Annotated in this window: 52 protein-coding genes and 2 other annotated features (2 of these 54 only partly in view); of the genes, 41 read left to right on the plus strand and 11 right to left on the minus strand. The window is 46.2% G+C overall.

Going from position 1 to position 57,671, the window contains the following annotated elements:
- From LCL96_RS13990 to LCL96_RS14055, 14 genes are all read left to right on the plus strand, one after another.
- On the plus strand, positions 1-188 hold the 3' end of the coding sequence (locus LCL96_RS13990; protein WP_224942064.1) for a YihY/virulence factor BrkB family protein. The gene continues 655 nt to the left of window position 1, outside the view; the window shows 188 of its 843 coding nt (coding positions 656-843); its start codon lies off the left edge, out of view; its stop codon occupies positions 186-188.
- Positions 189-304: 116 nt separating this feature from the next.
- A complete protein-coding gene (locus LCL96_RS13995; RefSeq protein ID WP_224942065.1) occupies positions 305-2,044 on the plus strand; it encodes a sensor histidine kinase in 1,740 nt (579 codons plus the stop codon).
- Positions 2,041-2,763 (plus strand): LytR/AlgR family response regulator transcription factor, encoded by a 723-nt coding sequence (locus LCL96_RS14000; protein WP_224942066.1) that lies wholly within the window; start codon positions 2,041-2,043, stop codon positions 2,761-2,763. The genes LCL96_RS13995 and LCL96_RS14000 overlap by 4 nt, the downstream gene beginning before the upstream one ends.
- Before the next feature lie 210 nt (positions 2,764-2,973).
- Positions 2,974-4,422, plus strand: coding sequence for a carbon starvation protein A (locus LCL96_RS14005; protein ID WP_224942067.1), 1,449 nt, complete (start codon positions 2,974-2,976; stop codon positions 4,420-4,422).
- 323 nt (positions 4,423-4,745) lie between these two features.
- Entirely contained in the window at positions 4,746-4,943 is a 198-nt protein-coding gene (locus LCL96_RS14010; protein WP_224942068.1) for a hypothetical protein, read from the plus strand.
- Between the two features lie 390 nt (positions 4,944-5,333).
- The gene (locus LCL96_RS14015) at positions 5,334-5,498 is read left to right on the plus strand and encodes a hypothetical protein (RefSeq protein WP_224942069.1); all 165 of its coding nucleotides are present in this window, start codon (positions 5,334-5,336) and stop codon (positions 5,496-5,498) included.
- Positions 5,499-5,550: 52 nt separating this feature from the next.
- Positions 5,551-5,802 (plus strand) — a binding site (T-box leader).
- A gap of 62 nt (positions 5,803-5,864) precedes the next feature.
- Entirely contained in the window at positions 5,865-7,088 is a 1,224-nt protein-coding gene (locus LCL96_RS14020; protein WP_224942070.1) for an MFS transporter, read from the plus strand.
- Positions 7,089-7,117: 29 nt separating this feature from the next.
- Positions 7,118-8,143 (plus strand): hypothetical protein, encoded by a 1,026-nt coding sequence (locus LCL96_RS14025; protein WP_224942071.1) that lies wholly within the window; start codon positions 7,118-7,120, stop codon positions 8,141-8,143.
- A 15-nt stretch (positions 8,144-8,158) separates the two neighbouring features.
- Positions 8,159-8,671: a hypothetical protein gene (locus tag LCL96_RS14030; protein ID WP_224942072.1), complete on the plus strand. Its 513-nt coding sequence runs from the start codon at positions 8,159-8,161 to the stop codon at positions 8,669-8,671.
- 47 nt (positions 8,672-8,718) lie between these two features.
- Positions 8,719-8,924: a binding site (T-box leader), on the plus strand.
- Positions 8,925-9,216: 292 nt separating this feature from the next.
- Complete coding sequence (gene proS / locus LCL96_RS14035) at positions 9,217-10,614, plus strand: proline--tRNA ligase (RefSeq protein ID WP_318246442.1); 1,398 nt, start codon at positions 9,217-9,219, stop codon at positions 10,612-10,614.
- A complete protein-coding gene (locus tag LCL96_RS14040) occupies positions 10,611-11,207 on the plus strand; it encodes a hypothetical protein (protein WP_224942074.1) in 597 nt (198 codons plus the stop codon). Before proS ends, LCL96_RS14040 begins: the two co-directional genes overlap by 4 nt.
- A gap of 95 nt (positions 11,208-11,302) precedes the next feature.
- Positions 11,303-11,476: a hypothetical protein gene (locus LCL96_RS14045; protein ID WP_224942075.1), complete on the plus strand. Its 174-nt coding sequence runs from the start codon at positions 11,303-11,305 to the stop codon at positions 11,474-11,476.
- A gap of 106 nt (positions 11,477-11,582) precedes the next feature.
- Entirely contained in the window at positions 11,583-11,732 is a 150-nt protein-coding gene (locus LCL96_RS14050) for a hypothetical protein (protein ID WP_224942076.1), read from the plus strand.
- Between the two features lie 25 nt (positions 11,733-11,757).
- Positions 11,758-12,315, plus strand: coding sequence for a GNAT family N-acetyltransferase (locus tag LCL96_RS14055; RefSeq protein ID WP_224942077.1), 558 nt, complete (start codon positions 11,758-11,760; stop codon positions 12,313-12,315).
- A 37-nt stretch (positions 12,316-12,352) separates the two neighbouring features.
- On the opposite strand, the gene LCL96_RS14060 is transcribed toward LCL96_RS14055, so the two are convergent.
- Positions 12,353-14,038 carry a hypothetical protein gene (locus LCL96_RS14060; RefSeq protein ID WP_224942078.1) on the minus strand — a complete coding sequence of 562 codons (1,686 nt, stop codon included), beginning with the start codon at positions 14,036-14,038 and terminating at the stop codon, positions 12,353-12,355.
- 411 nt (positions 14,039-14,449) lie between these two features.
- Here LCL96_RS14060 and LCL96_RS14065 point away from each other — a divergent pair, with 411 nt between their 5' ends.
- Together LCL96_RS14065 and LCL96_RS14070 are read left to right on the plus strand one after the other, a co-directional pair.
- Positions 14,450-15,469, plus strand: a complete 1,020-nt coding sequence (locus LCL96_RS14065; RefSeq protein WP_224942079.1) for a LacI family DNA-binding transcriptional regulator — start codon at positions 14,450-14,452, stop codon at positions 15,467-15,469.
- Between the two features lie 144 nt (positions 15,470-15,613).
- On the plus strand, positions 15,614-18,574 hold the full coding sequence (locus tag LCL96_RS14070) for a carbohydrate binding domain-containing protein (RefSeq protein WP_224942080.1): 2,961 nt from the start codon (positions 15,614-15,616) through the stop codon (positions 18,572-18,574).
- Between the two features lie 291 nt (positions 18,575-18,865).
- On the opposite strand, the gene LCL96_RS14075 is transcribed toward LCL96_RS14070, so the two are convergent.
- The 6 genes from LCL96_RS14075 to LCL96_RS14100 all read right to left on the minus strand — a co-directional run bounded on the left by LCL96_RS14075 (position 18,866) and on the right by LCL96_RS14100 (position 28,642).
- The gene (locus tag LCL96_RS14075; protein WP_224943455.1) at positions 18,866-20,437 is read right to left on the minus strand and encodes an FMN-binding glutamate synthase family protein; all 1,572 of its coding nucleotides are present in this window, start codon (positions 20,435-20,437) and stop codon (positions 18,866-18,868) included.
- 59 nt (positions 20,438-20,496) lie between these two features.
- Entirely contained in the window at positions 20,497-22,218 is a 1,722-nt protein-coding gene (locus LCL96_RS14080; protein ID WP_224942081.1) for a pyruvate oxidase, read from the minus strand.
- Positions 22,219-22,455: 237 nt separating this feature from the next.
- A complete protein-coding gene (locus tag LCL96_RS14085; protein WP_224942082.1) occupies positions 22,456-23,244 on the minus strand; it encodes an endonuclease/exonuclease/phosphatase family protein in 789 nt (262 codons plus the stop codon).
- Between the two features lie 3 nt (positions 23,245-23,247).
- Positions 23,248-24,882 carry a PTS transporter subunit IIBC gene (locus tag LCL96_RS14090; protein WP_224942083.1) on the minus strand — a complete coding sequence of 545 codons (1,635 nt, stop codon included), beginning with the start codon at positions 24,880-24,882 and terminating at the stop codon, positions 23,248-23,250.
- 445 nt (positions 24,883-25,327) lie between these two features.
- Positions 25,328-27,244: a heavy metal translocating P-type ATPase gene (locus LCL96_RS14095; protein ID WP_318246431.1), complete on the minus strand. Its 1,917-nt coding sequence runs from the start codon at positions 27,242-27,244 to the stop codon at positions 25,328-25,330.
- Between the two features lie 213 nt (positions 27,245-27,457).
- Positions 27,458-28,642, minus strand: a complete 1,185-nt coding sequence (locus LCL96_RS14100; RefSeq protein ID WP_224942084.1) for an MFS transporter — start codon at positions 28,640-28,642, stop codon at positions 27,458-27,460.
- A 129-nt stretch (positions 28,643-28,771) separates the two neighbouring features.
- Here LCL96_RS14100 and LCL96_RS14105 point away from each other — a divergent pair, with 129 nt between their 5' ends.
- Positions 28,772-29,155 (plus strand): OsmC family protein, encoded by a 384-nt coding sequence (locus LCL96_RS14105; protein ID WP_224942085.1) that lies wholly within the window; start codon positions 28,772-28,774, stop codon positions 29,153-29,155.
- A gap of 191 nt (positions 29,156-29,346) precedes the next feature.
- Here LCL96_RS14105 and LCL96_RS14110 read toward each other — a convergent pair whose 3' ends face one another.
- Positions 29,347-29,760, minus strand: coding sequence for a pyridoxamine 5'-phosphate oxidase family protein (locus LCL96_RS14110; RefSeq protein WP_224942086.1), 414 nt, complete (start codon positions 29,758-29,760; stop codon positions 29,347-29,349).
- 87 nt (positions 29,761-29,847) lie between these two features.
- Between LCL96_RS14110 and cax the strand changes: the two genes are divergently transcribed.
- From cax to LCL96_RS23715, 7 genes are all read left to right on the plus strand, one after another.
- On the plus strand, positions 29,848-30,912 hold the full coding sequence (gene cax / locus LCL96_RS14115) for a calcium/proton exchanger (RefSeq protein WP_224942087.1): 1,065 nt from the start codon (positions 29,848-29,850) through the stop codon (positions 30,910-30,912).
- A gap of 126 nt (positions 30,913-31,038) precedes the next feature.
- Entirely contained in the window at positions 31,039-33,564 is a 2,526-nt protein-coding gene (locus tag LCL96_RS14120; protein ID WP_224942088.1) for a hypothetical protein, read from the plus strand.
- Between the two features lie 233 nt (positions 33,565-33,797).
- The gene (locus tag LCL96_RS14125; protein ID WP_224942089.1) at positions 33,798-34,646 is read left to right on the plus strand and encodes a YfkD famly protein; all 849 of its coding nucleotides are present in this window, start codon (positions 33,798-33,800) and stop codon (positions 34,644-34,646) included.
- Between the two features lie 109 nt (positions 34,647-34,755).
- On the plus strand, positions 34,756-34,929 hold the full coding sequence (locus tag LCL96_RS14130) for a hypothetical protein (protein WP_224942090.1): 174 nt from the start codon (positions 34,756-34,758) through the stop codon (positions 34,927-34,929).
- A gap of 349 nt (positions 34,930-35,278) precedes the next feature.
- A complete protein-coding gene (locus LCL96_RS14135) occupies positions 35,279-35,590 on the plus strand; it encodes a helix-turn-helix domain-containing protein (RefSeq protein WP_224942091.1) in 312 nt (103 codons plus the stop codon).
- 122 nt (positions 35,591-35,712) lie between these two features.
- Positions 35,713-36,351: a DDE-type integrase/transposase/recombinase gene (locus LCL96_RS14140; protein WP_224942092.1), complete on the plus strand. Its 639-nt coding sequence runs from the start codon at positions 35,713-35,715 to the stop codon at positions 36,349-36,351.
- Positions 36,326-36,544, plus strand: coding sequence for an IS3 family transposase (locus LCL96_RS23715; RefSeq protein ID WP_224942093.1), 219 nt, complete (start codon positions 36,326-36,328; stop codon positions 36,542-36,544). Before LCL96_RS14140 ends, LCL96_RS23715 begins: the two co-directional genes overlap by 26 nt.
- Before the next feature lie 236 nt (positions 36,545-36,780).
- On the opposite strand, the gene yfkAB is transcribed toward LCL96_RS23715, so the two are convergent.
- Positions 36,781-37,908 carry a radical SAM/CxCxxxxC motif protein YfkAB gene (yfkAB, locus tag LCL96_RS14150; RefSeq protein WP_224942094.1) on the minus strand — a complete coding sequence of 376 codons (1,128 nt, stop codon included), beginning with the start codon at positions 37,906-37,908 and terminating at the stop codon, positions 36,781-36,783.
- A 115-nt stretch (positions 37,909-38,023) separates the two neighbouring features.
- On the opposite strand from yfkAB, the gene LCL96_RS14155 reads away from it, so the two are divergent.
- The 4 genes from LCL96_RS14155 to LCL96_RS14170 all read left to right on the plus strand — a co-directional run bounded on the left by LCL96_RS14155 (position 38,024) and on the right by LCL96_RS14170 (position 41,306).
- Complete coding sequence (locus LCL96_RS14155; protein WP_169212263.1) at positions 38,024-38,206, plus strand: SE1561 family protein; 183 nt, start codon at positions 38,024-38,026, stop codon at positions 38,204-38,206.
- 320 nt (positions 38,207-38,526) lie between these two features.
- Positions 38,527-38,973, plus strand: coding sequence for a GNAT family N-acetyltransferase (locus LCL96_RS14160; protein ID WP_224942095.1), 447 nt, complete (start codon positions 38,527-38,529; stop codon positions 38,971-38,973).
- A gap of 71 nt (positions 38,974-39,044) precedes the next feature.
- Positions 39,045-40,601 (plus strand): fumarate hydratase, encoded by a 1,557-nt coding sequence (locus tag LCL96_RS14165; RefSeq protein ID WP_224942096.1) that lies wholly within the window; start codon positions 39,045-39,047, stop codon positions 40,599-40,601.
- 132 nt (positions 40,602-40,733) lie between these two features.
- Positions 40,734-41,306: a DUF4825 domain-containing protein gene (locus LCL96_RS14170; protein ID WP_224942097.1), complete on the plus strand. Its 573-nt coding sequence runs from the start codon at positions 40,734-40,736 to the stop codon at positions 41,304-41,306.
- Positions 41,307-41,351: 45 nt separating this feature from the next.
- Here the strand turns inward: LCL96_RS14170 and LCL96_RS14175 are convergent, their stop codons facing one another.
- Positions 41,352-41,498: a hypothetical protein gene (locus LCL96_RS14175; protein ID WP_224942098.1), complete on the minus strand. Its 147-nt coding sequence runs from the start codon at positions 41,496-41,498 to the stop codon at positions 41,352-41,354.
- 123 nt (positions 41,499-41,621) lie between these two features.
- On the opposite strand from LCL96_RS14175, the gene pdaA reads away from it, so the two are divergent.
- The 6 genes from pdaA to LCL96_RS14205 all read left to right on the plus strand — a co-directional run bounded on the left by pdaA (position 41,622) and on the right by LCL96_RS14205 (position 46,923).
- Positions 41,622-42,395, plus strand: coding sequence for a delta-lactam-biosynthetic de-N-acetylase (gene pdaA / locus LCL96_RS14180; RefSeq protein ID WP_224942099.1), 774 nt, complete (start codon positions 41,622-41,624; stop codon positions 42,393-42,395).
- A 168-nt stretch (positions 42,396-42,563) separates the two neighbouring features.
- Positions 42,564-43,433 carry a DNA-3-methyladenine glycosylase family protein gene (locus LCL96_RS14185; protein ID WP_224942100.1) on the plus strand — a complete coding sequence of 290 codons (870 nt, stop codon included), beginning with the start codon at positions 42,564-42,566 and terminating at the stop codon, positions 43,431-43,433.
- Between the two features lie 15 nt (positions 43,434-43,448).
- Complete coding sequence (gene rlmD, locus LCL96_RS14190; protein WP_224942101.1) at positions 43,449-44,849, plus strand: 23S rRNA (uracil(1939)-C(5))-methyltransferase RlmD; 1,401 nt, start codon at positions 43,449-43,451, stop codon at positions 44,847-44,849.
- A 151-nt stretch (positions 44,850-45,000) separates the two neighbouring features.
- Positions 45,001-46,122, plus strand: coding sequence for an NADH-dependent flavin oxidoreductase (locus LCL96_RS14195; protein ID WP_224942102.1), 1,122 nt, complete (start codon positions 45,001-45,003; stop codon positions 46,120-46,122).
- 171 nt (positions 46,123-46,293) lie between these two features.
- Positions 46,294-46,488, plus strand: coding sequence for a helix-turn-helix transcriptional regulator (locus LCL96_RS14200; protein WP_224942103.1), 195 nt, complete (start codon positions 46,294-46,296; stop codon positions 46,486-46,488).
- Between the two features lie 3 nt (positions 46,489-46,491).
- Positions 46,492-46,923 carry a hypothetical protein gene (locus LCL96_RS14205; RefSeq protein ID WP_224942104.1) on the plus strand — a complete coding sequence of 144 codons (432 nt, stop codon included), beginning with the start codon at positions 46,492-46,494 and terminating at the stop codon, positions 46,921-46,923.
- A gap of 494 nt (positions 46,924-47,417) precedes the next feature.
- Here LCL96_RS14205 and LCL96_RS14210 read toward each other — a convergent pair whose 3' ends face one another.
- Entirely contained in the window at positions 47,418-48,191 is a 774-nt protein-coding gene (locus LCL96_RS14210; protein WP_224942105.1) for a TerC family protein, read from the minus strand.
- A 369-nt stretch (positions 48,192-48,560) separates the two neighbouring features.
- Between LCL96_RS14210 and abc-f the strand changes: the two genes are divergently transcribed.
- The 7 genes from abc-f to LCL96_RS14245 form a co-directional block, all read left to right on the plus strand.
- Entirely contained in the window at positions 48,561-50,192 is a 1,632-nt protein-coding gene (gene abc-f, locus LCL96_RS14215; RefSeq protein WP_224942106.1) for a ribosomal protection-like ABC-F family protein, read from the plus strand.
- 182 nt (positions 50,193-50,374) lie between these two features.
- Positions 50,375-51,460: a sugar ABC transporter substrate-binding protein gene (locus LCL96_RS14220; protein WP_224943459.1), complete on the plus strand. Its 1,086-nt coding sequence runs from the start codon at positions 50,375-50,377 to the stop codon at positions 51,458-51,460.
- A gap of 77 nt (positions 51,461-51,537) precedes the next feature.
- Positions 51,538-53,058, plus strand: a complete 1,521-nt coding sequence (locus LCL96_RS14225) for a sugar ABC transporter ATP-binding protein (RefSeq protein WP_224942107.1) — start codon at positions 51,538-51,540, stop codon at positions 53,056-53,058.
- Positions 53,059-53,072: 14 nt separating this feature from the next.
- Positions 53,073-54,245, plus strand: a complete 1,173-nt coding sequence (locus LCL96_RS14230) for a sugar ABC transporter permease (protein ID WP_224942108.1) — start codon at positions 53,073-53,075, stop codon at positions 54,243-54,245.
- A gap of 154 nt (positions 54,246-54,399) precedes the next feature.
- Positions 54,400-55,380 carry a sugar ABC transporter substrate-binding protein gene (locus tag LCL96_RS14235; protein WP_224942109.1) on the plus strand — a complete coding sequence of 327 codons (981 nt, stop codon included), beginning with the start codon at positions 54,400-54,402 and terminating at the stop codon, positions 55,378-55,380.
- Positions 55,377-56,837 (plus strand): sensor histidine kinase, encoded by a 1,461-nt coding sequence (locus tag LCL96_RS14240; RefSeq protein WP_224942110.1) that lies wholly within the window; start codon positions 55,377-55,379, stop codon positions 56,835-56,837. The genes LCL96_RS14235 and LCL96_RS14240 overlap by 4 nt, the downstream gene beginning before the upstream one ends.
- Positions 56,812-57,671 carry the 5' portion of a response regulator gene (locus LCL96_RS14245; protein ID WP_224942111.1) on the plus strand. Its footprint extends 661 nt past the window's final position, so the window shows 860 of its 1,521 coding nt (coding positions 1-860); its start codon is at positions 56,812-56,814; its stop codon lies beyond the right edge, outside the window. The genes LCL96_RS14240 and LCL96_RS14245 overlap by 26 nt, the downstream gene beginning before the upstream one ends.

Below are 57,671 nucleotides of genomic sequence, written 5' to 3' on the forward strand. Positions count from 1 at the left end.
TCGGCTGGGTGCTTGTATCCCTTGCGTTCTCCTACTATGTAGGAAGCTTCGGAAACTACTCGGCCACATACGGGAGCATCGGGGGAATCATCGTCCTCATGATCTGGTTTTATCTGACCGGGATCATCATCATGATCGGCGGGGAAATCAATGCCCTCGTGACAATCAAGGACAACGATTCATGTTAAAATAGGGGAAAAAGTGCTCCCCTGACATATCAGAAGATAAAAAAGGGGAAGATTCAATTAAACGGAACGTTTAGTGAATCTTCTTTTTTTGTATGAAAACCGAAAGGAGGAGGCATATGCTGATTGCAGCCATGGTCGAGAGGCTTGGCATCATCGTGACGATAGCCTTTGTGATGACGAGGATCAGCTTCTTCCGTCATTTGATTGAAAAGCGGACGCATGTGAAGAAATCCCAGACACTTCTCCTCATCCTGCTGTTTGGTTTCTTCGGGATCGTTGGTACATATACAGGATTGATCGTGAATCCGTTTCAGGAAGAATATACGAAGTGGCAGTGGCATCTGCAGCAGAATGAAGCGATAGCGAACTCACGGGTCATCGGAGTCGTGGTAGCGGGGCTCCTCGGTGGTCCGTGGATCGGTCTAGGTGCCGGATTGGTCGCGGGAGTCCACCGTTATTTCCTCGGTGGCTTTACGGCTTTCTCCTGCGGAATCTCCACGGTTTTAGCCGGATTACTGGCAGGCTGGATCGGGAAACGGGAAAAAAAGAACCGACTCGTCTCCCCGCAAAAAGCATTTCTCGTAGGCTTCCTGGCAGAAGGAATGCAGATGCTCCTCATCCTTCTTCTGTCAAAACCATTTGCTGACGCTTCTTTACTGGTGTCTGATATCGGTTTGCCGATGATTCTAGCAAATGGGATCGGAACCGGGATATTCCTACTCATCATCAAAAGTGTTTTTTATGAAGAAGAACGTATGGGAGCGGCTCAATCACAAAAAGCGCTCCGTTTAGCCGATAGCACGGTGAAATATATGCGCAGAGGGCTGAATGCCTCGTCAGCCCAGGCCACATGCGAAATCCTCATGAGGGATGTGAATGCGTTGGCCGTTTCCATAACCAATACATCCCATATCCTCGCTCATGTGGGACTGGCTTCAGACCATCATCATGAAGGACGGCCAATTCAAACCGAAGCGACGAAAAGGGTCATTGAAACCGGGGAGATGATGAAAGTGGGACGGGAGGATATCCAGTGTGACAGGACCGGTTGTCCACTCGGAGCAGCCATCATGGCCCCTCTTCTAAAAGGAGATGAGATCGTCGGAACCCTTAAATTCTATTTTCACTCGGAAAAAGAAATTTCACCGATCCTGATGGAATTAACGAAGGGGATTGCGACCCTCCTTAGCCATCAATTGGAGCTGGCGGAAATCGATACTCATAAAGAACTCGCGAAAGAATCGGAAGTAAAGGCACTGCAGGCCCAGATCAATCCTCACTTTCTGTTCAATACGATCAATGTGATTGTGTCGTTGACGCGGATCAATCCGGATAAGGCTAGGACTCTGCTGATTTCTCTATCCCAATTTGTCCGGCAGAATTTGACGGGGAGCACTAAGTCCACTTCCACCCTTAAAGAAGAAGTACAGCACGTGAAATCGTATCTCGCCATCGAAGAAGCGCGGTTCTTTGACCGTCTCGAAGTGGTGTATCACATTGAAGAGGAAGCCTTGCAGACAAAAGTCCCATCCATCACCCTGCAGCCCCTTGTGGAAAATGCCATCAAGCATGGCATGAGGAATGTAGAAGAGGGGTTTGTGTTGAAAATTTCGATTGCTGAGAACGGGGAAGAAGTGACCGTACGCGTTGAAGATAACGGAGCAGGGATCGATGAAAGCAGAGTGCAAACCCTTTTGACACAACCTGTGGAATCGGAGTCGGGTACGGGCATCGGTCTCTACAATGTGAGCAAACGCCTGCAAATGATGATGGGGAAAGAAGCCGGACTGTTGATCTCATCTTCAAAAGGAAACGGGACCACCGTTGAATTCTCTATAAGGAGGGAAAGGGAATGAAAGTCGCAATCATCGATGATGAACCCTATAGCCGTGAGGAGATGAAACATCTCCTGGGTAGTTATCCATGGGTGGAAGTGGTCGGAGAAGCAAGTTCAGCAGAAAAAGGGCTGGAAATCATTTTGACAAAAGAACCGGACGTCCTATTTCTTGATATTGAAATGCCCGGTATGAGCGGAGTGGATCTCGCGGAAACACTGCAAAAGATGAAGAAAAAGCCTGAAATCGTCTTTGCCACGGCCTATCCGGATTATGCCTTGAAAGCGTTCCGGGTAGAAGCTATTGATTACTTACTTAAGCCATTTGAAGAGGACCAGCTTGCCCAGACGATGGAAAGACTCAAGCACTTATTGAAAGTGGAAGAAAAAGAGCCCCGAGAAAGTGCATCCATGGGCAAACTGGCAGTCCAGGATGAAGATAAGATCGTGTTCATCCATCCTCAAGACATTCTCTATATATTCCGTGAGGAGAGGGAAACGTTCATCTGTACGGAAAAAAAGAAGTATACGTGCAGGCTCCCAATCAAGGATCTTGAAGCAAAGCTCACTACCTATCCATTTTTCCGGGTCCACAAAAGCTACCTCGTTCAGCTGCCATTTGTGGAAGAATTGATCCCATGGGGGAGTGGCGTGTATCAGCTGAAGGTACACGGCGCGGATGAAGCGATCCCTGTGAGTCGGAACTATGTGAAGGAGCTGCGGGAGCGGTTGGAGTTGTAGAGTTTGCCGTGTGTACCAGGTACAATGAGTCGTTTTTGTACCTGGTACACTTTTTTTGTTGCGATTTGGTGTTTTATACGATGCACGTCAACACCCTCTCACCACACTTCAACCTTAATTACCGACATCTTAAACAGAATGTGACGAATCTGTGAAAACGCTTGCTATAATGAAAGCGTATTCACAAATGAACGAAAGGGGATCATAAGCATGGTCACATTTCTGGTCTCGATTGTTGTCTTAATCATAGGTTACTTCACATATGGAAAATTAATTGAAAAGATTTTTGGTATTAATGAAACACGTTCAACTCCTGCATACGCGAAGGCGGACGGAGTTGATTACGTCCCAATGGACACGAAGCGGAACTCCATGATACAGCTATTGAACATCGCCGGTGTCGGCCCGATTTTCGGTCCAATCATGGGAGCATTATACGGACCGGTTGCTTTCCTTTGGATCGTACTCGGGGCGATTTTTGCCGGAGCGGTTCATGATTATTTAACGGGAATGATTTCGATCCGTAACGGGGGAGCTCATTTACCGGATCTTGCAGGAAGATTCCTTGGTAAAACAATGAAGCATGTCGTGAACGCATTTTCGATTCTTTTACTAGTATTGGTTGGTACAGTGTTCGTTACCGCGCCTGCCGCATTGATTGCGAACCTGACACCAGCATGGATTTCACTGGGTGTCATTATTGCAGCAATCTTTATTTATTACATCGTCGCAACATTACTGCCAATCGATAAAATCATCGGTAAAGTATACCCGCTATTTGGAGCACTTCTTCTCATCAGTGCGGTGGGTATCGGAGCAGGGTTAGTCATCACGGGAGCAGATATTCCTGAGGTTTCCCTAACGAATATGCACCCTGATTCTGTCGCGATCTTTCCTTTATTATTCTTGACGATTTCTTGTGGGGCCCTTTCAGGTTTCCATGCCACACAGTCACCGATCATCTCAAGAACGACTCAAAACGAAAAGAACGGACGCAAAATTTTCTACGGTATGATGATTCTAGAAGCGATCATCGCCATGATCTGGGCAGCGGCAGCCATGAGCCTGTTCGAGCCTGGTGAACTGAATACCATCCTGAAAGAAGGCGGACCGGCAGCAGTCGTAAGTGAAGTGTCTGTTCTGATGCTTGGTTCCATCGGTGGAACACTTGCCATCCTTGGTGTCATCATCCTGCCGATCACATCCGGTGATACGTCATTCAGGAGTGCACGTATGATCATTGCCGACTACATCAAAGTCGGACAAGTGAAAATGTCCAACCGTCTTTGGATTGCGGTTCCATTATTCGTGATTTCAGTTGTCCTGACTCGCATGGACTTCAACCTGTTATGGAGATATTTCTCATGGGCAAACCAATCGACAGCGATGATTGCTCTATGGGTAGGCGCCATGTACCTCGGTCTTCAAAAGAAACCGCACTGGGTCGCAACGATCCCGGCGATCTTCATGACAATGGTGACGTTCACGTACATCCTGAGCGCTCCGATCGGATTCGGGCTTTCAATGGGAATAGCTTACATGGGTGCATCAGTTGTAACCATTGTGGCGATCCTGGCCTTTATCTACACATTGAGAAAGCGCTTAAACGATGGTACGGTCATCCAGGTCGACGAAGAAGTTCCACAGCCAGCAGCGTAATTGGAGAGTTTTCCGGTTATTACCGGGAAACTCTTTTCTTTTTTTACACAAAATAATCATGATTCACAAACTATATCGTAGGAGTGATTCAGCATGACAAAGAAAACGAAAAAAGACGGCGGTACAAAGCAAAACGGTAAGCACACACCGAAACAAAAAACATCCGGTTCTGCAAACGGTCAGAACGGATATCACTAGACAATCATCGCCAATCCTTCACGGGTTGGCTTTTTTTATTTATAGAGCAGATGTCTTTATTCTGGAGGATGGTTTATAATGGAGATAGTTTCAAAAATTTAGTCGTCTCAAAAGGAGATCCCATTATGTCGAATAATGAACAACCAATACAGCCAGAAAAGAAAAAAATCAGCCTGCAGGAAGCCATGAAACAGCAGCTTGCCAAGAAGAAAGAAGCCCAGTCAGGCGGCAAACAAAACACAGGAGGACTTGCATCCAATCAACGCATGCAAAGTCAGCAGACGAAGAAGCCCAGCAATACCCGCCGTAAAATGGGAAGCTAATGGGAGAGGAGCGCTCGGAATTGGGAGTGCTCTTTTTTTGTTTGTGGGGATCAATTTGAAGGGAGAGATTGTCGGATTTTGTAGAATTGCAGATATATCGCGAATATGGCAGATAAAATGATATATCGGCAGATAAAAGTAAAATATGGCAGGTAAATCTTCAATATGGAAGATAAATCCTGGATATGGCAGATAACCATACAAGCAACGGGTACCAGGTCTGAATTTATCTCTCTATAATTAATAATCTCCGCACTGAAGCACATCCACAATCTAATCTTTCAAAAAAATCAAACCTTTTCCCCTACATAATCGTCAAAGTATTAGAAAAAAGAAGAAAAGCATCTTTCGGACGGAGAAAGATGTGCGATCCAACCGAGTCGAAACTACATGATGAAAATAAGGATGAATCGTGACCGGTATGAATTCCGATATTCAGACTGCAATACGAATGCTGATGCCAGGGAGCTCGATGAACTCCGTGAGCTTATCATTGACATTATCAAGAAAAAACCAGGATATGATGAATTGTTGGAACAAAAGTTTATTATGTGATCTTTTCATTTACACCACCGCCCCATTCATGCTACCATTATAAAAATTTCAAAAAAATGCCATGAAGAGAAGAGTAGATATCCAGAATTCTTCAACAGAGAGCCCCGGCAGCTGAAAAAGGGCAGGAAGGACGATATTGAACCAAGACTCTGAGCAGCGCATCGGAACCGATGGGGGGATGGTGTGACGGGAGCTCCCGTTGTAGAGCTAGGGTATACGTCAAAGAACCGTACCCGAAAAGGCCGGTATGGTGACATATTCGGCGAACTGGGGTGGCACCGCGATTTGAAATCTCGCCCCCAAGATGAACGTCTTGGGGGTGGGATTTTTTTGTTTCACAAACACAATCGCGGGGAGGAATAGTGTATGAAAAAATGGAAGAATCCTTTATTGCTTTTGCTCGGGATCGGGATTTCAAATATCGGCGGGTGGATTTATTTAATTGCCCTTAATTTAATGGTATTGGATGAATGGGGATCGGCCATGGCGGTTATTTTGTTATATGTGTTGAAGCCGGCGGGAGCTCTTTTAACGAATGGATGGGCAGGAAGTTTGATTGACCGGGTAAATAAGCGGAACCTGATGGCGACCCTGGACTTTTTCAGGGCTGTGCTGATTGCTGCGTTACCGTTCCTTTCGACAGGGTGGTGGATGTATGTGGTCGTGCTTTTTATCAATATGGGGAGTGCGATCTTTTATCCAGCGGCTATGACGTATATCACGACATTGATCCCGGGGAACGATAGACAGCGGTTCAATGCTCTTCGGGGACTGATCGGGTCCGGTGCGTTTTTGATAGGCCCGGGGATTGCCGGATTGATGTTCATGATGGGGACTCCGACGTTTGCCCTGTATCTGAATGCCATGGCTCTTCTGTTATCGGGAGGGATCACCCTCTTGTTACCGAAGCTTGACGATCGTTCTGCGGTTCATACAACCGGTACCAAATGGGAGATGATCAAGGCAGATTGGAAGGTGGTATTGAACTTTAGCCGCCGAACAGCCTTTGTGATGGTCCTCTACATTTTGTTTACCGGGATGCTGGTGATGACAGCTGCGATCGATTCCCTTGAAGCCGCTTTTTCAAAGGAAGTCCTGCACCTTTCAGACAGCACGTACGGATATCTCGTGAGTATTGCAGGTGGAGGATTCGTCCTGGGGTCACTCCTGAATACGGCGCTTTCTCATAAGTTTCATCATATGCACCTGATGGGAGCAGGTTCTTTGGTCGTTTCTCTTGGGTATATCATCTATGCTTGCTCATCTGACTTCCTAACAATTGCGATTGGATTTGCTCTTTTATCTTTCGCTCTTGCCTTTGCGACTACAGGATTTGAAACCTTTTATCAAGAACATATTCCTGTGGACATCATGGGCCGGGTGGGCAGCCTTTATGGATTGCTTGAAGGAGTTCTCGTCATTCTGTTGACGGTTCTGATCGGAGTCGGAGCAGAAGCTCTTTCAATTCGGGGTGCCGTGGCAGGAGGTTCCCTTTTCATGCTATTGATTACACTGATATTGAATATGTGCTTGCAAAATAATTCTTGGAAAAAACAGTTAAAACAACATTCTGAATGTTATAATAAATAAAAAACACACTCATACAAGGGGGTTCGCGGATGAAGATGACAGTAGATCAGTATTGGGACAGATGGGAAGAACTGATGAACCGGGTAGAAGCGAGCTTTGAGAAGTGGGATGACTTGGAGGATCTGTTGTTCATTGCCCAAAAAGAAGGGGATCTATATAAGGAGTTCTGCTGCCGGTTCGGGATCATGGGGACTGTCAACTACCTTGGGGAGTACGAGGAATTATTTGATCATTTCGAGTGGTGCAGCGACTTCTTTTATGATAATGAAGAGAATCTAAAGGAGTGGGTGGAAGACCTTCTGTGGATGTATAAGTGGGTGGCAGAGCATCTGGTGAAGATGCCTGGTATCGAGATGGAGATCTTGGATGACTTTTTCACTGACTTTAAAGACGCATATGACCGTTATGGATATAGTCTTCGCCCTTATTATCAGCATTTGCATAAACGGGCTTTAAAAACCGGCGAAATGGAAGAAGCCCATGCCCACTATCTCAAATGGACCGCTGCTGAACGTGATTCCCTTGCAGATTGTGAAGCGTGTGAATATCAGACGGAGCTTGAGTATTATTATATTACTGGAGAAATCGAAAAAGCGGCTCCCATAGAAAAGCTTTTATTATCCAAGGAAGTGACCTGCGGTGAAATTCCCCATCTGACGTATAGCAAGCTGCTGCTTCCTTATTATAAGCATGGGAAGGTGGAGGAAGCCCGACGTTATCAGACCGAGGGATATTTCTTTATTTATGATAAACCCCACTTCCTGGTGGAAGCATCCGAACATATCCGCTTCCTTGCATTAACAGAGCCTCTTAAGGGAATAAAGGTACTTGATCGTCACATCGAGTATGCCGATAGCGGGAAGGACCCGTATGGGATGTTTTATTTTTATATGAGTGCGATCGTCCTTCATCGCAAGCTTTTGGAAGCCGGGCATCGTCCGGGTTTTGCGGTGGATGTGATGAGTGAGGTGGCAGAGGAGATCGCGGCGGATTTTGATGCGCGGAATGGGAATGATTTTTATGAACGGGAAATGGAGCGATTTTATGCTTTGTAAAAAAAGCTCATTTTCATGAAGAGATATGCCATTTTCGTTCTCAGTATTCTTACTTTATGGGCATGCAGCAATCAGGATTCAAGGGAATGGTTTGAGACGAAGGAAGAGGCTGTTGAATACGGACTCCAAACGGCTGATCAAGCTGTTCCATTAAAAGTTTTGCTTTCTCAAGAAGAGTTTAATGGGGAAACGATAGTCTTCTATGAGTTAGCTGGTGATCTGGGTGTAGGAAGTATAACCGAGAGTAAAAAGGGATATAGCTGGTATGAACCTGGTCCTTATTATGGATTTGAAGTGGAAGGTGATATACCTTATTCCACATCAGGGTTTGAATATGAAACAGAATCTGGATTAAAGGTTCCGATTCTATATGGAAAAGTCTTTGATAACGGTATAGAAAAAATGGTCCTCTCAGGAAACGGACAACAAAGAGAGCTTACCTTCAGGAAGGATTCAAAATGGTTCTTTGCAATCGAACAGGCTGACTTTGCTGAGCTTGAGGTAACGCCTGTACGACCCGGTGAATAAAATGCAATTGACACCCCCATCAAATCTCTATATAATCATCTAAAATAACTGAAACATTGAAGAGGATCAGTAAAGGGATCTTGTCTTTTCAGAGAGGGAGCTAACGTGGTGAAAAGCTCTCATTGATGAACCTTTGAACCTGCCTCTAAGTTCTGTATCGAATGAAGATATCAGCGGTCCGAAACCGTTATCATGGAATGAGTGTAAAGCTTTGCTTTGAATCAGGGTGGTACCGCCAGAAATGGTCCCTGATGAGAAGCAGGGCTTTTTTTGCTTTTCCGTCTGGTGGTTCGCTGATATATTTGAGATTTCGCTGATCAAATGAAAATTTCGCTGATATATCCGGAAAATCGCCGATAAATTGAAAGTTTCGCTGATATATCAACATTTTCGCCGTTATATTCGTGATTTCGCTCGATAAAATCACGATTTCGCCGTTAAATCCAAATTTTCGCCGATAAAATCAATTTATCGCCGTTAAATACAATCCAACGAAAAATGAGGTGCTCAAATTGGCTAAAGAATTTGTTAAAGATGTAACGGGCATGGAGGAAGACTTCGCCCAGTGGTACACTGATGTCGTCAAAAAGGCGGAGCTCATCGATTACTCCAGCGTCCGGGGTTCGATGATCATCAGACCTTACGGGTATGCGATTTGGGAGAATATCAAGGATGCCCTTGATGCCAGAATCAAAGAAACCGGGCATGAAAATGTGTATATGCCTTTGTTCATCCCAGAAAGTTTATTGCAAAAGGAGAAAGATCATATCGAAGGATTCGCTCCGGAAGTCGCGTGGGTGACCCATGGAGGGGATGAGGAGTTAGCGGAAAGACTTTGTGTGCGCCCTACGTCCGAGGTGTTATTCGGTGAGCATTACAAAAACATCATCCATTCGTATCGCGATTTGCCTAAGCTTTACAATCAATGGGCCAATGTTGTCCGTTGGGAGAAGACGACCCGTCCATTCCTGCGGACATTGGAGTTCCTGTGGCAGGAGGGGCATACGTGCCACGAGACGGATCAGGACGCCCACGACGAAACAGTGAAGATGCTTGAAGTGTACGCAGAGCTTTGTGAAGAAATGCTGGCGATTCCGGTCATCAAAGGCCAGAAAACAGAGAAAGAGAAATTTGCCGGTGCGAAATATACGTATACGATCGAGAGTCTGATGCATGACGGAAAAGCCCTGCAGTCAGGGACATCCCACCATCTGGGTGACGGTTTTGCAAAGTCATTCGGAATTCAATTTACAGACCGAGATGGGAAGCTGCAGCATGTTCAGCAAACATCCTGGGGACTCACCACCCGAATCATTGGGGCGATGATCATGGTTCACGGGGATGACCGGGGTCTTGTGGTGCCTCCAAGGATTGCACCTACGCAGCTTATGATCGTACCGATCGCCCAGCATAAGGAAGGCGTCCTTGATTTTGCCTATGATCTGAAAAGTAAGCTGGCAGCCGTTGCCCGTGTCGGCATAGATGCGAGCGACAAAAAGCCTGGCTGGAAGTTCAATGAATATGAAATGAAAGGCATCCCACTTCGCCTGGAAGTCGGGCCACGTGATATCGAGAACGGACAGGTGGTGCTGGCAAGACGCGATACCGGTGGCAAAATCACGGTTGGTATGGAAGAACTGGAAGGGAAAGTTGCTGAACTTCTGGAAGACATCCAACAGAATCTCCTGGAAAAAGCGAGAGTTCACCGTGAAGAAAAGACGACGGTAGCCAAGGACTTTGAAGAGTTCAAATCGATAGTAAGTGAGAAAGGCGGCTTCATCAAAGCGATGTGGTGCGGGGATCTGGCCTGTGAAGACAAGATCAAGGAAGAAACGAGTGCCACTTCACGCTGTATGCCGTTTGAGCAGGAGCAGGTGTCCGATACGTGCGTATGCTGTGAAAAGGATGCGAATCATCTGGTGTATTGGGCAAAGGCATATTGAGAAAAGGTAATATCTTTCTTGTATTGTCGATGGTCAGTAGTGCCATGATGGTGGCACTGGCGTTTTTTCAGTGGGATCTCGTTCACATTCTGACACCGTTTTTGATGCCGTTTCTTTGGTTGGCGGTGGCAGGTTTTTTCCTTGTCACAGCCATCTTCTCCATCATTGCTCTATTCAAGAAGCAGGGATGGAAGCCGGTGATCATTCAAGCTATGACCGTGATCTTCATCATCTTTTTCCCAATCAACAAAGTGGTACTGAATTTGGATTTTGAAAAACATCGTGAGGACCGGGATGCGGTGGTGAAGAAAGTGATGGAAGGTACGCTCACTTCCAACGTCTCCTACAATGATTCCGTCATTCATCTCCCGGAGGAATATGGTGCGTTGTCTAAAGGCGGGGGAGACATTGTGATTGATAAGAAGAATGATGAAATGCTGATTCTCTTCTTTACCTTTCGTGGATTACTGGATAGCTTCTCAGGATTTGTCTACTCATCTTCAGGGGAGAAACCCCGTTCAGGAGACTTTGGAGGAGATTTCATCGAGATAGAACCACTGGCTGAACACTGGTATTTTGTGCGTTCCGGATAAAAAAGGACTTTCGAACCTTTCCGTACTTTTTCTTGCTAAAGCCTTCTTTTTCCTAGGTTTCTTTAATAAATATAGGTAAAGGAGGCGTCGATTATATGGATGTAGGACTTATCATCATTTTTTTCATGGTATTCGTGGTAATCAGCCTATGGATCGTGCATTCCAAGCTTAACCGGATCACCGAGCATGTGAAGCAGATGGATGAGGAGTATTTATCCGATGAACAGATCGAAAAAGAATTAGAGGAAGAGTGGTATAAAGATAAATGACAATGAAGGCGTTTCTCATAAAGAGGGGCGCCTTCTGTTTTGAAAAAAAGAGCTACCAATCTAATTGGGTGGTTGGTACTATTAAATGTATAAGGTGGTGAGGGGAATGGAGACTTTCGTCATTGTTGTGGTCATTGTACTTTCCCTTTGGTCGATTACCATCACGATTGAAAAGCAAACGGAGAAAATGCTGGAAAGTCATCGCGAGCAAATAGACCTATTAAAAAAAATACAATCAAAACTGGATGAGAAATAGGCGTACATAAGGGATGGTGCAGGAGATGAAGCATAAGGACTTAACCATAGAAACACCGCGACTGGTGATCAGGCCTTTCGTAAACAGCGATTATGAAAACTGGTTAAGGGAACATCTAAACAGGCTCCCGTCACAGCATAAATATGATGTGGGATATCAGGATATGAGCGAGTGCACGGAGTTCTGGTTTCGGGAGATGCTTGAGAAGCATGACGAAATGATCGATGGGGATCAAGTGTATATCCTCGGAATTTTCCGGAAGGAGGATGGGGCAAATATCGGGACCATCGATTTCTCGACGCTCATGAGGTACAACTTCAATTGGGGAAGGGTCGGATATACCCTTCATAATCGTCACTGGAATCGTGGGTACGGTAAGGAAGCAGTGAAAGCTGCCCTTCAGCTTGCGTTTGTGAAATTGAATTTTCACCGGATTGAAGCCCATATCAATTTGGATAATACACCGTCGATCCGCCTGGCAGAAGGTGTTGGGATGCAGTATGAGTGTACGAGGAAAGGGTTCATTTATGAATTTGGGGAATGGACGGATAATCTGGTGTACTATGTGAATGCAGGGGAATAAATAAAAGGCCGGAATCGCTATGATTCCGGCCTTTTCCTTATTGTTGCAAACCTTCAATCGTCATGTCTTTAACAGGCAGGAAGGCTTCACCTGTATCCATATACGTGACGTTCACTTTGTCATTTTCCTTCAGGTAGATGGCAAGTAAACTGTTTTCGGAAGAAACGATATAGTTCTTTCCGTTGTCGAGGAGGAAGGACACGACGGTGTAGTCACCGGATTTTTCTTTGTAGACCCGGACGACCGTACCGTTGGCTTTTTTCTCCTCTGCTTTGGAACTGCCGTCGACACTTCCACCGCCTCTTTGCAGGGCAGTTTTATAGGCTTTCAATGCCTGGTTCGGGGTGCCTGCGTAAGCAGAGATTTCAGGATTGGCTGCCGACACGATGAAGTAGTTCTGCAAGAAACCATTCGCATCGAGTACCGGAGTCAGCCAGCTTGCTTCACCGTAGAAATTATAGAGAACCGGCATCTCGCCGTCCCATTTCTTCTCGATGAATTTCTTCTGGATGATCTGCAGGGCCCCTTGTGAATCCATATACGATTCTTCCAGGTTTCCTGTGTAGAATGTCGCTTCTCCCGTTCGTGAATTGGTCAGGGAGTAACCGAGCATGGAATCGACGCCTTCTTTTGGCGATGTGAAATCGGTGAAGTAGTACATATCACCATTTTCGTCGAAGATCGGGCTCACGTTCGCTTCCGTTCCTTCATCTGAAGGAAGTTTCACGTCCGATTTACCGAAGCGGCTGTTCCAGAAACCTTTTACGTAGTTACCGAAGTAGCTGTTTTGAAGGCTGACCGTTTCTGGGGAAACTGCGCCGTCGATGAATCCCGGTACGTCTTTAATGGCATAGGATTTCGTTTTCCCTGTCTGAGGGTCAACCATGACGATTCCTTCCACTTCGAATCCGTTACGTGCCGAGATGAAATCCCCGTAAGTCTGGATATAAAACGGTTTTCCATCATCGTCGATTTCAAGCTGAACATCCCCGTTGAAAATCTCCTTCGGATAATTCAAACGGATATGCCGCTCGATTTTTTTATTGAAAAATGCAGAAGGTGTATACACCATTTCTTCTTTGATGAACTTAGGGTTCGCGTTTGAATCCGTCGCACTCAGCTTAAAGTATCCAGGAGTTTCATCCCCCTTAAGCCATTTAAAGAAACCGGAGAACTCAACAGGAGCGATGTATACATACTCACCGTCGACCTTCTGGATCTGCAGATTGCCGAGCTCATAATAACTCGTATTCGGGACCTGACCGAACGCTTTCTTCATTTTATTCCGGGCGAATTGTGGAGGGACGCTTGCCGGCGTTTCCTTTTCATCAAAAGCTTGGATCTCTGTTTTGACCTCCATTTTGGCCGATTCGAATTTCTTATCGGCATTGAAGACGAAGGCTGTCATGAAATAAGCGCCTACGCAGAGGGTAGCCAGGAATAGAAGGCTTTTCACCAATCGTTCTTTTCCTGTTGAGAGTGCGGCCCCGAATCCTGACGCAATAATCAGGAGGATCCACATGCTCGTAAAGTTCTGATCGAGATTCGTCAGGTAGTAGAAGACGAATACCACAAGAGATGTGATAATGAGGGTCGCTCCGAACAGGGCCGGAAAGGATGGATACCCTTCTTTTTTATGTTGTTTTTTCATGATGGTCATTGGTACGAGCAGCAGCGCCATGGCCAATCCGACAATCAGTGAAAATAATAAGATGTTTCCCATAATGTTCCCCTTTCAAGGTTGTGATTCTGTTTATAGTGTATATACGGATGAGGGAGTGGGGAGGTTTCACTTGTTTTTTTGGGAGAGTGGTTGGTTTTGACTGAGCGCTCGGTCAAAGGATGAAGAGGAGTAGTTTGTGTCGAGAAATGTAGAATGGCAGATAAAATCGGAATTTGGCAGATATCCCTCTAGAACGGCAGATAAAAAGAGAATCTGGCAGATAACTCACCAGGATGGCAGATAAAATGAAAATTTGGCAGATATCTCTTTCTGGAGGCTTCGTTCATTAGGGAGGTCGGCTGCAAATATGATCAGAAGCGCTGAACGATGGCAACCCGATTACCACTACCATATACCCAACCCAATCTTCATCCGCTATAATAGGAAGAAGCAACCATTCAGGAGGAAGTTATGGACATTTTTGATATTGCGAGGCTTGCAGGGGTGTCGCGAAAGACGGTGCAGCGGGTGTTAAACGACTCCGATCAGGTGCGGCCAGAGACCCGGGAGCGGATCATGAAGATCATGGAAGAACATCAGTATCAGCCGAATGTGTCAGCGAGACGGCTGGTGAAGAAGAAGACCCATACGATCGGACTGTTTATTATTCAGGATCCACGGAAAGACAGGATCTATTCGGATGATCTTTTTTATAGCGCCGTGATCGGGGCAGTGATCAATGCCTCCTCTCTCCGTGGCTACAAGGTGCTCGTGACGATTACCGAATTGGATGATCCGTCTCCGGTGATGAAGCTGTACCGGGAGAAAAGTATCGATGCAGGCATCATTATCAGCTGGAGCAACGTGCAGCCCATTGTGGACAATATCCTGTCGGCCGGCTTTTTGGTCGGGGTCTTCGATCAGAACAATCTCACCGAGCGTACACCTTCCATTCCGATGCCGATACTGCAAAATGAAAAGGGGGCGATGGAGGCGGCGAATCACTTCATCCAGCTTGGACATGAAGATATCGCCATCATCACGGGGGATGAAGACAATCATGCTGCAAGGGAGCGGCTCAGTGGATTTCAGAAAGCATTGAAGTCAGCAGGAATTCCCCTGAAGCCTGAGTACATATTTAAGGGAAGATTTATGGAAGAATCGGGACGGGAAGCGGTCCACCATTGGATGGACAAGGGGATGCTGCCGTCTGCCATCGTCTGTTCCAATGATCATATTGCCTTTGGTGCCCTCAAAGCATTGAAGGAGGCAGGACGGAATGTTCCACAGGACGTTTCCCTCATCGGCTTTGACAATATCCTGCTGACGGAATACACGTCTCCTGCCCTTTCGACCATGAATGTGCCAAGAGTGGAGATGGCGGTTTCTTTGGTAGAACAGTTGATACACAGGGTCGAAGGAGTACCGGATGAAAAGATGAAGCCGTTTCAAGCGACTCTCGTAAGCAGGGAGTCCTGCCGTAAAAAGTAAGCCTGATTCCCCTTGGGAACGGGCTCTTTTTTTGTAGAAAGTGAGATTGTTATTGTAAAAAAATGTTGTCAATCCATCGTGAAGGTTTTATAGTTATATACAAATGTCCCACGTGAGACATAAACAAATACAGGAGGCGTTCACATGTTAAAAAAAGCAGTCACTTCTTTTACCGCTGCATGTCTCATCATGACTCTGCCACCAGGAACCATAGGAAAAGCCGTACAAAAAGACAAGCCCTATCATCTAAAGGATTCAACCCTGAGGGATAAAACGATTGAGGGGGACCTGGTGATCACACCGGATGCCGGAGAGAATATTACTCTTGAAAACGTGACGGTGCTAGGGGAAACCCTGATCAAAGGGGAAGCACCGGATACCCTGCAATTGACAGATTCCGAGTTGCATAGCCTCTCGATTCAAGGACCCGGTCACTTGGCAAAAATCACTGTTTCCGGAGAATCGGTCGTTGAAGAGACTGAGTTGGAAGGCAATGTTATATTAGAAGAAAACGAGATTACATTTGACGGATTTCAGAACGTAACTGTATCGGCATCACATGTCAAAACGAAAAAAGCCGATTTGAAAGGTGAGTTCGATACGGTTTCGACGACAGGGAAAAAGGGGGAAGCGCAAGTAGAACTTGACGGTATTGCAGAGCGGTTAGAATTGAACGCGCTTTCATCTGTCGCTCTTTCGTCTGACGGAGTGGTAAAAGAACTTCTGGTGTCGCAAACAGGTAAAGGATCGACCATCGACGGAGAAGGATCCATTGAAAAAGCAACATTGAACAGTGAAATCGAATTCAATGGGAAAGAAACAAGTGACGCTGCTTCTTTTGTTACACCATGGTCCCTCGTCTGGAATGATGAATTCAATGAGGAAGAGATCGACCGTAATAAGTGGACGTTTGATATCGGCAACGGTTATACCGATGCCAACGGAACCTTCATTCCGGGATGGGGGAACAATGAACGGCAATATTATACGGATCGCCCGGAAAATGCAAGGACGGAAGACGGGAAGCTGTTGATCACAGCCAAGAAGGAAGACTATAAAGGGTATGCCTATACGTCATCCCGTTTGAAGACGAAGGGGCTTTTTTCAAAGACTTACGGGAAATTTGAAATGAAGGCATCCCTGCCAGTCGGAAAGGGATATTGGCCGGCGTTCTGGATGTTGCCTGAAGATGACCGGTACGGCGGATGGGCTGCTTCCGGTGAGATTGATATTTTAGAAGCACAGGGAAGCAATCCGGGTGAAGCCATCGGAACACTTCATTACGGTGAATCGTGGCCGAATAATAAATATACCGGCACTCACTATGCCTTTGAAGGTGGATCGACCATTGCCGACGAGCATGTGTACTCGGTTGAATGGGAGCCGGGGGAAATCCGCTGGTATGTGGACGGGAAACTCCGTCAGACCCAAAACAACTGGTACAGTAAAGGCACAGGAAATGCCGCTAATTTCACGTATCCCGCTCCATTCGACCAGCCGTTCCATATGCTGTTGAATCTGGCGATCGGCGGAAATTTCGATGGCGATCCGACAGAGGAGACGATGTTCCCTCAATCCATGGATGTGGACTATGTGCGTGTGTATGATTTGACAGGAAGACCGTATCAATCGCCGGAACTGCCTGTATTTGAACAGGCACCATTACCGGATGACGCGAAGCAGCCACTGGAAGATGGTAACTTGATTTACAACAATGGTTTTAATCAAGATTGGGAAGACGTTGACGGGATTCCTGGGGTGGAGAATACGGATTACTGGTACTTCCTGACCGTACCTGATTTTGGAGGGAAGGCGAATGTGTCCCTTGACCAGGTTGATGGAAGTCATTTTGCCAAAGTGGATGTGGAAGAGCCGGGAAGCCAGCCTTACTCCGTGCAGCTCATCCAGGACGTTTCCCTCGGAAAGGGTCGATATTATCGTGTATCTTTTGATGCGAAGTCGACCGGTTCACGACCGATCAATGTAAAAGTAGGCGGTGGAGCGGACAGGGGGTACAGCGCTTATTCAAACAGCGAAGCCTTTTCATTAACGGACGAGCTGGAATCCTATGAAATGGTATTCCAGATGACCGAGGAAAATGATCTTGCAGCACGCGTGGAGTTTAATCTCGGATTGTCCAAGCTCCCAGTGTGGCTCGGGAATGTCCGGGTGGAAGAGATCCCTCCTGTACAAGTAGATCCGGATGCTTCCAAGCCAGCCCTTTCAAACGGGAACCTTCTCTATAATGGAACGTTCGATCAGGGATTCCCTGACCGTCTGCTGTTTTGGAATCTGATAGGTTCCGAGAGTGCCGAATCCATGGGAGTGGATCCTGAGGAGCGGGTATTCGCGGTCAAGCCATCAAGTGAAACAGACGAGGTTGGAATGGTACAAAAAGGGGTACAGCTTAAGGCGTTGAATGAGTATGAATTGACGTTTGACGGGGTGGCTGAGAGTGATCGTGACCTTGTGATCGAGCTGAGAAGCAAAGACGGGGAAGAGGTCTATGCAACGGAAACAATTTCTCTGACTACAGATTGGGATAATCATGCCATGAAGTTTACGATGCCGGATGTAACAGATCTTGAATCCCAGCTGTTCATCCATCTCGGAGGAAGCACTGATGAGGTAAAGCTGGATAACTTCAAGTTAAAGAAAATAGCGGGAGCGCCGGGTGCGAATATGATTCAAAATGGCTCTTTCGATACCGATTTGGAATTCTGGGAAAATTACATCCACGTTGATGCTTCTGCTGCTATTATGGAAGAAGATGGGCAGGCGAAGATCTCGATTGAAAATGAAGGAAATGAAACCTGGAGTGTTCAGCTTTATCAGGGTGGATTGAAGCTTGAGCCGGGAGTGGAATACACGCTTTCCTTTGATGCGAGTTCGACGGTTGACCGGACGATGGAAGTGACAGTGGAAAATGCCGGTTATCATCGCTACTTATCAGAAGTCGTTCAGCTTGGTGGGGATAAAGCGCATTATGAGTATACATTTACGATGCCTGCTAGTGATTCAACGAGTCTTAAGTTCCTGCTGGGTAAAAGCGGATCGTCGATCGGAGCTCATGATGTGGAGATTGATAATGTGGTGTTGAAGTAGATATTAAGGGAGTGCAGCGTCTTGGGCGCTGTGCTTTTGGTTTGGGTGTAGGCTGATTGAGCGCTCGGTCAAAGGTCAGGAGGACGGAGGAAATTTTCGAAATAGGTAGAACGGTCGATATCCGGGTGATTTCGGTCGATAAAATCAAATGAAGGGTCGATAAACTGAAAAAACGGTTGATATCCTGAAAATAAGGTCGATAAATCTCCATAACGGTCGATATCCAATCCAACAGCAGTCCCATACCTCAAAAAGAGAAGCAGCCGATACCCAATCGGCTGCTTCTTTCCCTTATGTCAGTACTTTTTCCGGCTTGATTGGATGAAGTCGTCCGTCCTCATCCCGAAATACGATATGTTCACGGCCAAACTTCGTCGGAGTATCGATTCCAGTGGCAGCGGCCAGGTTATACAGGCCTTCGCGCAGGGAGATGATGTAGTTACACACACGAAATGATTTTTCTTCGACGATAAGTGCCTTTTGCAGTTTCTTATCCGTGGTGGCAACGCCGACAGGGCAGTTGTTCGTGTGACACACCTGAGCCTGGATGCAGCCAACAGAGAACATCAGCCCGCGGGCAATGTTGACAAAGTCGGCTCCCAGGGCAAGGGCGAAGGCGATTTTATCGGGTGTTAATAGTTTTCCAGATGCGAAGATTTTCACCTTGTTCCGTACCCCGTATTTCACCAGGGTATCGTGGAGGAAAGGAAGTGCCGATTTGATTGGGATCCCAGCAGATGCAGCGAGTTCCTGATAGGATGCGCCTGTTCCGCCTTCTCCTCCGTCCACGGTGATGAAGTCGGGATATTTTCCGGAGGTGGCCATATAGGAGGCAAGGTCTTCAATATCATTTGTGTTTCCTACGACCAATTTGATTCCGACGGGTTTGCCCCCTACTTCCCTCAGTTGTTCGATGAAGTCCATCATCTGTTCGTTGCTGTTGAATTCCTTGAATCGGTTTGGGCTGTCGATGGATTTCCAAGGCTCCACGTTACGGATGTTGGCGATCTCCTCTGTTACTTTTTTTCCGTCAACGTGGCCACCACGGGTCTTGGCGCCTTGAGCCAGTTTTAATTCAAAGGCCTTCACTTCTTTCAGCTCACTTTTCTTTTTGAATTCCTCCCAGGAAAATTCTCCGTCCTTCGTTCTGACTCCAAATAAACCCGGGCCGATCTGGCAGATGATATCGACGCCGCCTTTGAGGTGATGCTTTGATAATCCGCCTTCCCCGGTGTTCATCCACGATCCGGAAGCGAGCTTTAAGCCGGTTGATAAGGCCGTGATGGCCGCTTCACCGAGGGAGCCGTAGCTCATGGCGGATTGACCGACGAGTCCTTTCACTTTAAACGGATGCCTGCACGTATGCTCGCCGATGACCGGTGCGTCTTCGTCTTTCAGGAGAAACGGATCCACTTCGGTTTCTTCCCTGTGTTCCCTGCGGCTGAGCAGGTTATCTTTATCGATTTTGTAGATTTTGGTTTTGACTTTTTGAGAGTGATCGATGCGGAGTTCGTCCCGCTGGACAGGGAAAAGGGTGTTCCGTATGTAGTAGCCTTCCTTTTCGAAGTCCCGCTCAGAGCCGAATCCGAGCATCCTTGATTTATATTTCCCAGCCATGACGGTATGGGTATACTCCAGTCTTGAGAAGGGTTTTCCTTCGTTGTCGTGATGGAAGAGATACTGTCTGAGTTCTGGTCCGATTTTCTCGAGGATGTATCTCATTTTTCCGAGGACAGGGAAATTCCGCAACACCGCATGCTCTTTTTGTTTTTCATCGGTCAGCCATACATAAAGGATCAGTCCGATGGGAATCACGAGTGCGAGCACGATGACGATAAGGAGAATCCACTGAATGACAGAAATGCTGTTCACTTTCATACCTCCTATAGGGAGAAAGAGCCTTTTACAGGCTCAATCCCTTTTTAAAATAGTCGTTTCAACGCTTTTCGCAGTGGTGGCATTTCGACTTCATGCTTCTTGAAAAATTTCTTCATGACGTGCTTGGAGTAGCCTGACGCCTGTTCGAAATTGATTTTGCCGGGAAGGGGAGGCTGGTCTTCGATGACACAGTCGATGATGACCGGTTTATTGGACTTTGCAGCCATTTCGAAGGCAGGCTGCAGGTCTTCATGCTTAACGACTCGGTAACCTTCACCGCCGCACGCTTTGGCAAATTGGGCGAAATCAATGTCCTGGAGGTCTGTTTCATATTCCAGGTGGCCGATGGATTCCTGTTCATACTTGATCATGCCGATCTTCCGGTTGTTCATGATGACGACGATGATCGGGAGCTTGTATTTCACAGCGGTGACGAAATCATGCATCACCATCGTAAAACCTCCGTCTCCGCAAACGGCAATCGCCTGGCGTTCGGGCTCTGCGATGCCACTTGCGATGGCTCCTGGAAGTCCACAGCCCATTGTTGCCATCCAGCTCGAGATGATCATTTTCTGATTGGTCATTTTGAAATGACGGGCGGTCCAGACCGTCACGTTGCCCACGTCCACGGATAGGGTTGCATCATCATCGGCAATCTTCTGAAGGGCAGCGATGACTTGTGGTGGCTTCATGGGTGTCGTCACTTCGACTTCATCTTTTTCAATATGCTTCCACCAGTTTTTCATATTGTTCTGGCATTCTTCCAAGAAAGAGCGGTCTTCTTTGACAGGTAACTGCTCGTTCCATTGCTTCAGGACCAGGTTGGAATCACCGACGATCCCGACGGAAACCGGATATCTCTTTCCGATTTGAGTTGCGTCAGCATCGATCTGGACGGCCGGGGTATCGTCAGGAAGGTAATCACGATAAGGGAAAGACGTACCGATCATAATGAGGAGGTCGGATTCCTCCATGGCTTCGTAGGCGGGCTTCGTTCCAATCTGGCCGAGCTGGCCGAGATTATGGGGATGCCTGTCCGGGAAAATGCCTTTTGCAGGGAGTGTAAAGATGACAGGAGCCCCTATTTTTTCGGCAAATGCCTCTAGTTCACGGGCCGCATGCCTTGATCCCGTTCCTGCAAGGATGACCGGACGCTTCGCTTTATGTACGTATTCCATTCCGGTCTTCATGTCTTTGTCCAGGGGAGCGGGGATGGTTACAGCCGGGATGCTTGATGTAGCCTTCACGCTGTCCTTGATTTTCTGTCCGGGGATGTCGTCCGGGATGATCAGCACGGACACACCTTTTTTCGCGTAAGCGGTCCGGATCGCCTGATTCATCAAATCGGGAAGTGACTCAGGTGATGTCACCCGCTCGCAGTAAACGGAGACGTCCGCAAATACGCGATCGAGATGGACTTCCTGGAACGAATCCATGCCGAGTTCTTCCGTTGCCATCTGTCCTGCCAAAACCAATACGGGCGCACCGTCTGCCTTTGCATCATACAAACCATTCAATAAGTGTATGGCTCCGGGTCCGCCGATGGATAAGCATACCCCGATGTTTCCGGTGAGCTTGGCATAAGATGAGGCGGCGAGTGCTCCGACTTCTTCATGTCTGACCTGGATGAACTCAATATTTTCTTTTTCACTCCGGAGCACGTCGACAAAATGATTGATGGAATCACCGGGAAGACCGAATACATGCTTGATGTTCCATTGCTCCATGATGTCTGCTGCTGCCTGTCCTGAGAGTTTATGTGCCATAGTGGAACCTCCTTTGATTGAATAGTGATTTTTTACCACCGTTGGAGATTTGTTAAACGTTGAGCGAAGGAGTGGTGCAACTTTTGTAGATGGATGTAGAACGATCGATATCCCGAGGGTTCCGGTTGATAAATGAAATGAACGGTCGATAAAATGAAAATAAGGTTGATAAATCCTGATAAAGGTTGATAACCTTTCTGAACACACAAAAAAAGCAACCGATCTAAGATCAGTTGCTTATCCCAATACCACTTCCACACCGAAATGGTCCGAAACGACAGGTTTATTCACTTCATTAAAGATAACCCTGGATGATTTTACCGGAATTTTTTCACTGGAGAGAATAAGATCGATACGAAGGTCGAGTTTGTTCTCATCCCAGCCTGCGATTTTTCCTTGAACGGTGATGCCTCTGTCTCTTTCTGCTGCGGTATCGAATGTGTCATGCAGCCCTTTGGAAAGAAGATAATCGTATCCTTCCCCACGGATCAGGGCGTTGTTGTTAAAATCGCCCATTAAGAAGAACGGGGATTCAGCCGTGACCTGCTCCATCAAGTTATCGACTTGAAACTGAAATGGCTCTTCATTGTCCGTCCACCAGCCGAGGTGGCAGGAGTAGAAGGTGAGGGGCTTTCCTTCATATGAAATCGTGGCCCCTACGATTTTACGGGTTTTCCAATAGGATTGGTCGTGACTTTTTGAGATGAAGAAGTGGTGGTCTTCCACAATCGGGTGCTTTGTTAATATGGCGACGCCTTCTTCATAAATGTCGTATCCGATATGAGCGAAGTCCCAGACGAGGGAGTAATCTGTCACACCCTGTTTCTCTAGTTCTCCAAGGAGGACTAGGGCAAAATTGTCTTTTTTGATCAGCCCCTGGACGGTTTCACTTTCGATCAGCTGACTGACTTCCTGAAGGGCGATGACATCATAGGATTTCTCCGCGATGTCATCGGCTAAGATCGAGATTTTTTCGTGTTGGTTGTCTTCCTGCCATGAGTGACAATTCAACGTGAGTAATTTCATAAATTAAGCTCCCAATAAATCTTGAATATCCGACTTGATGACGTCTGCCTTTGGACCATAGATCGCCTGAACGCCTTTGTCCTTAAGGATGAGTCCAAGTGCTCCATTACTCTTCCATTCTTGTTCTGTTCCGACGAGTGAGGTGTCTTTTACCGTCACGCGAAGGCGTGTCATGCAGGCATCTACGTCTACGATGTTTTCTTTTCCGCCAAGCATGGCAACGACTTTCGGAGCGATGGAATCGGCACTTACCGTACCGCCACCGGTTGACGCTTCATCCTCGATGTAGTTCCCGTTACGACCTGGTGTCGGGAAGTTGAACTTCTTGATCAGGAAGTTGGCAACCGCGAAGTTCAGGCCAAAGAATACGATACAGGCAATGACGAAGTTGACAAGGTCGACCCACAGACCTGCTTTGATGATCATCGGAACACGAGTCAGAAGCTCTATGGATCCGAATGAGTGAACGCGGATGTGTATGATATCCACAATCGCGAAGGCAAGTCCTGTCATGATGGCATACACCACATATAGAAGTGGGGCAGCGAACATGAACATGAATTCGATCGGCTCGGTTACACCTGTCAGGAATACGGCTAGACCGGCTGAGAAGAACATGGATTTATATTTTTTCTTCTTATCTTTATCCACATTTCTGTACATTGCGTACGCAATCCCGATCAGGGCAGCTGTGGATAAAATCATTTGACCGACTTTGAAACGGGCAGGTGTAACATCATTCAACAGCTGTTTATAACTTGCTGTGTCTCCTGCAGCCAGGAAGTTGTTTAAATCGGCGATCCAGGCAAGCCATAATGGGTCTTGACCGGCTACCGTCGATCCTGCGCTGGAACCTGTCAGAATCGTGTATGTTCCGCCAAGTTCTGTGTAGTTGATTGGAACCGTTAACATATGATGCAAACCGAATGGCAATAACAGTCGCTCTAATGCACCGAATACAAATGGTGCGACGATCGGTGCCGTGTTGCGGGACGTAGCGATCCATTGACCGAAGTCATTCAGTAATCCTTGGACAAATGGCCAAACAATCGACATGATGACGGCGATGATGATCGAGCCAACAATTACGACGAATGGTACGAAGCGTTTTCCATTAAAGAAGGAAAGGGCATCAGGTAATTTACTGTAGTTATAATATTTGTTAAAAAGATTGGCTCCGAGGAAACCGGAGATGATCCCGACGAATACACCCATGTTAAGGGCAGGTGCTCCCAGGACCGATGTGAAATACTCTGAAACGACGAGTGTTTGTCCGAAAAGGGAAGAGACCGTTGCTTCAGGATCCCCGAGCATATCTCCGCTTACTCCAAAAATAGCACCCGTGATCCGGTTGATCAAGATGAATGCGATCAGGGCGGCGAAGGCACCGCCTGCACGTTCTTTCGCCCATGAGCCACCGATGGCGACGGCGAATAGGATGTGAAGATTGGTGATGACTCCCCAACCAATGTCTTCCATTACTCTTGCAATCGTTTGCACTAATGTGATGTCTCCACCCATCATGGCAATCAACTTACCGAGGGAAATCATGATTCCTGCAGCTGGCATGACCGCCACGACCACAAGCAATGCTTTCCCGAACTTCTGCCAAAAATCAAATGACAATACATTCTTCATAAACCTGTTTCCTCCTTTAATATCAATCTATTGGACTATATTTCTTACATGCATGACATGTGTGCGTTTACATTTCAGTTTAAAATGAAATGTGTGTCGCTGTGTCTTCATTTAATGTGGCTATGTACATGAAGAGGATGCAATAAAAATGCAACCGTTTGCACTAACTAAACACATTTTATGATATCCCTTTCAAGAAAGCAACAAGAAATTATTATTTTAGTAAAATATTAGTACGAAGAGGGACGGACCTTGGTAGGAGAGGGTAGAGACTTGGGGGAGTGGAAAAGGAGTCTAGTTGTTTAGCAGTAGGTAGATAGGAATCTGTGCAGACAAGTTATTCACATGTGGATAAAACGGTAGGGAATTGAGGTGTGGATAGGTATCCGCTTCTTATTTGGGGATAAAAAAAGCACCCAATCTTCAAGATTGGATGCCCTACATATTATTTCAACAATCTCAGGCCGTTTAGAATAACCAGAATCGTACTACCCTCATGTCCGATGACTCCAAATGGGAGGTCGAGGATCTGAAGGAAGTTAGAGGCGATCAACAGCATGATGACCGTGATGGAAAACACGACGTTCTGCTGGACGATGCGCTTCATTTTTTTCGAAAGCTTGATGGCTTCGGCAATCCGGGTCAGGTCGTTTTTCATTAACACCACATCGGCTGTTTCCAAGGCGACATCCGTTCCTTCGCCCATGGCAATCCCAACGTTGGCCGTTGCTAGGGCAGGGGCGTCGTTGATGCCGTCTCCGACCATTCCGACCGTACCAAATTGGTGTTTCAGTTTCTTCAGTTCGTCTACTTTCGTTTCAGGGAGGCACTCCGCAATAAAGCTTGAGACCTTGGCTTCTTCTGCAATGGCACGGGCTGTCTTTTCATTGTCACCGGTCAGCATGATCGTCTCGACGCCTTCTTTTTCCAGGAGCTTCAAGGCTTCTATGGTTTCATTGCGGACCACGTCTTTTAACGCGATGAGAGCAACGATTTCATTCTCTTTTGCAACAAATACGGTCGTTTTTCCTTCTGCGGCAATTCGTCCGTATGCACCGTTCATAAACTGTTCTGCCAACAGTTTATCCACAAAATCTGCTTTCCCGATTTTCCATTCCGATCCGTCCATAAGGGCTTTGACTCCCCATCCGGATACATCTTCAAGAGAATCAGGCTGAGTCAGTTCCACGTTCAGCTCACGGGTGGCGTGACCGACGATGGCTTGCGCAAGTGGGTGATTCGATTGGTTTTCAATCGATGCCACGATGCTCAACACTTCTTCTTCACTCATATTGTTGGCGACCAGGATATCCGTCACAACGGGCTTACCTTTCGTTAATGTTCCTGTCTTATCAAAGGCAATCGCTTTGATGTTACTCAAGTTTTCGAGGTGGGCGCCACCCTTGAAAAGGATTCCGTGACGGGCACCGTTTGAGATGGCCGAAAGACTCGCCGGCATGATGGCTGCGACCAGGGCACATGGTGAAGCGACAACAAGGAGGACCATGGCCCGATAGAATGTTTCCGTCCAGCTCCATCCGAGAAGGAAGTGAGGGAGGAACATCATTAGGAATACAACGGCGAGCACGATTTTGACATAGGTTCCTTCAAAGCGTTCAATGAACTGCTGGGAAGGGGATTTTTCGCTTTGAGCCGATTGGACAAGGTCGATGATTTTTTGAAAAAGGGTTTCGCTGCTCGGTTTGGTCATTTCTACTGTGATGGCGCCGTTGATGTTGACCGTTCCCGCGAAGACTTCATCCCGTTGTCCTTTTGAAACAGGTACGGCTTCACCGGAAATTGCTGCTTCATCGATGGAAGTCGTTCCTCTTACGACGACTCCGTCGGTTGGTACCCGTTCACCTGGTTTGATGAGGATATGATCCCCGATTTCAAGGCTTGAAACATTGACTTTCTTTTCCCCTGAGCTTGTAACGAGCCATGCTTCTTCCGGCTGCAGCTGCATGAGTGCGGAGATTTCCTTCTGGCTTTTGTTCATCGTATACGTTTCAAGGGCACCGCTGACGGCGAAGATGAAGATGAGGATCGCCCCTTCCGTCCAGTACCCGATGATGGCGGATCCAACAGCGGCAAAGATCATCAGCATTTCCACATTCAGTTCTTTATTTTCGATGGTTTCCTCGATGCCTTCTTTTGCTTTGGCAAAACCGCCGATGGCAAAGGCAAGGAGGTAGAAGATGATGCTCATGCTCGAGTCATCATTTGATGTCAACCATCCGAGTAGTATAAACACACCGCTGATGAGGGCGGCGATCAATTCCGCATGAGGTTTTATTTTTTCAAGGAAGTGGATTTTATCATTCGTTGTCCCCATGGATAGTGCTTTGGATTGTGAGCTCATAGTGTGTTCCTCCTTTAATTAATTGAAAATGGGCGTTTCTCATTGAGAATAATAATCAACGTCATTACCCCTATAAAACGACGAAAGCTGCCACCAGTGAAAGGTGACAGCAAAACGGCACGTGCTCTTAGTTGATAATATATGAAATTTGTAATTTGTAATTATTATAATCTAATCCTACCACATGTATATGTGGATGGGAAGCTTTTTGTGCTAGTTATTCTGGGTTATTTCTCTACGCCTGCTTTGCAGCGAAAAGGCGAGTAAGCTCATAAAAATCACAAGCATCATGCTGGCGATCAAGTAGAAGAAGCTTGAGCCCTTGAGCCAGTCGATGGTGACTCCGCCGATGAACGGGCCGATCATGCTGCCGAAGCTGAAGAAGATTCCGCACATGATGTTTCCGGCAGGCAGTAATTCTTTCGGAAGAAGGTCGGTCATATAACTGATGCCGAGGGAAAACGTCGACCCGACGGCCATGCCGGCCAATGTGAAACAGATAAAAAGTCCGATGGTGGACCCGGCTACAATTCCGGCAGCCGAGAAGCAGAGAAATCCAATCATCATGACGATGAGGAGGATATTTTGTCTGCCATATTTATCGCTCAGAATGCCAAGGGGCACCTGTGAGATGATACTTCCCACGGCGAATGCAGGGAGAAGGATCGCTACGGCTTCAATGGAAAGACCGTTTCGTAGGGCAAAAACAGGGAAGTTTCCGTTTAAGGAAGCTTCCAGGAATCCATATCCGAGGGGAGGCAACAGGGCCACCCATGCATATTTGAGAACCTTCCCGAATCGTTGAAATGATCCCAGGAACGAAGCACTGCCGATGTTTTGCTCCTCAGGGTACTCATTTTGTAACTTAAAGACAAACATCCATACCGTGATACTTAATAATGAAGAAATGATGAACGGCAATGCCTGATGGATCGTGATGAGCTGAGTCATCATCGGTCCGACGGCGAATCCGATTCCAAAGGAAACTCCGTAAATGGATATGTTTCGTCCGCGATGCTCTTTCGGTGAAAACGACGTGATCCACGTCTGGGTAGAGAAATGGAGCATGTGATCACCGATTCCGATCAGAAGGCGGAGGATGAACCAGAACCAGAAGGATTTCCATACCGGGAACAATAAGAGTGATGCAGCGACGACAATGCCGCCTATGATGATCATCGGTTTGTATCCGATTTTCTGCAGGGGTCGTTCCATTAAAGGAGAAGCCAGCAGAATTCCGATGTAAAGGGCTGTTGCGTTTAATCCGTTCAGGGAGGAGGACAAGCCGTCCTGCTCGAATATGATGGCGATGAGGGGAAGGAGCATTCCTTGTGAAAAACCGGAAATGGCAACGATCCCAACAAGGACCTTGAAACGGAAGGATAATGTTTGATTCATTTGTCAGAACTCCCAATCGTAGTAAATATCTTCTTTGATGGTACCCTCAATTGCAATGTTTGGCAATACGGGATGAATAGAGTAAAATCAAAACATCTACTAACATATAAAGGAAGGAATGAAGAAAAAATGGAATATAAAATGCAAGAAGGCGGATTTTACACAGATTTAGGGTTTGGAAAACTGGAGGTATCGGGTAACGAAGAATATGGATTCCGTCCGTTCCAGCTGCTCGTATCATCCGTGGCCGTCTGCAGTGGAGGTGTACTTCGTAAAGTTCTGGAAAAGATGCGCATCCAATTCGACGACATCCACATCAAAGCCGACGTCACCCGCAACGAAGACGAAGCCAACCGCGTAGAAGCCATCTCCCTCCACTTCACGATCAAAGGGACGGACCTTGACGAAGCGAAAATCGAAAAAGCCATGAAGCTCACACGCAAAAACTGCTCCATGGTGCAATCTGTTCAAGACAGCATCAAGATTGAAGAAACGTTTGAATTGGTGGGGTAATGGAGTGTGAGGGACGGACCTATTCTTGAGAGTTGTAACAAGAGTGTTTCGGATTTGTAGAGGTCCGTCCCTCATAGATGGTGCACATCAAGTGAAATGTGTGGTGGATAAGGGACGGACCTCTAAATGGTGAGAAAAGAATAGTGGTTTCTACCGATTCAAAGGTCCGTCCCTCTCCAGAACGATCTCCTCTACAGCTCTTGGGGTTCGCTGCCAGGTTTTTCGTAGTAGAGGATGGTTTTGGGGATGAGTTTGAGAAGCAGATATTCCGGGTCGTCCGGGCTTGCGATCCAGTGCTTAAGCTTTTCGTTCCAGAATTTCGCTTTCAGTTCCGAAGAGTCTTCTACCGACGCTTCTGCCTCAATTTCTACATAATGTTCATGATCAGAGTCACGGTCATACCCGAGAAGGATATGCACATTAGGATTCTGTGCGATGTCTTCCGCCTTATGGGCATGTTCGTTGGTTGCCGTGTAGAGAGTAAGATCGTCATGATCGAACATCATAAAACGTGAGTACGGTTTGTTGTCACGGATGGTGGCAAGGGTGCCGATCTTATGATGGGAAAACAGTTCTACTATTTTATCTTTCAATGAATGTGCCATGAATGTCCCTCCAAATTGGGTTCTATCTATAATGTGTCTAATCAGGACGGTTTTAACCAAATTTCTGATAAAGGATGGATCGTTAACGTGAATAAAGTATTTACACTGCTTGTATTCGCAGGTGTCCCGGTTTCTGTGATCGGTTCCCTGCTTCATTGGCCAAGTGTCATCATGTTCGTCGTCTATTGTGTCACGATCATCGCACTGGCAGCCTTCATGGGAAGGGCGACGGAAAGCTTGGCCGTTGTATCGGGTCCCCGCATCGGCGGACTCTTAAATGCCACATTCGGTAATGCCGTTGAATTGATTATTTCCATCTTTGCGCTGAAAGCCGGTTTGATCGGGGTTGTATTGGCTTCCCTGACAGGGTCCGTCCTCGGGAATCTGCTTTTGGTCGCCGGACTTTCCTTCTTCGTCGGAGGGGTCAAGTTCAAGCGCCAGAAATTCAACGTGTTCGACGCCCGTCATAATTCTGGTCTTCTTATGTTTGCGATCATCGTCGCATTCGTCATTCCCGAAGTGTTCTCCATGGATATGAATGAAGGGAGAACGATGAGTCTTTCCATCGGGATCTCAATCATTTTGATTCTCCTTTATTTATTCGCCCTATTCTTCAAACTCGTCACTCATCGCGGTGTGTATCAGAATCAGAGTGAAGGTGGAGATGGTGCCCACGGTCATGACGAGGAACCTGAATGGAGCAAGGTGAAAGCGTTACTTATCCTCGCTGCATCGACCCTCGCCGTTGCGTATGTATCTGAACGACTCGTCCATACCTTTGAAGAAGTAGGGGAAGCGTTCGGTTGGAGCGAACTCTTCATTGGGGTCATCATCGTCGCCATCGTCGGAAATGCGGCTGAGCATGCTTCAGCGGTCATTATGGCGTATAAAAATAAGATGGATGTCGCAGTGGAAATTGCTGTCGGCTCCACCTTACAGGTCGCGATGTTTGTGGCACCTGTGCTGGTCCTGGCTTCGTTATGTTTCGAAAAAAGCATGTCACTCGTGTTTACGTTACCTGAACTCGTGGCCATGGTATCCGCCGTCTTACTCACGGTGATCATTTCAAATGATGGGGAAACCAACTGGTTTGAAGGTTTGACCTTGCTTGCCGCTTACTTCATCATGGGAATCGGTTTTTATTTACTGTAATCCAAAAAAGCCCCGGCAGTTTCCCTGCCGGGGCTTTTTCTATTGCAAGGAAATTATTTTGTGAGAACCGCCTACCCATTTCTGAATAAGATACCAAGAGAGTTTCTGTGCAAAGGAATGAGTAGCGTGAAAAAAAAGAAAAAACCGACGAACGGTAAAGTCATCGATTGCAAAATTGATTTACCTCCTAGAGGATGTCAAGGGATTTTTCCCTTTAAAGGGTGTAAAAATCCAACCATACAATTAGACGATATCGGTATCATCAGCTGTAAAGGCATCATCAGTGGAAGAGTGTTGTGTGATTTTCAGCCCCTTCAAGGTGTGACGGTCACTTTGACATCTTCGCCTATGGGTCTTTTGGTCTTTGATGATCTGACACCGGTCACCGACAGCACGGGTCGTTTTTCAACGAAGGTGACCGTTGCACCCGGGACTCCGATTACACCAAATGTCGAAGTTACAGCTACGGCTGTCGTCATTGGAAAGACCATCAGTGATTCCATTTATGTAAGAGTGGACTGTATCAAATGTAAAAATCCTGACCTCTCGTTAGATCCCATTCCTTGTCCTGTTGGCTGTAAAGGAACAAAGATCAGGGGTAGGTTATTGTGCGATGGGCTTGCAATCGGAAATGCAGCCATCACCTTCATCATTGACTCCGATTCCAACCGAGTCGTCATCACTCCTAATCCTGCCATAACACAGAGTGATGGAAGATACACGGCAACTCTGGTTCCGTTTCCTGATGTGAATGAAACCATTCGCATTACAGCTGTGACAAAAATCGGAGGAAAAAAGGTGTGCTCGGAAACGAGGGAAGTGGTGGTGCGCTGTGTGAAATGTAAGAATCCAGCCATCAAGCTAAAGAAGCTGAAAAAAATTGACTGCCACGCCACCGTATCAGGCAAAGTCACCTGTGATGGTGTTCCCCTGGCACATATACCGGTCACACTGACGGGTTCACCCATCCTGACGTTCCAAACACCGCATCCAATAACGGATGAGGACGGAAGATTTTCCTCTGTTGTCACTGTGAAAAAAGGAACTCCGTTTCAAACGGCTTCCTATACAGCAACAGCGGAAATTGAAGGCAAAACAATCAGTGACAGTGATACCGTAATAGCAGGGTGTAAAAAGTGTCGAAAGCCGAAGTTAACGCTTGAAGTTCCGTGTGAGACCGTAACCTGTGAAGGAGCAAAACTGTTCGGAAGGCTGACATGCGATGGCAAACCCATTCAGCGTGCCAGGATATCGTTTACCGTCATCTCCTCGACACCTGATGGAGTGGAGGTGGATCCAAATCCGGCATTCACCGATGAAGATGGAAGGTATGTCACCATGATCAGACCGCAACTCGGGGTCCAGGAAACCATCTTAATCAAAGCGAAGGCAACGGTTGAAGGGGAACAGGTTGTAGCGTCTGGAGAGGTCGCGATTGATTGTCGTTGTAAACATCCGAAGATTGATATCCAGAAAATAAAAAAACTTAATTGTAAAGGGATCATTGCAGGTTATCTCTCCTGTGAAGGAGTTCCACTGGCGAATCAGGAAGTCACTCTTTCAAGTCCAGTGATCACGTTCAAGCCTGATATCGTGGTTACAGATGAGAATGGCGAATTCTCGACCCTCGCCTTTGTACCTCCAAATACACCATTTAAGGAGGTACCATTTACAGCAACAGCCATGGTAGATGGAATAGCGGTTTCTGAAATGGTATTCATTCTGGCCGGTTGTCGCATATGTGAGAAGCCGGAGCTGACCCTCTGCATACCAGATTGCATCGAATGCTGTGGTGCACCCATTACGGGGAAATTCACCTGTAATGGAAAGGCGGTTGCCGGTGTAGACATCAAGCTGAAGATTACACCTGATGTTGGTACCATAACCCCCGATGGGATGAAAACAAATAACAATGGAGAGTATGAAGCAAAGCTGATCCCTCATTCTCATGTATCGGAAGAAGCTGAAATCCGGGCGACGGCAGAAATCAAAGGAATGGAAATGGCAACAGAAATGAAAAAGGTTAAGATTCGTTGCACATGTCTGCACCCGACGGTCAAACTCGATAAAATAGACAGAATTGATTGCTGTGGAAAAGTGAAGGGGGAAGTGTCGTGTGACGGTATGCCCCTTGCCGATGTTGAGGTTGTCTTGAACAGTCCCATTCTTCAGTTTTCGAAAAGGGTTGTAAAAACAGATGGAAACGGCAGGTTTTTGAGTGAAGCTTCAGTACCTCCGAATACAATCTTTCAAGACGTCCCTTATTTCGCGAGTGCTTTAGTGGAAGGCACGATGATTTCAGATAAGGCATTTGTCTGGGCCGGATGCGAAATTTGCAGGAAACCTGAATTGACCCTATGTGCGCCTGATATGGTGGAATGCGATGGAGCATGTATAACCGGTAAAGTAATATGCGATGAATCTCCCCTTGAGAATGTAGAAGTGTTTTTTGAAGTACTAGAAGAACAGTTAAAACAAATTATCAAGCCCAACCCTGCTATGACAGGAAAAGACGGGGAATATTCAACAGAGATAAACCCTAAGCAAGGGATGAATGAAAGTATTACCGTCAGAGCATTCATCTTATGGGAAGGAAAGAAGATTGTTTCAAAGCCATATTGCATCAATCTAAATTGTTTATGTGATGAATAAAAAAGCAGTGGAATCCATTTATGGATTCCACTGCTTTTTTAGGGAATGTAGGAATGATTGAAAACGTCAGTATGCTTTGTAGGAGAAGCCTAACGTTTTCTCTTCATTCATTAGTATAAAGTAAAATTAGAATTTTGTAAATATTCTTTCAAATAAAGTTTTTTGGATAAGGTGATGGTTCTAGGAAAAACTAACGGCAAACCCTTAAGCTAAGATTGAAAGGAGTCAAATTGATGAAAATAATGCGCACTGTTCTTATGGTCATTCTCGCATTTTTTGTTGCAACAACAGGCATACATGCTGAAAGCAGCTCTAAAAAGTCCAATGAAAAACCAAAAGCAGCGGAGAAAGCTCCGCAAGTTAGAGAAGATACCAGCATAAAGATCCCTAATTCAGTTCTAAATATCGCTAAGGAGAATACGTATCCCAATTCCACACAGGATCAGCCGTATCTTCAACCGAGCGAATGGTCTCAGGAACTGATCGAAACCTCCAATGTGAGAATCGAAAATCCAAACCTGATCCGCATGTTAAACGAGTCCACAGTTAATAAAGCACCGACGATCGGACTTCGCGCCACAATCTATCTCGGGGAATGGCCGTTGAATTATGCTTCAACGGAAACATCTCCGAACTGGGAGTATCAAAAAGTGAATACAAATTATTTTGATAACCGTGGAGGAAAAAACAATTATCAGATTCACTACGTCCAGGAAGCACAAAAGGTCGTTAAGGGTGGACTCACGGCGAAGGTTCCCCATGCCGATGATGTGGAAAAAATGATGCTCATCAGGGCCATGGATAAATCCAAGCTGCCCCTCGCATTCCAGACCATTGTAGGAGCAGGGACAAAGAAGGACCAAGTGTATAACATCTCACCTAAACGACTTGGTTACCTGTATGCATATGCTCCTGCTATCAACGAAAAAGGGAAAGTAACCTACGGGGAAGTATACCTCGTCATGAAAGGAACCAAACGCTCCATCGTCGTAAAAAACGTTACGTCTCAAGGAGTCGGAGCCTGGATTCCGGTTCAGGATCACGTTCACTTCGGATTCATGGCAAGCGAAACACCAAGATAATGTTTAAAGAAGAGTGAAATCGGGTAAACCCTTATTTCACTCTTTTATTATTTTCTTTAATATGTTATAATAATTAGAATATTCAGAATTGAAGGAGGGGAGTAATATCATGGAGTATCTTCTAATCTTTGGAGGTCTGCTAGTGGCATTCATCACTCTGCGCGTATGGTTCGGAGCCAGAAGAGCCAAAATCTATGCCGAAATCAAAAAACAAAAATACACCGTCATGGATCCGGCACTCGATAAACTCGTTCAAACCAACGACCGCAAACCCATCGGATAAAAAGCACATCGGATAAATATCCGTTGTGTTTTTTTTTTTGAAATAGATGAGGGTTCTATGAGGGACGGACCTTGGTTTTGGAGGTAGGAATTGCGCTGTATAAGGGTTTATTGGGTGATTTAGAGGGACGGACCTATAGAGGGGAATCTGAGGTAGCAGCTGGGTGTTCACAATTTGGCACAATACATCAGTGAAGTGGACCGTATTTTGTTAAAAGTGGCCCATTAAATAAGGAAAGTGGCCCAATTTTGATAGAAACCTTTACGACCCCTTAATTCCTTTGGACACATTTGTACTTAAAACAGTACACTAGAACCATAAATACAGAGGGATTTTGGAGGGCTGTTCCATGTCGAAAAAGATTGAAGCCTTAGAAGAAGTAAAAAGAAATTATGTCCGGATGGCTTTAGAGAGTGGGAATTACTCATCTATTTCTCGAAATGCTGGAATTTCAAGGTCCACTTTGACAAGGTGGATCAAGGAATATGAGGATGAAGTACGTATTCAAATGGAAGATCCATCTTCGGCTGTCCTATCCACTGAGCCTTCTAAAGAAGAACTAAAAGCAAAATATGAACAAGCTATGAAACTGCTTGGCGAAAAAGAACTTGAAGTTGCGATGCTTAGAAACTTATTAAAAAAAACCCAATACCGGCCATAAGCGTTTTAGAAGAGATTCGAGTATGGGCAAGGGAGGGGTTTCATATTACTAAGCTGACAGAGGTCACAGGGACAAACAGATCCCTGTATTATTACCATAATGCGATTGAGGAACCAGTTGAAATGGTAGAGAAAAGGGGCCGCCCAATTCCAGGGTATTCAATGACCAATTCAGGAGATTTCATCCCAGATGAGCAAATTGAAGAATTCTTGATGGAGGCCATTGAGGGAGACGGTGCCACGTATGGTATAAAGAATCTCACCCAATTATTAAAAGATGAACATGACCTTCAAATTAATCATAAAAAGGTAGCTAGGTTGTGCAAAGAACTAGGAATTCTACTTCCACAACGACAGGGAAATCCTAAATACCCTAAACGGCTTGTCCGGAACCGTATTATAACTGCCCCTAATCAACTTTGGCAGCTTGATATTAAGTATGGAAACATCGTTGGAAGCAGAAGATTTTTCTTTGTCGCATGTGCAATTGATGTCTTCGATCGCTCCATCGTTGGATATTACAGAGGACCAAGGTGTACAGCCAAAGACATAACTGGAATGCTTAATGAAGCCATTATTAGACGACAGTTACAGGTTATTGATGACTCTAATGGACGACATTGCATTGTGGTAAGAACAGATAATGGTCCGCAATTTATCAGTAATCTATTCGGGGAGTTTTGTGAGAAAAACAACGTTTTTCATGAACGGATTCCTCCGAGATCACCAAACTACAATGCCTATATCGAATCCTTTTTTTAGTATTTTGGAACGAGATTTATTCAGGCGATACGAATTTACCTATTTTGAAGAAGCATATTACGAAATTGATGAGTTTATGGAATTCTATAACCACCGTAGATATCACGGGAGCCTTGGAAGAATGTCACCCGTGAAGTTTTATGAGAAATACAAAGATAGTGGTTTTCCTGAAGAAATGGCTTTAAGCCTTTAAAATGAAGGTTTTTCCTTCTTCACTAAAGCGAGGAAGGAAAAACAAAATGAAAAACTAAGAACAATTAAGACCCATGGAGTAAACGTTAGGAATTAGGGGGTCAAACCGAAACCGGCCCAAAAAGCCCCAAAAGCGGCCCAATTCATTCATAAAGAAGTACCCAACCCCCCCATACCAGAACCCAATATCATAAAAAAGCCCAAATCCATAACAGATTTGAGCTCTCGACGTCATTATTAACGGGAAATCTTTGCTTCACGCTTCGAAAAGTCTACATCCTGATAATACATCGACTTCACAAGTACGTTCGGACCCAGGCAGCGGGCCATTGGACAGTGACAGTTCAGTTCTTTCGCGAGTGGCTGCCCTTTCCACTTATCAAAAATTTCAGGCAGCGTATCTGTCGTAATATTACCGAGTGGCGGCGTGTCACCGAAGTCGGTCACGATGACATCTCCTGTAAAGATGTTCACGTTCAGACGGGAACGGCCATCGGGATCATTCCGGACGCTCACATTTCTAGCACTGTAAAGTTCCTTCAGGAAATCCAGGTCTTCCTGTGAAGAGCTGCATGGATAGAAGGGCAGTGTACCGAATAACATCCACACATTTTCATCACGGAACGCAAGAATATTCCGGATTGCTTCACGAGTTTCTTCTAATGAAAGAGTCTCAAGGCTTGAAGCAAAATCAGACGGATACATTGGATGGATTTCATGGCGTCCGCACTTCATTTCATCGACAACCTGGCGATGGATCTTCTCGAGGTACGGCAGAGTGTTTTTATTTAACATGGTTTCCGCTGAAACGAGCACCCCGCGTTCAGATAGGGCTCGGCTGTTTTCAATCATGCGGTCAAACAGCTTCTGACGTTGCTCCCTCGTCGGTTTTCGTTCCATATTGGCGAATCCGACATCGATAAATTCGTCGATGGTTCCCCAGTTATGGGAGATGTGGAGGACGTCCAAATATGGTGCAATCATTAAATAGCGATCCAGATCCAGGGTCAGATTCGAATTAATCTGAGTATGTACGCCCCTGGAATGAGCATACTTCAGTAAAGGTAAGACATAATTTTCAACGGATTTCTTTGACATCATCGGCTCTCCGCCGGTAATACTAAGAGAACGAAGTGTTTTGATGTCATCCAATTTTCCGAGGATCAGTTCAATGGGAAGGGCACTCGGGTCCTTCGGTGACAAAGTGTATCCGACGGCGCAGTGCTCACATCTCATATTGCAGAGCGTGGTAGTGGTGAATTCGATATTGGAAAGCGTAATATCTCCGTGCTCATCCACATCTAAGTAAGCCTCCCAAGGATCATGATCAATCGACATTTTCTTGGAGAGAGTGTCAGTTTTCATTCGTAAAAGCTCCTTTATGATTCAGTCATCTATCCATTATTGAGAAAGGGTCAGCCCTTGTCAATCGGAAAGTTATTGGTTACCATAGTAAACGTATTGAAAGGAGAGAGAACTCTTGGGTAAAGCTATCAACGATAAAGACTCACAAGTGAGCTATCTGAAACAACGCCTGAACCTTTTCGTCGACGTTCTGGATTCAATCGACCCTGAACAAGCGGACATTGAGGATATCGATCGCCTGATCGCCATGATCGATGACATAGAAGTAAAATGCGAACAATTTAAGAAGAATGAATAGGAGTCCTTTGTAGGGCTCTTTTTTTTGAGGGACGGACCTTGGTGGAAAGGTGTTGCGGATTTTGTTGTTTTTTGCAGAACGGTCGGTATCTGAGTGATTTCGGTTGATAAATTGAAATGAAAGGTTGATAAATTGAAAATAAGGTCGATAAAATGAAAATACGGTTGATATCCAAAAACAACGGCCGATAAATCCCCCAACCTCCGATAACCCCGACTCTCCATTCTATGCACTCCCCAAGACAAGCATGCACAAGCAGGATTTCCACAACAACATGTCTAACTTTAATACAAAACCAACTATTAAAGGAGCGACACCCCATGATCATCACACCCATCGAAAAACACCAAAGCGAGCAGGCAAAAAACGTGATCCTCTCAGGTTTCCTCGAGCGGTTCGGATTCATCGATCATACCCTGAACCCCGATATCCATGACATAACACTTGAGTATGACGGCATGCAGCATCATTTTTTTGTAGGAAAAGAGATGGACGAAATCATCTGTACCGGTGCAATCCGTAAAGAATCAGATCACACCTATCAAATTGTCCGGATGTCTGTGCTTTCCTCCTATAGAAAACGAGGTATCGGCCGTATCATGCTTCAGCATTTGGAGAAAAAAGCCCACTCCCTTGGCGCAAGAAGGCTCATCCTTGAAACGAATAAGCAATGGGCGGACGCCATTCAATTTTATAAAAATAACGGGTTTACATATATAGAAGAGGACGAGGTTTCGTGTTATTTCGAGAAGGAAATTCCCGTGTGAAATCCCTTTCAATCTCAATCTTATAGGAGTATAATGATGTATGAAAATTAAGACGGTTGAGGGGGAGAACGATGAATAAAGAGACATTACAGCAAAGCATGTACGACTTGATTGTGGAAACGTCCACGAACCTGCCGAAGGATGTCAGACGCGCGATTCGCTCGGCGAAAGCCCGTGAGAATGCAGGAACGCGTGCGGCGATGAGCCTTGATACCATTTCGAATAACGTGAAAATGGCGGATGACAATGTATCTCCGATTTGTCAGGATACAGGTCTTCCTACTTTTAAAATAAAAACACCGGTCGGCGTCAATCAGCTTGAAATCAAAGAAGCGATTTATGCGGCCATGGTACAGGCGACAAAGGACGGAAAGCTTCGTCCAAACTCTGTTGATTCTTTAACTGGGGCAAACTCAGGGGACAATCTTGGTCTTGGGACTCCTGTTATCAAATTTGAGCAGTGGGAAAAGGATTATATCGATGCCCGCCTGATCTTAAAGGGCGGCGGTTGTGAAAATAAAAACATTCAGTACAGCCTTCCGTGTGAGCTTGAAGGACTTGGTCGTGCAGGGCGTGACCTCGACGGGATCCGCAAATGCGTGATGCATTCGGTTTATCAGGCTCAGGGGCAAGGCTGCAGCGCTGGTTTCATCGGAGTTGGAATCGGTGGAGATCGTTCTTCCGGTTACGACTTAGCAAAAGAACAACTATTCCGTTCTGTTGAAGATGTGAATCCAAACGAAGATCTTCGTAAACTGGAAGAGTACGTGATGGACAATGCGAACGAGCTTGGCATCGGTACAATGGGATTCGGCGGGGAAACAACGCTTCTTGGGTGTAAAGTTGGCGTAATGAACCGCATACCTGCAAGCTTCTTCGTATCTGTTGCGTATAACTGCTGGGCCTTCCGACGTCTAGGCGTGAAGCTGGATGTGGAGTCAGGCGGCATCGACGAGTGGTTCTATCAGGAAGGTGACAAAATCGACCTGACTCAAGGAGCAGTGGCCGAGCTTGAAACGGCAGCGGCAAGTTCAGGGGAACAGCCAAATGTGGTCGTTCTTGAAGCACCGATAACGGAAGAGAAAATCCGTGAGCTGAAAGTGGGAGACGTAGTTAAAATCAACGGGCGCATGTACACAGGCCGTGACGCGATCCATAAGCATCTAAGCGAAAACGACGCACCAGTAGACTTGGCTGGTCAAATCATCTATCACTGTGGCCCGGTTATGCTGAAAGACGATGAAGGCAACTGGCATGTGAAGGCAGCAGGCCCGACAACATCCATTCGTGAGGAACCTTATCAAGGGGACATCATGAAGCGCTTCGGTATTCGTGCTGTGATCGGGAAAGGCGGAATGGGTCCTAAAACCCTTGCTGCTTTGAAAGATCACGGTGGAGTGTACTTAAATGCCATCGGTGGCGCAGCTCAATATTATGCAGACTGCATCAAAGGTGTAGACGGAGTGGATCTGATGCAATTTGGTATTCCAGAAGCAATGTGGCATCTGAATGTAGAAGGATTTACGGCCGTTGTGACGATGGATTCTCACGGAAACAGCCTTCATGAAGAAGTTGATAAATCTTCCTTGGAAAAACTGGCACAGTTTAAGGAAAAGGTATTCAAATAAGAAATTGGTACCACCTCGTACAGGCTGCGAGGTGGTTTTTCTTATGGGTAATTATGTTAATATAAGTGAAGAAATGAAACTTGAAAGGACGTTCATCCGTATATGATACAATCAAAAGCTGGAGGAATTAGTATGATCTTGAACAAACTATTTGGCATGTTGATTCTGACTTTGATGATTTTGTTGACCGGGTGTGCCACCAATCCTGAAAAAGAAGCGGATATTACTTCCATCGAGGATGTGAACCTGGATACTTTAAAGGAGAATAGCGGAACCTATGTAGGAGATAACTCGAAAGTTCAGGCGATCCTACAAAAACTGCCTGGTGGTGAAACAATTAAGGAAATCGACCTTTCCGGTGAAATGGTCAAGGTGACCTACGGCTTTGAGAAAGAAGGGAAGCTGTCAGAAAGCGATGTGAATGAGTACTGGTTCGACGGGACTAATGTCAACCGGAAAAACTTCTACTACAACGCCATTTACCTGACGCTCCTCGTCCCCAACGCGAAAGAATATCACTTCACCGTCGATGAATCCATGGTATCGGTCTCCAGGGACAAAATGGTAGCAGGCCTTTCCAAGCAATTCAGCGACTTTCCAAAAGGAGAAGACATCTGGGACAAAAAAGCCGTCTCCACCTTCATCAAAGATCACGAAGGCAAACTGACCGAAATGGCGACGAAGTATCAAACGTTTTTTGAATAGAGGGACGGACCTCTGGGTTGGGCGGAGTTGGAGCTGTAACAACCGTTAGGAGTTTCGCAATAAGTTGGAATGTGCCGCGACAACCGTTAAAAGTACAGCAATAAATTGGGAAAGTGCCGCAACAATCGTCAAAAGTGCCGCAACAAAACCTGAAACTGCCGCAACAAAGCCCAAAAACACACCATTCAACATATGCCTCGGTCCCGAATCAAAGCATAATCACCGCATGAACCCATTTATGGATACTATTAGTACACATGAATCCTTCCGCTTCTCAAAAACTAAAGGAAACGGAAGCGAAAGAAGGGTTCAACTTTGCGAAAATCACTAAAAGTGTTGATTATAGCGGCAATCTTAGTATTGCTCATACCGGCCGAGGCTTATGCAGTATCGAATAATCCGATCGGCTGGGGATTCAAGAAAAGTCAAAATGAAGAACAGCCAGAAGCGGGAGCAGCGTATGACCAGCTCCTTGAGAAGTACGATGCTTTCTATAAAGGATCACCGGATAAAAAAGTACTCTACGTCACATTCGACAACGGATATGAAAATGGCTATACCGAAAAAATCCTCGATGTCTTGAAGCAGGAAAAAGTACCGGCTACATTCTTTGTAACGGGCCACTATTTGCTCAGTGCAGAAGATCTCGTCAAACGGATGGTGAAAGAAGGACATATTGTCGGAAACCATTCCTGGCATCACCCTGACTTTACGGCAAGCTCCGATCAGAAGATCCGGGAAGAGCTTGAAAAAGTGAAAGTAAAAACGAAAGAATTGACCGGGCAGAAAGAAATGAAGTACCTGCGTCCGCCAAGGGGCGTTTTTTCTGAACGCACGCTTCAAATTGCAAAAGAGGAAGGCTATACCCACGTATTTTGGTCACTGGCTTTCATTGACTGGAAGACCGATCAGCAAAGAGGATGGAAATATTCCTATGACAACATCATGGCCCAGGCTCATCCAGGTGCCATCATCCTGCTGCACTCCGTCTCCAAAGACAACGCAGACGCCCTAGAAAAAGCCATTCAGGACCTCAAAAAACGGGGCTACACCTTCAAAAGCCTCGACGAGCATCCGATGATGAAATAAGAGGGACGGACCTTCATTCCTAGGACCTGGTCCTAGGAAATGAGGTCCGTCCCTAAAATGAATACCTTTTCGATTAAGGGATGGACCTTTTAAAGGTCCGTCCCTCTTCTGTTCCTTCGGCTATGTGCTATAATACACATACAAGTTTTGTACGGAAGGGTGAGGGTTATGGCAGTGAGGAATGTGAAGATTGAGGGTCCGTATGATTTTGATCGGGTGCTGGAGAGGCTGGCTCTGGATCCGTTGAATGCGGTGGAACAGGAGGACCGAAGTGTGAAGGTCCCTTATTATCTCCCTGATGGGAAGGGTGAGGTCATTGAGGTTAAGGCAAAAGGCACAACGGACGAGCCTGAGTTCAGCATCACCTTTGAAAACGACGAGAATCTCGAACAGAAGCATCAACGCATTTCCGATCTCTTTCAATGGCAAACCGGTCTCCACGACATGCATGCACATTTTCTGAAGACCGATCTGAAGCCGATTTTCGAAGAACATGTGGGAACTCCGATCATCCTAGAGTTCGATCCGTTCGCTACCATCATCAAAAGCATCATCCACCAGCAGCTGAACCTGAAATTCGCCTTCACCCTCACCCATCGTTTTGTCACCAAATACGGTTGGGAAAAGGACGGAGTATGGTTTTATCCCTCTCCTGAAAAAGTAGCGAAACTAACGGTGGAAGAACTACGGGAACTTCAATTCAGCCAGCGTAAAGCGGAGTATGTGATCGGAATCGGGCAGAAGGTGTCTAGCGGTGAACTGGACTTAAGTCAACTGGCCGTTCAACCTGACGAAGAAGTCATCAAAGAACTGACCAAAATCCGCGGGATCGGCCCATGGACGGCCCAAAGCTTCCTGCTATTTGGACTCGGCCGACCGAATTTATTCCCAAAAGCGGATATCGGCATCCAAAACGCCATCAAGAAACTATTTCAGATGGAGCAGAAACCAACGATGGACGAGCTGGATGAACTGAGCGCATCCTGGCATCCTTATTTAAGCTATGCATCACTGTATTTATGGAGAAGTATCGAATAGAACGGACGTGAACCAATGAAAAAACAATACGCAAAAAAGCCACAAAATAAAGAAGTGAAAATCGAGCTGAAACAACAGTTTCCTCTGACTATAAAAAAAATCGGCATCAACGGGGAGGGAGTCGGTTTCTTCAAGCGCAAGATCGTCTTCGTTCCGGGAGCTCTCACAGGTGAAGAAGTGGTCGTCGAAGTGACCAAGGTCCATCCGAAATTCACCGAAGCCCGTATCAAAAAAAACCGGAAGAAGTCACCACAGCGCACGAAAGCCCCATGCCCGGTCTATGAGCAATGTGGAGGCTGCCAGCTTCAGCATCTGTCCTATGAAGGCCAGCTAGACGCGAAACGTGATATCCTCCTTCAATCCCTTGAGCGTCACACAAAGCTCAAGCTTGAAGACATGGACATCCGTCCGACGATCGGCATGGACACCCCGTGGCACTACCGAAACAAAAGTCAGTTCCAAGTGGGGACTCAAAATGGCAAGGCCATCGCAGGCTTGTACAGTATGAACTCCAACAAGCTCATCGACATCGACGAGTGTATCGTCCAACACCCGCTCACGAATAAAGTGACCACGGAAATCAAGCGGATCATCAACGATTTCAACATCCCAGTTTTTGATGATAACAAGAAAAAGCCGATCCTGAAAACGATCGTCACACGTGTCGGTTTTGAAACTGGGGAAGTTCAGGTTGTGCTCGTCACATCAGAAAAGAAAATTCCACGCAAGGAACTGCTGATCAATGAAATCCAGAAGCGTCTTCCTGAAGTCGTTTCCATCGCACAAAACATTAATCCGAAGAAAACGGCTCTTGTATTCGGAGATGAAACAATCCACTTGTCAGGAAAGGAAAGCATTGAAGAGCGTCTGGAAGAGTTCACGTACGAACTCTCAGCCCGCGCATTCTTCCAGTTGAACCCGATTCAGACAAGCAAGCTGTATAACGAAGCAAAAAAAGCAGCGGCACTCACAGGTGAAGAAAAAGTCGTCGATGCCTACTGTGGTGTCGGTACCATCGGCCTGTGGCTCGCGGACGGGGCGAAAGAAATCCGCGGCATGGACGTCATCAAGGAAGGAATCGATAACGCAAAGAAGAATGCAGAGAAATTCGGAGTCGGACATGCCGAATACTTCGTCGGCGGCGCTGAAACCCTTATGCCAAAATGGAAAAACGAAGGCTGGCGTCCCGATGTCATCGTGGTGGACCCGCCGAGGACCGGTTGTGACAATAAGCTTCTTGATACGTTGAAAGAAGTGAAACCGAAGACGTTTGTTTATGTATCGTGCAATCCATCGACTCTTGCGAAAGACATTGATTATTTGAAGAAGCAGTACCGGGTGGAATACTTACAGCCGGTAGATATGTTCCCGCAGACTGCGCATGTGGAGGTTGTAGCAAAGCTGGTTCTTAAATAAAAAACTTTACATTCTTTTTTTAATGGGTATCCCTCAATCATCGAGGGATACCCATTTTAGCTCTTGCCAACACACCCTCCAAGCAGATGTCTGTTCAAAAACGGATTCTTCTATTAACATTTCCCTTGAACAACCACAAGGAGGCAAAAACATGAACAGCAAATACAAAGAGTTATTATCTCCCTATACATTTAAAAACGGTGTGGAATTAAAGAACCGCATCATCATGGCACCGATGACGAACTTTTCATCGGATGAGAAGGGCAATGTCACGGATGCGGAGGTTGCCTACTATGAGCGACGTTCAAAAGATGTCAGCATGGTGATCACGGCCTGTACTTATGTAACAGCTGATGGAAAAGGGTTCCCTGGTGAGTTTGGAGGGGATACGGATGAAATGATCCCAAGCCTTGAACGATTGGCCAAAGGTATAAAAGCTCAGGGGGCAAAAGCGGTTCTCCAGATTTTCCATGGGGGTGTACAATGCCCACCAGATCTGGTTCCTGACGGAGATGTGGTGAGTGCGAGTGATGTCGTGGGTGAAAACGGAGAGCAAAAAGCAAGAGCATTATCAGAAGCAGAAATCGAAAATATCATCGAAGCGTTCGGTGAGACGACCCGCCGCGCGATTGAAGCAGGCTATGATGGCGTGGAGATTCACGGAGCGAATGGGTATTTGATTCATCAGTTCTTCTCACCGATGACGAACCAACGTACAGATCGTTTCGGAGGCAGCCTGGAAAATCGCATGACTTTCCCGCTTGCCGTCGTGGATAAAGTGAAAAGCGTGGTCGCTGAGCATGCCGACCCATCTTTCTTAGTAGGTTACCGTTTCTCACCGGAGGAGCCTGAAGACAACGGGTTCACAATGGGTGATACTCTAACTCTCGTGGATGCCCTTGCAAATAAGGACCTGGATTACCTTCATGTATCCCTGTTCGACTTCTTCTCGAAGCCAAGAAAAGATGTGGAGGATCTTGAGAAAGCAAGAATCGACTATCTGTTGGAAACAATCGGCGACCGCACACCACTAATCGGGGTAGGTTCGATTTATTCTGCGGATGATGCCGTAAAAGCATTCGGTTCAGGTGTTCCTTTACTCGCTCTCGGACGTGAACTGATCATCGATCCTGATTGGCTGAAGAAGATCAAAGAAGGAAAAGAAGATGAAATTGTGACGGAGATTGATAAAGGAAAACAGGAGGAACTGGTCGTTCCTGATCCGTTATGGAATGCGATTATGAGCGCTCCGGGCTGGTTCCCTGGAGTATAAGATTTAACCTTTGAAAGAAAATGGCGTGCCATCCGACACGTCATTTTCTTTTTTTTTATTGAATCGACGGTAACTTTATGAAATCCGCACAAAACAGATTACAAAATGTCAATTATAATTGACATTTTGTAATCTGAATAATAGTATATATATGGAAGGAGATGAATTTCCTTGAAGAATAAACGGATGAAGATAGCCCGCGTTGAATCTGATGTATCTCAAGAACAATTGGCAAGGATTGTTGGAGTGACTAGGCAAACCATTAATTTAATCGAAGCCGGCAAATACAACCCTAGTCTGAAGCTATGTGTTGATATTAGTAAAGCACTGAATAAGACGTTAAATGATTTATTCTGGGAGGAATGAAGAATGAGTGTTGAAAAAATTGTGAAAGAAATAAAATGGACCATTTTTGTATCGTTGCTTGTCAGCATGGCCCTTTTAGTCACGTGGTTCATTTTCGAAATATCGGATATTCCATTCGCCAACAAATCCCTCTTAGCCCTTTCCCTCATTCCTTTTAGCGCAGCCCTGGCTTCTTTCCTCAAACTATTGAAAATAAAAAAGGATCTCAATGTTCTTGTGTCCGAGACCGATGAACGAGTGGTAGCAGAGAAAAATGAAGCCGATGCCAAAGCCCTTAAGTTACTTCAAGGGGTTTTGTTTCTATCGTATTTGGGATACTCATTTATCATTCCGGAGGATATCTTCGAATCAATCGGGTGGTGGATTACGCTGGGTATTCTGCTTTTATCCTTGTTCGCTCCATTGATGTTTCGACATATCACGAAAGAAACGTAAGAGGATCAGATGTTATTCCTTATGGTCGTGGAAGTAAATACATGAAGAGAGGTGGAGGTAAAAATGGCCAATGGAATGTTTTTACTCATTATTGTATTAACCACAGTCATTATTTTAAGAAGAAGAAAGAAATAGATTTTCAAAAAAAGGCTGGGACATAACAAAATTACTTCACTCTAAAGACGAACATTCAATATGAGTTTTTTAGGATCATTTGATACACCGCTGTTGATTTCCGTACAAGACTTCGCTTTCCTCGGGCGTTCGGATGAGCCTCCTCGTCGCTGTCGCTCCTGCGGGGTCTCATCTCTCCGCTTTTCCCGCAGGAGTCTTCGTCTTGCACTCCAATCAACAGCTAGAAAGTGCTAAATACATGAATTATCCATGAACGCAAAATTAAAAAAACGAACGATAGATTTATATTAAATCTATCGTTCGTTTTTTTCTTTAGTAGAAACCCTTTTGTCCCATCCTCTTTTCTCTTTCATTGCTTTTTACACCACATTCTGCTCAGAACCCTTTTTGCCGGGAGTAAACCAACCCAACAAGGCGATGCCTACAAGTACTCCGTAGAAAATGAATGTCCACAGGGTACTATGTGGAAAATCATGATTAAGCACCCCGATATCTTCATGTGCAAGGGTGATGACCGCAAGTTTCACCCCGACCCAGGCGACGATGGCATAAGCCGTCGTTTCCAGTGCCGGTCGTTTTTCCAACAGCTGAACAAACCAGGTTGCCGCGTACTTAATCAGGATCAATCCGGCAATCCCGCCAAGAACCACCACGATGAATTGTCCACCGTCCATGCCTCCGAAGTCCCCGAGTGGAGAATCGGGAAGACCGAGGGCAAGGGCGACAGCTGCGAGGATCGAATCGATGGCAAATGCCAGGTCCGCCAAGGCAATTTTCCCGACTGTCGGCCAAAATCCTTTACCGGCTGCATTCTCTTCCGTTTCTTCCTGATTCTTCTCATTATCCTTCCCGAACTTTGCTGTGATGACATGTTTGAGACCCAAATAAAGCAGGTACGCTGCGCCGATCGCCTGGATCTGCCAAACATTTGCGATGAAGGAAATCGCGAACAGGGCGACAAACCGGAAAGCAAATGCCAGGAAGATCCCGTATTTAATGGCTCTTTTCTTTTCATCATCAGGCAAATGCTTCGCAATGACCGCGAGAACAAGGGCATTATCTGCTGATAATAATCCTTCGAGACCGATAAGGATTAATAATGTCCATCCGTATTCCAACCAAATTGATTCCAAGCGTATCGCTCCCATCTACAATGTAAGCCAAGGATTTCATGAAAAAGTTCTTATTATTTTATCTTACCACTTATTTTCCATCTAATACGATTCAAAAAGGGCTTTTAACAACTGCGACTTTCATGGTATAGTAAATTTACTAAATATGACAGGGGTGATGGGTGGACGATGAAGAACTAATCTTATTTTCGAGACGTTTGAAATTCCATATTTCAAATCAACCTAAATAGGATTAGTCTGCCCATTTTTATATGCGTTTTTTGCTATTGATACTTGATAGCTTTCTTTGTGTACGTTGCCGGCTAATCCTTCCAGAATCATTGGGAGGATTTTTTTGTTCTCCCTTTTTCAAAGAGAGGGGAAGATGTTATGAGAGAGATCATGAAATTATTGAATATAAGCTATGAAGGGATGGACGGGAAGATATTGGATGAGGTGAATGGAAGCGTCCAGGAAAGGGACGTCATCGGAATCATCGGCGTGAACGGAGCAGGAAAGTCGACGCTTCTCCAATTGATTGCAGGTGATAGAATTCCTACAGAGGGCCAGATCCAGTGGTTACATCATGATGTGAGTATGACCATGGTGGAGCAGGAAACCGAAACCTATTCCATAGAAGGAATGATTCCTTCACAAGTCAAGCTGCTGGAGAAATGGCAGGTACCGAAGCAGGAATTCCAACAGTTAAGCGGGGGAGAAAAACTGAAGGCGAGACTCGCTAAAGGGTTTTCTGAGAAAGCAGACCTGCTCCTACTGGATGAGCCGACCAATCATCTTGATCAAGAAAGTATGGAGCTTCTGACGAGACAGATCAAAGAGTATAAAGGTACGATCCTGCTCGTGTCGCATGACCGTTATTTTCTGGATGAAGCCGTGACGAAGATCTGGTCCATCGAAGGAAAGAAAATTATTGAGCATAAAGGCCATTATTCCAGCTACATGGAGGCCCGCAAGCAGAAAAGGCTGACTCAACAACGGGAGTATGAAAAACAACAGAAAATGGTGGAGCGGATTGAGAACCAGATGAAAGAGCTCACCTCCTGGTCTGAAAAAGCCCACGCCCAGTCAACGAAACAGGAAGGATATAAAGAACATTACCGCGTCAAAGCTAAACGCATGGACACCCAGGTCAAATCCAAGCAAAAACGCTTGGAAAAGGAACTTGATAGAGCCAACGTGACAGCGGTTGAAGAGGAGCATACCGTACGATTCTCCATCCGATCCCCCCACAAAACCGGGAAACGCTTCCTCGAAGTAAAGAACCTGAAAAAATCGTTCGAGGGACGGACCTTATTCGAAAACGCCCATTTTACCATCCAACATGGAGAAAAGGTTGCGATCACCGGACCGAATGGAAGCGGAAAGACGACGCTCTTGAAGATACTCATGGGAATGGAAGTCGCCGGGGGGGAGGTATGGATGTCGCCTTCAGCCAATATCGGATATCTGACACAGGAAGTATTCGATCTACCCCTTGATCAGACACCGGGGGAGATGTTCCATAAAGAAACCTTTACTGAAAGAGGAAAAGTACAGACACTAATGAAGCATCTTGGATTCCAGAACTCCCATTGGCATTCGCCGATCCGGAATTTGAGCATGGGGGAGAGGGTGAAGATGAAGCTAATGAAATATATCCTCGAGGAAAAAGACGTGTTGATCCTGGATGAACCGACGAACCACCTTGATCTTGCTTCCCGGGAACAGCTGGAGGAAACTCTGTCCGAGTACAATGGGACCTTGATCGTTGTGTCCCATGACCGTTATTTTCTTGAAAAAACGACGGAAATCAAGCTTGTCATTGAGAACGGAGCCATAGCGAAACAGCTGGATGAACTCCCAGCTGAACGGGATGACAAGGAAGAAAGGCGCATGAAACTTGAGACCGACAGACAGGAAGTGCTGGGTCGCTTGAGTTTCATGCTTCCGGGGGATGATGAGTATGCAGATCTCGACAAGAAGTTTATCGATTTAACAAAACAGATCAATGAATTGAAGTAACAAAAGGGACGTTCCGATTCGAAATCGGAACGTCCCTCTTTTTATGACCTACACCAAAAAAGTCCAGACAATACCAAAAGAGTACTAGTGAAAGCGATTACAAACATTCTGAATTCTCCATATAATTAACCTTGAGCTTGATAACAAAGGGGGAGTATGAAGTGAAGAAGTTTTCATTGTTAATGGTTCTCATTCTATTTGTGGGTATGCTTGCGGCCTGTGGCAGCAGCAGTACAGGTGGTAAGAAAGGTGTCAGTGTGGGGATCGTCTTACCTACTAAGGACGAGCCTAGATGGGTTCAGGATGAAAAGCGCTTTAAAGATGCGTTGAAGGATTCCGAGTATACAACGGAAATCCTGTTCAGCCAAGGTTCTTCTGCCAAGGAAAAAGAAAATGTAGAAACATTGATCAACAAAGGGATCGACGTGCTGATCATCACTCCACAGGATGGGGATGCAGCAGCTGCTGCTGTGGAGTCAGCGAAGAAGGAAGGTATTACGGTCATTTCGTATGATCGTCTGATTACGAATACAGATGCAGTTGATTATTATGTAACATTTGATAGCGTGGCCGTTGGGGAAGCACAGGGGCAATACTTGATCGATCACGCTGAAGGGAAGGATGTACCACTTTATCTGTATGCCGGTGCAGCTTCTGATAATAATGCGTTCTTGTTCTTTGAAGGAGCTTGGAATGTGCTTCAACCGAAAATCGCGGATGGCACTTTCAAGATCGCCAATTCAAGTGAAGCGGAATCACTTAAAGACAAAGCTGAGTTAAGCCGTGACGAGATGAGTAAAATCCTAGGACAGGTGACAACGAACTGGGATCCAAACGAAGCAAAGAACAAATCACAAACACATCTGACAGCTGCAGGTGCAGATATGAAGGGTGATGTGGCCGTTCTTGCTCCGAATGATGGTACAGCTCGTTCCATCGCCGATGTATTTGCTTCAGACAAGGCCGTAACAAGCTTCGTTGTGACAGGTCAAGATGCGGAGAAAGCGTCTGTTCAATATGTGATCGATGGCAAGCAGTCCATGACGGTCTTCAAGGATGTTCGTACGCTCGTAACGGATGCAATGGGTATTGCCGTTGATGTACTGGATGGAAAAACACCTGAAACAACAGGTTCTTATGACAATGGTAAGAAAGATGTAGAAGCGAAGCAAACAGAAGTCATCGTGGTTGATGGAGACAACGTGAAAGCGGAGCTGATCGACTCAGGATATTACGAAGCGAAAGAATTCACAGGATTAAAAGAATAACAGTAAGCGGAATGGTGGCCGGGATGTCCGCCGCCATTCCGTATTGTCATTGCTTTTGTTAAAGGGGGTTAACTGTAATGAACAAGTATTTGTTAGAAATGAATGATATCTCCAAGGAATTTACCGGTGTGAAAGCACTGAGTGATGTGAATTTCAAGGTGGAAGATGGAGAGATTCATTGTTTGATAGGTGAGAACGGGGCTGGGAAGTCCACGTTAATGAAGGTGCTGAGCGGTGTTTATCCTTATGGGACGTACACTGGTGACATCGTGTTCGATGGTACCGTTCAGCAATTTAACAAAATCAGTGACAGTGTCAACGCAGGGATTGCCATCATCTATCAGGAGCTGGCTCTCTTTCCGGATCTAACAGTATATGAAAATATTTTTGCAGGAAACGAAGTGAAGGTAGGCGGATTCATCGATTGGAATCGTACCATTGTGGAAGCACAGAAGCTCCTGAAGAAAGTGAAGCTCGATGTGAATCCGGACACGCTCGTGAGGGACCTCAGCGTAGGAAAACGGCAGCTGGTCGAGATTGCGAAAGCGTTGAGTAAAGACGTGAAATTATTGATTCTGGATGAACCGACTGCGGCACTGAATGAAGACGACAGTGAAAATCTCCTGGAGCTGTTAAAAGATCTGAAAAAACAGGGCATCACCTGTATCATGATTTCCCACAAGCTGAAGGAAGTCATTCACATCGCTGACAAAGCGACCGTACTCCGGGATGGAAAGACCATTTGCACCCTGGATGCATCAAAAGGGGAAGTATCAGAAGGAATCATTATCAAAAACATGGTGGGCCGGGCCATTGAAGATATCTATCCGAAACGACCAAATAAATCCCACGGCGAAACCATTTTGGAACTTCAAAACTGGTCTGCTTATGATCCTCAGCTTGGCAGAGAGGTGGTCAAGGACGTAAATCTTCAAGTGAAGAGAGGAGAAATTGTCGGAATTGCCGGGCTTATGGGTTCAGGAAGAACAGAGCTTGCACTGAGTATTTTCGGTAATGCGAAATCCTATAAGCTTGAAGGCAATCTTGTTTGGGATAACAGCCTTACCACGCTGAAGCATACGAAGGATGCCATCAAAGCGGGAATCGCGTATGTCACGGAGGACCGAAAAGATGACGGGCTATTCCTACTTCAAGATATTAAAAGCAATATTTCAGCTGCCAACTTAGGCGGGATCTCTACCAAAGGAATCATCAATGACAATGAGGAGATCAAAGTGGCGGAACGCTATCATTCGTCTCTTCATATTAAGGCATCTTCCCTTGAACAGCTCGTCGGGAATTTGAGCGGGGGAAATCAGCAGAAGGTATCCATCGGGAAATGGCTCTTTGTCGGACCGAAGCTTCTCATCCTTGACGAGCCGACACGTGGAATCGATGTCGGGGCGAAGTTTGAAATCTATACGGTGATGAACGAGCTGATCGAACAGGGATTGAGCATCATCATGATCTCCTCCGAGCTCGGGGAGGTACTCGGGATGAGTGACCGTGTGTACGTCATGGCCCAGGGGGAGATCAAAGGGGAACTGCCGGTGGAAGACGCCAACCAGGAAAAAATAATGGAGCTTGCAACGCAATAAGGGGGTAAAGACATATGAATATCTTTCAAGAAGCTAGAATGCTGATTCGCGACAACATCCGTGACTACGGCATGTATATTGCACTATTCGTTATCATACTGACATTTACGTTTATGACAGACGGTTTATTCATCACGTCAAGAAACATTAGTAATCTATTGGATTCTGCAGGCTATATCGCCGTGCTTGCTGTCGGGATGACCCTTGTCATCGTCATCAGGCATATTGATCTGTCTGTTGGATATGCGGCGGGATTCCTCGGTGCCATTGCAGCGATCCTGCTGACACAGGCCGGTCTTTCAACATGGCTGACGATTCCGATCATTCTCGTCATCGGAGCGATTGTCGGGTTGTTCAACGGTCTGCTCGTGGCTCAGATCGGGATTCCATCTTTCGTGGCGACCTTAGCCGGAATGCTGATTTTCCGCGGGGCGCTTTTGCAGGTGACGGAAAAGACGGGGACCATCATCATTCAGGACGATCATTTCAATGCCATCGGAAATGGGTTCATCCCTTCCATTATGGAAGTGAACGGACTTCATCTTCTATCCCTGCTCGTAGGGTTAGTTGGAATCATCCTTTATATTTACAGTGAATTCTCAACGAGACGAAACAAAATCAAATACGATTTCGAAGTCATCTCTGCACCGATTTTTGCATTGAAGCTCGTCTTCGTTTCAGCCATCATCGGCTATGTGACATGGATCCTTGCGGGATACCACGGCTTCTCATGGACGGTCATCATCATCCTGATCGTCGTTATCGTGTACCACTTCCTGACATCCAGGACGGTTCTCGGCCGCCATATATATGCGGTGGGAAGCAACCCGGAAGCGGCTCATCTGAGCGGGATCAACGTTAAGAAAATCACGTATATCGTCTTTGGTTCGATGGGGATGCTTGCTGCCCTATCCGGGATTTTATTCACTTCCCGTCTTCAATCGGCTACGACCACTGCCGGGACGTTATTCGAATTGGATGCCATCGCTGCTGCCTACGTAGGGGGAGTATCCTCTGCCGGTGGTGTCGGGAAAGTAACTGGTGCCATTATAGGAGCTATCGTCATGGCTTCATTGACAAGTGGAATGAATCTTCTTGGTGTAGGTATCTCCTATCAATACATGATTCGCGGAGGAGTGCTTGCAGGGGCCGTCATCTTTGATGTGATGACCCGTAAGAAAAGGTAATGAATCGGCTGGATCCCTTTGGGGGTCCGGCCTCGTTATTTTTTGAAAAAGTACGGATGTACAGGTGAATATCCAAAAAGTACTCGAACCTTACCTAGGATTCCTGTGCTATGATAAAAGTAATAGTTCTAACTGTTGGGAGGGGACGTGTCAGGTGCGGAAAATTCGGTTTGTCGGACTGTTAGTAGTCGTACTTTTGTTGTGTCATTTAACATTTTTATCAGCGAAAAAAGTGTTCGAAGCCGAGGCGCATCTCCCGCAGGGAATCGGTATGACAGGTGAGGATCGGCACAGGCTTGTGCTCATCACTCAGGACACTCAGACCCCGTTTTGGGACAAGGTAGCAAAGGGTGCAAAACGCCAGGCGGAAGAAGAGGGTGTGAGCCTTGAAGTTTGGGGAAGCTTCGGGAAAAATCAGGAAGAGTTCCTGAAAAACATCGAAATCGCCATTCAATCGAAGGTCGACGGCATCCTGATTCAGGGGACGGATACACCAGAGTTCAAGGAGCTCACCAAGGTGAAGGCCTCCTTCAATGGAATTCCGGTGATTACTGTCGCCAACGATGTGCCGATGGAGGATAGCCTCAGGCGGACATATGTGGGATCTGATCAGTATGAAGCAGGAAAGCTGGTTGCCGAGGAGCTTGTCCGCAAGATGGGGAATTCAGGCAGGATTGTCCTCATGGTGGACCGTGATCAGGAATATTATCAGAAAGAACGGGTAAGAGGCATCAGGGATGTCATGAAAGGATACTCCGGCATAGAGCTCGTGGAAGGGGAAACGGGAAGGGCCAGGGATCAAATCATAACGGCCACCCGGGACGTCATGAACCTCCATCCCGATATCGATGCATTCATCTCTGTCAATGCGAGCAATCTTGGGGCTATGATTGATGAAATAAGTAAGCGCTCTCAAGAAGAATCGTATTTCATTTATTCCTTTGATGATGGACCGGAATCATTGACGTTATTATCACAGGGACTGATCGATGGGGTGGTCGAGCAGGAACCGGAGAAAATGGGCAAATGGAGCGTACGCCTTATGGAAGAGTGGCTGAACGGGGAAACCGTCCCCCTGGATGAGAACGGGTATCTGACGGGACTCAAGATCTTGAAAGTGGAGAAGGACCAATGACAAACATCCAGAAAAAAATCCTGACACTCACGACGGTGGTGATGGTCATCATGTCCGCCATCTGGCTTGCGCTAACGTATTATAACTACCGCACACATGAGCAGTACAATGAGATTCTCAAGCGCTATCTGGATATGAACGAAGTATCAAGGGCAAGTCAGCAGGTCGTCACCGACTTAAATAACTATTTGGTCGATGCCAATGCCGAAACCCTGCAGCAGTTAGAGGAAAGCAAGGAAGGTGTCCAAAGAGCCAAGACCGGGATCTATTCCCTCAGAAACCGGGATAACGACTTTACACTGACCAACTACCTTAACTTGATTGACAGCCTGGTCGAAACGACGGACCGCTTCATCCTGTTCCAGAAAGAAAGGGATGCAGAAGCTTCTGCACAGGAGTTTGCCGAAGCCAACCGGATATCAAGTTATATCTCTGAGATGACACTCACGCTGATCGACAAAGAATTGACGACGTATAACGTGATGTACAGGGGCATTATGGAACAGTCGGCAGAAGTCATCAAGCTCGGAATCTGGGGGCTCCTGCTCATAACATGCCTTCTCCTGATTGCTTCATATTGGTTCTCACTCGGAATCACACGACCGGTCTTCCAGTTGACGAGAGCCGCCAATGAATTGTCCAAGGGGAATTTCAGCCGACAGGTAAAGGTAGAGGGAAGCGATGAGATCGCCTTTTTGGCTAAAACGTTCGACCGGATGCGGATCAATATCAATAATCTTATCTCAGAAATCAAGCAAAAAGCAGCATTGGAACGGGAACTACAGGAAAGTAAACTTCTTTTGCATGAAAGCCAGTTCAGAAGCCTTCAGAGTCAAATCAACCCGCACTTTTTATTTAATACATTAAATACTCTTTCAAAGAAAGCGTACCTGGAAGGGTCGGAGGAAACGAGCGACCTACTCGTCAGCGTGGCGGGTATCCTACGATATAATCTGAAGCGGCAAAATCGTTCCGTTACGTTAAGGGAAGAAATCCAGGTTCTTGAGCAATATATGCACATTCAGAAAGCACGTTTTACAGACCGCCTGCAGCTGTATATGGAGGTCGATGAAACCTGTCTGGACGCGAGGATCCCTGCACTGACCCTGCAGCCGATCGTTGAAAATGCCGTGATACATGCGGTGGAACCGAAAGAGGACGGGGGGACGATCTGGTTCCGTGTCCGTGAAGAGAATGATTTTATCTTGATTGAGATAGAGGATGATGGCGTGGGGATGTCACCGGATAAAATCCGCCAGGTGCTCCATGAAGAAATGCTTCCCGAAGGACATTCAACCGGGATCGGATTTAGTAACGTTGTAAAGCGCCTTCAATTATATTATGGATTTGAGGATGTCCTCCGGATTGAAAGTGTCGAAGGAGAAGGGACCACTATTATGCTGAGAATTACAAGGGAAGGAGCAGGTACCTATGATCAAGCTTCTTATAGTCGATGATGAACAGTTGGAAAGGGAAGGGATGCAGGCGATCTTAGAGAAGCATTTCCCTCATGTCGGCATCCAGCAGGCGAAGAATGGGAATATGGCCGTAGAATTGGCGAAAGAGTATTCCCCTGATCTGATTTTAATGGATATTAAAATGCCGGGGATGAATGGACTCGAAGCCATGGAAACTATCAAAGCAGAACGGCCGGAGATCAAATTTATCATGGTGACAGCCTATGATACCTTCACCTACATGAAAACAGCCATCAAGCTCGGTGCTAAAGACTATGTGTTAAAGCCGAGCAAAGCGTCTGAGATCGTCCACACGATTGGAAAAGTGCTCGAGGAAATTGAACAAGAACGTGAGCAGTTAGTGGAAAGCCGGCAGGATAAGGAAAAATGGCAAAAGGCACAGATGCTGGTCGAAACGGATGTGGTGACCCAGTTATTATTTGATCACGTCCACGATGTTCATGTCGATATGCTCATGGAAATGATGGAAGTACCTTCTTCGGAGGAAATGTTCGTGATGGTCCTCTTCCTTCCTGAAGGGGTGGAAAACCAGTATTCCGACATCAGGAAAAAGGTTCTGAAGTGTGGATGGACCGGGGCTTTGTATGGCAGACAGCTCCCCATGATCGTATTCAGGAAGCCCGGCATCACATACAGGTCCCAGGCAACCACCTTGGCGAGGGAGCTGCTCTCGCTCTCTAAGGGCAGCGAATGGTTCATCGGAATCGGGAAAACGTACCATTCCCTGGACCAGGTCCGTCACTCTTATCAGGAAGCCATGCTTGCGACTGTCGATACAGGGGTGTGGCAGAAATACCGGTTCTTTGAAGACAT

This window comes from Rossellomorea aquimaris, from assembly GCF_020172085.1.
Lineage (GTDB): Bacteria > Bacillota > Bacilli > Bacillales > Bacillaceae_B > Rossellomorea > Rossellomorea aquimaris_E.

What these genes read in the sequence shown, in the direction of transcription:
- LCL96_RS13995 (WP_224942065.1), top strand. Translation starts at nt 305, where the DNA reads ATGCTGATTGCAGCCATGGTCGAGAGGCTTGGCATCATCGTGACGATA.
- LCL96_RS14000 (WP_224942066.1), top strand. Translation starts at nt 2,041, where the DNA reads ATGAAAGTCGCAATCATCGATGATGAACCCTATAGCCGTGAGGAGATG.
- LCL96_RS14005 (WP_224942067.1), top strand. Translation starts at nt 2,974, where the DNA reads ATGGTCACATTTCTGGTCTCGATTGTTGTCTTAATCATAGGTTACTTC.
- LCL96_RS14010 (WP_224942068.1), top strand. Translation starts at nt 4,746, where the DNA reads ATGTCGAATAATGAACAACCAATACAGCCAGAAAAGAAAAAAATCAGC.
- LCL96_RS14015 (WP_224942069.1), top strand. Translation starts at nt 5,334, where the DNA reads ATGATGAAAATAAGGATGAATCGTGACCGGTATGAATTCCGATATTCA.
- LCL96_RS14020 (WP_224942070.1), top strand. Translation starts at nt 5,865, where the DNA reads ATGAAAAAATGGAAGAATCCTTTATTGCTTTTGCTCGGGATCGGGATT.
- LCL96_RS14025 (WP_224942071.1), top strand. Translation starts at nt 7,118, where the DNA reads ATGAAGATGACAGTAGATCAGTATTGGGACAGATGGGAAGAACTGATG.
- LCL96_RS14030 (WP_224942072.1), top strand. Translation starts at nt 8,159, where the DNA reads ATGAAGAGATATGCCATTTTCGTTCTCAGTATTCTTACTTTATGGGCA.
- proS (WP_318246442.1), top strand. Translation starts at nt 9,217, where the DNA reads ATGGAGGAAGACTTCGCCCAGTGGTACACTGATGTCGTCAAAAAGGCG.
- LCL96_RS14045 (WP_224942075.1), top strand. Translation starts at nt 11,303, where the DNA reads ATGGATGTAGGACTTATCATCATTTTTTTCATGGTATTCGTGGTAATC.
- LCL96_RS14050 (WP_224942076.1), top strand. Translation starts at nt 11,583, where the DNA reads ATGGAGACTTTCGTCATTGTTGTGGTCATTGTACTTTCCCTTTGGTCG.
- LCL96_RS14055 (WP_224942077.1), top strand. Translation starts at nt 11,758, where the DNA reads ATGAAGCATAAGGACTTAACCATAGAAACACCGCGACTGGTGATCAGG.
- LCL96_RS14060 (WP_224942078.1), bottom strand. Translation starts at nt 14,038, where the DNA reads ATGGGAAACATCTTATTATTTTCACTGATTGTCGGATTGGCCATGGCG.
- LCL96_RS14065 (WP_224942079.1), top strand. Translation starts at nt 14,450, where the DNA reads ATGGACATTTTTGATATTGCGAGGCTTGCAGGGGTGTCGCGAAAGACG.
- LCL96_RS14070 (WP_224942080.1), top strand. Translation starts at nt 15,614, where the DNA reads ATGTTAAAAAAAGCAGTCACTTCTTTTACCGCTGCATGTCTCATCATG.
- LCL96_RS14080 (WP_224942081.1), bottom strand. Translation starts at nt 22,218, where the DNA reads ATGGCACATAAACTCTCAGGACAGGCAGCAGCAGACATCATGGAGCAA.
- LCL96_RS14085 (WP_224942082.1), bottom strand. Translation starts at nt 23,244, where the DNA reads ATGAAATTACTCACGTTGAATTGTCACTCATGGCAGGAAGACAACCAA.
- LCL96_RS14090 (WP_224942083.1), bottom strand. Translation starts at nt 24,882, where the DNA reads ATGAAGAATGTATTGTCATTTGATTTTTGGCAGAAGTTCGGGAAAGCA.
- LCL96_RS14095 (WP_318246431.1), bottom strand. Translation starts at nt 27,244, where the DNA reads ATGAGCTCACAATCCAAAGCACTATCCATGGGGACAACGAATGATAAA.
- LCL96_RS14100 (WP_224942084.1), bottom strand. Translation starts at nt 28,642, where the DNA reads ATGAATCAAACATTATCCTTCCGTTTCAAGGTCCTTGTTGGGATCGTT.
- LCL96_RS14105 (WP_224942085.1), top strand. Translation starts at nt 28,772, where the DNA reads ATGGAATATAAAATGCAAGAAGGCGGATTTTACACAGATTTAGGGTTT.
- LCL96_RS14110 (WP_224942086.1), bottom strand. Translation starts at nt 29,760, where the DNA reads ATGGCACATTCATTGAAAGATAAAATAGTAGAACTGTTTTCCCATCAT.
- LCL96_RS14125 (WP_224942089.1), top strand. Translation starts at nt 33,798, where the DNA reads ATGAAAATAATGCGCACTGTTCTTATGGTCATTCTCGCATTTTTTGTT.
- LCL96_RS14130 (WP_224942090.1), top strand. Translation starts at nt 34,756, where the DNA reads ATGGAGTATCTTCTAATCTTTGGAGGTCTGCTAGTGGCATTCATCACT.
- LCL96_RS14135 (WP_224942091.1), top strand. Translation starts at nt 35,279, where the DNA reads ATGTCGAAAAAGATTGAAGCCTTAGAAGAAGTAAAAAGAAATTATGTC.
- LCL96_RS14140 (WP_224942092.1), top strand. Translation starts at nt 35,713, where the DNA reads ATGGTAGAGAAAAGGGGCCGCCCAATTCCAGGGTATTCAATGACCAAT.
- LCL96_RS23715 (WP_224942093.1), top strand. Translation starts at nt 36,326, where the DNA reads ATGCCTATATCGAATCCTTTTTTTAGTATTTTGGAACGAGATTTATTC.
- yfkAB (WP_224942094.1), bottom strand. Translation starts at nt 37,908, where the DNA reads ATGAAAACTGACACTCTCTCCAAGAAAATGTCGATTGATCATGATCCT.
- LCL96_RS14160 (WP_224942095.1), top strand. Translation starts at nt 38,527, where the DNA reads ATGATCATCACACCCATCGAAAAACACCAAAGCGAGCAGGCAAAAAAC.
- LCL96_RS14165 (WP_224942096.1), top strand. Translation starts at nt 39,045, where the DNA reads ATGAATAAAGAGACATTACAGCAAAGCATGTACGACTTGATTGTGGAA.
- LCL96_RS14170 (WP_224942097.1), top strand. Translation starts at nt 40,734, where the DNA reads ATGATCTTGAACAAACTATTTGGCATGTTGATTCTGACTTTGATGATT.
- LCL96_RS14175 (WP_224942098.1), bottom strand. Translation starts at nt 41,498, where the DNA reads ATGTTGAATGGTGTGTTTTTGGGCTTTGTTGCGGCAGTTTCAGGTTTT.
- LCL96_RS14185 (WP_224942100.1), top strand. Translation starts at nt 42,564, where the DNA reads ATGGCAGTGAGGAATGTGAAGATTGAGGGTCCGTATGATTTTGATCGG.
- rlmD (WP_224942101.1), top strand. Translation starts at nt 43,449, where the DNA reads ATGAAAAAACAATACGCAAAAAAGCCACAAAATAAAGAAGTGAAAATC.
- LCL96_RS14195 (WP_224942102.1), top strand. Translation starts at nt 45,001, where the DNA reads ATGAACAGCAAATACAAAGAGTTATTATCTCCCTATACATTTAAAAAC.
- LCL96_RS14205 (WP_224942104.1), top strand. Translation starts at nt 46,492, where the DNA reads ATGAGTGTTGAAAAAATTGTGAAAGAAATAAAATGGACCATTTTTGTA.
- abc-f (WP_224942106.1), top strand. Translation starts at nt 48,561, where the DNA reads ATGAGAGAGATCATGAAATTATTGAATATAAGCTATGAAGGGATGGAC.
- LCL96_RS14220 (WP_224943459.1), top strand. Translation starts at nt 50,375, where the DNA reads ATGGTTCTCATTCTATTTGTGGGTATGCTTGCGGCCTGTGGCAGCAGC.
- LCL96_RS14225 (WP_224942107.1), top strand. Translation starts at nt 51,538, where the DNA reads ATGAACAAGTATTTGTTAGAAATGAATGATATCTCCAAGGAATTTACC.
- LCL96_RS14230 (WP_224942108.1), top strand. Translation starts at nt 53,073, where the DNA reads ATGAATATCTTTCAAGAAGCTAGAATGCTGATTCGCGACAACATCCGT.
- LCL96_RS14240 (WP_224942110.1), top strand. Translation starts at nt 55,377, where the DNA reads ATGACAAACATCCAGAAAAAAATCCTGACACTCACGACGGTGGTGATG.